Source organism: Streptomyces sp. IBSBF 3136, from assembly GCF_036815105.1.
GTDB lineage: Bacteria > Actinomycetota > Actinomycetes > Streptomycetales > Streptomycetaceae > Streptomyces.
Genome location: NZ_JAJSZC010000015.1, coordinates 1 through 54,673, shown reverse-complemented (window position 1 = coordinate 54,673; position 54,673 = coordinate 1). Strand labels below are relative to the sequence as shown.

Below are 54,673 nucleotides of genomic sequence, written 5' to 3'. Positions count from 1 at the left end.
ACCGAGCCCTCGCTCGCGCTTCTGCTCCGCCGCGGCCGGGCGGCCGCACCAGCGGAACCAGCGGAACCAGCGGAACCAGCCGCACCAGCGGTACCGGCCGGGGAGCCGGTCGGCGGCTCGGCCGCCGCACCCGTCGGGGCCTCGGCCGCGGCACCGGCCTCTCCCGTCCCCATCGCCTGGCTCACCGAGCCCTCGCTCGCGCTTCTGCTCCGCCGCGGCCGGGCGGCCGCACCAGCGGTACCAGCCGCTCCAGCGGTACCGGCCGCAGCACCGGACGCCGACTCGGCCGACGCATCCGACGGAGTCTCCGCAGGGCCGGTGCCGGACTCGGCCGCCTGGCTTGCCGAGCCCTCCGACGCCGTGCGGGTACGCCGTACCGGACGCTCCCCCGCCGCGCGCGCGGGCCGCTCCCCAGCCGGGCGCGCGGGTCGCTCGCCCGCCGGGCGGGCCGTACCGCGGGCCGGGCGGGCCGGGGCTGCGGGGAGGGTGCCCTTGAGCGGGCCCCACTCGTTGGGGTCCGGGACGCCCGGGGGCAGCATCTGGCGACGCTTGGGGCCGCCGTGGTCGGATTCGCCCGGCTCCTTGGCGCCTGGCCAGGCCTTGGCGACGCGGGCCGCGAGGACGAAGTCCTTGCGCAGCGGGTGGCCCTCGAAGGTGTCCGGCAGGAGCAGGTGGTCCAGGCCCGGGTGGTTTGCGAAGTCGACCCCGAACATCTCGTGCGTCTCGCGCTCGTGCCAGGCGGCGCCGGCGTAGACGCCGACGGCGGAGGGCAGGGCCGGCGCCTCGTGCGGGACGGTCGTGCGCAGGAGCAGCCGGCGGACCGGCGAGAGGGCGGCGACGTGGGCGCACACGCGGAAGCCGGTGCCTGGCTCGTCGACCGCGCTGAGCCAGTCGAAGTAGGTGCAGGACAGGGTCGTACGGGCCGTTTCGAGAGCGGTGAGCCAGGCGGACGGCGGCACGTCCACGGTCAGGACCTCGTACGCCTCCTCGGCGGTGGCCTCGGGGCCGAACAGCTCCTCGGCGGGGGCGGGCAGCCAGCCGGCCGTGCTCATCGCGCGTCCCCCTCGGCGGCGGGCACCGGCGGCTTCACCAGGCCGCTCTGCAGCGCGGCGGCGGACGGCCGGGCGTTGCCGTAGCGGTGTTCGAGGGACTCGCGGGCGATCTTCTCCTGGAGCTTGAGGATGCCCTGGAGCAGCGCCTCGGGGCGCGGCGGGCAGCCGGGGACGTACACGTCCACCGGGATGATCTGGTCGACGCCCTTGGTGACGGAGTAGGAGTCCCAGTAGGGGCCGCCGCAGTTGGAGCAGGCCCCGAAGGAGATGACGTACTTCGGTTCCGGCATCTGTTCGTACAGGCGCTTGACGGCAGGGGCCATCTTGTCCGTGACCGTGCCGGAGACGACCATCAGGTCGGCCTGGCGGGGGCCCGGCGCGAAGGGGATGACGCCGAGCCGGATGAAGTCGTGGCGGGCCATCGACGCGGCGATGAACTCGATCGCGCAGCAGGCGAGGCCGAAGTTGAACACCCACAGCGAGTAGCGGCGCCCCCAGTTCAGGACCACCTTCATCGGCTCGGGAGCCAGCCGGGCGAGCGCGCCGAGGCGCTTCGGCTCCGGCAGGGGGACGGGCTCGGGGTTCACGTCCATGCCAGGACCCCCTTCTTGTATGCGTACAGCAGGCCCACGGCGAGGAAGCCGAGGAAGATGAACATCTCCACGAGGGTCGTCGCGCCGTAGCCGGGTGCGGCGAAGACCGTCGCCCACGGGAACAGGAAGACGGAGTCGACCGCGAAGATCACGTAGAGGAAGGCGTAGACGTAGTAGCGGACCTGGGTGTGGGCCCAGCCCTCGCCGACCGGGTCGACGCCGCACTCGTAGGTCAGGAGTTTCTCGGGGGTGGGCACGACCGGCCGCAGCAGGCGGCCCGCGCCGAAGGCGACCGCGACGAACAGCACGCCGACGAGGGCGAGCAGTCCCACGACCGAGTAGGACCGGAAGTAGCCGGCCGCGATGACGTTCTCCGCGGCGGCCGTCGAGTGCCCCAACGTCTCCCGCACCGTCCGTCTCCCTCGTTCCCTGACCTCGTGACCTTGCCGAACCCTGTGGCGCGCGCGATTCGAGGATCTGTACGCACGGGAGTCTAGGCCCTGATAAAGACACGGTAAGCGGCCCGTCACGGCGTGAGACGCGGGGGCCGAGCGCAGGGTGGGGTTTTCCCCAGCACACGGCGGCGGCGCACCGCATGGCGCGAGGGGTGCCGGGCACGGCAGGCTGGCCGCCATGACCGCTCCCGCCTCCGCCGCCGACCGGGCCGACGGCTCCGACCGCCTGCCCGAGACCCGGCTCGCCCTGGACGCGCACACCTGGAAGGAGATCGCGCATCTCCTGCTGAATTTGCCGGTGTCGCTGTTCGGTTTCACGTACGTGTTCTCCGTGGTGCTCGTCAGCGGGGTCCTGACCCTCACGGTGGTCGGGCTCCCGCTGCTGGCCGTCTGTCTGCTGGGCGCCCGCCAGCTGGGCAAGCTGGAACGGGCGAGGGCCCGGGCGCTGCTCGGGGTGCGGGTCGAGGAGCCGACGCCGCTGCCGATCGCCCGCGGCGGGGGGCCGGTGCAGCGGCTGTGGTTGGCGCTGAAGGACCCGGTGGGCTGGCGCACGCTGCTGTACGACCTGATCCGGCTGCCGTGGGGGGTCCTCACCTTCGCCCTCGTGCTGGTCTCGCTGTTCGTGCTGTGGCCGGTGCTGCCGTTCATCGCCCGGGGGCTGGCCAACGCGGACCGGGCGATGGTGCGCGGGCTGCTGTCGCCGTCGGACGAACTGGAGCGCCGTATCGCCGAGCTGGAGTCGGACCGTGGGGTGGTCGTCGACACGGCGGCCGCGGACCTGCGCCGTATCGAGCGCGATCTGCACGACGGGGCGCAGGCCCGGCTGGTGAACCTGGCGATGGGGCTCGGCCTGGCCAAGGAGAAGTTGCTGGAGGACCCGGACACGGCCGCGGCGATGGTGGCGGAGGCGCACGGCGAGGTGAAGCTCGCGTTGCAGGAGCTGCGCGACCTGGCCCGGGGCATCCATCCGGCCGTGCTGACCGACCGCGGCCTGGACGCGGCGCTGTCGTCGGTCGCCTCCCGGTGCACGGTGCCGGTGCGGGTGACGGCGGACCTGCCGGAGCGTCCGGCGGCGGCCATCGAGGGCATCGCCTACTTCACCGTCTCGGAGCTGCTGCAGAACATCAGCAAGCACAGCGGGGCGCGGTCCGCGTCGGTGGAGGTGTGGCGCTCGGAGGACCGACTGCTCATCCAGGTCCTGGACGACGGCCGCGGGGGTGCCCGGCTGGACGGCGGCAGCGGGATGCGGGGGCTGGCGGACCGGCTGGGCGCGGTGGACGGGGTGTTCGTCGTGGACTCGCCGGTGGGCGGCCCGACGGTGGTGACGGCGGAACTGCCGTGGCGGGACCGCACGGACTGACCGGGCCCGAGGCGGGCGCCGGGGTGGGGAAAACCCCCGTGGCGAGACGCCGACGGCCTCCATGGTCCGGGCGGGCGGCGCGCGCCAGGGTTGAGAGGACACAGACACGGCGGACACGGCGGCACCGCCGCCGCGCGGCACCACCGCCATGACGAGGAGAACGGGACGACGCCGATGGCCACGGAGTACGGACAGGAGCACGGGCGGGGACAGGGGCACCCGGCCGGATCCGGCTTCCCCGCCCACGAGGGGGCCCGGCGCTCGGCACTGCCCGCCGCGCTGCGGGCGCCCGTCGAGGGGCGCGTCTGGCGCGAGTTCGGCTATGTGCTGATGAGCCTGCCGATCGCGATCGTCCTGTTCACCTGGACGGTCACCATGGTGGCGCTCGGCGCCGGCCTGCTGGTGACCTTCCTCGGTGTCCCGGTGCTCGCGGTGGCGCTGGCCGGCTGCCGGGGCTTCGGCGCGCTGGAGCGTTCCCGGGCCCGGTCGCTGCTGGGTGTGGAGGTGGCCGCTCCCGAGCCGCTGCGGGCGGCGAAGCCGGGTGTGTTCGCGTGGATGGGGGCGGTGCTCAAGAGCGGCGCCTCGTGGCGCAGCCTGCTCTACGCGCTGCTGCGGTTCCCCTGGACGGTGTTCTCGTTCGTGGTGGCGGTGAACTTCTGGGCGTACGGCTGGGCGCTGCTGACGTACCCGCTGTGGTTCTGGGTGTTCCCGATGTACGGCGGGCAGGGCGGCCTGCAGCTGTACGGCGACGCGCACCACAGCGTCTATCTCGACAACCCGTTCGAGATCACCCTGACCGCGCTGGTGGGACTGCTGTTCACGCTGGCCACGCCGTGGATCGTGCGGGGGCTGACCACGGTGGACGGGCTGATGGTGCGCGGGCTGCTCGGGCCGTCGCGGCTGTCGGCGCGGGTCGTGGAGCTGGAGTCGGACCGCGGGGTGGTGGTCGACACGGCGGCGGCCGACCTGCGCCGCATCGAGCGGGACCTGCACGACGGGGCGCAGGCCCGGCTGGTGGCGCTGGCCATGGATCTGGGGCTGGCCAAGGAGAAGCTGCGGGAGGACCCGCGGGCGGCGGCCCGGATGGTGGAGGACGCGCACGGCGAGGTGAAGACGGCGCTGCAGGAGCTGCGGGACCTGGCCCGGGGCATCCATCCGGCCGTGCTGACCGACCGCGGCCTGGACGCGGCGTTGTCCTCGGTCGCCTCCCGGTGCACGGTGCCGGTGCGGGTGGAGGTCGACCTGCCGGCCCGGCCGGTCCCGGCCATCGAGGGCATCGCCTACTTCACCGTCTCCGAACTGCTGCAGAACATCAGCAAGCACAGCCGGGCGCGGTCCGCGTCGGTGGACGTGTGGCGCTCGGCGGACCGGCTGATGATCCAGGTGATGGACGACGGGGTGGGCGGCGCGGACGCGACCCGTGGCTCGGGTCTGGGGGGCCTGGCGGGCCGGCTGGACGCGGTGGACGGCGTCCTGGTGGTGGACTCGCCGGCCGGCGGCCCCACCCGGGTGATCGCCGAGCTGCCCTGGCGGGCCTGACCGGGTGATCGCCGAGCCGCCCTGGCCGGCCCGACCGGGTGATCGCCGAGCCGCCCTGGCCGGCCCGACCGTCGCTGCCCCTGTCCTGTCAGGGCGGTTCCCGACACCGCGCTTTGCCCGGCTCCCGCGCACGGCGGCCCGTTTGCTGGAATGCTGGACTTCCGTACGAGACGCCGTCGGAAGGTCGGGGCTGTGGGGGGCCGGGAGAACGTGGAGGACAGGGTGCGGGTGGTCATCGCCGAGGACTCGGTGCTGCTCAGGGAGGGCCTGACCCGGCTGCTGACCGACCGCGGGCATGACGTCGTGGCCGGCGTGGGGGACGCGGAGGCGCTGGTCAAGACCATCGCCGACCTGGACGCGCAGGGCGCGCTGCCGGACGTGGTGGTGGCGGACGTACGGATGCCGCCGACGCACACGGACGAGGGGGTGCGGGCGGCCGTACGGCTGCGCAAGGCGCACCCGGGTCTGGGCGTGCTGGTGCTGTCACAGTACGTGGAGGAGCGCTACGCCACAGAACTGCTGGCCGGTTCCAGCCGGGGCGTGGGCTACCTGCTCAAGGACCGGGTCGCCGAGGTGCGCGAGTTCGTCGACGCGGTGGTGCGGGTGGCGCAGGGCGGTACGGCGCTGGACCCCGAGGTGGTCGCCCAGTTGCTCGGCCGCAGCCGCAAGCAGGACGTGCTGGCGGGGCTCACTCCGCGTGAGCGCGAGGTGCTGGGGCTGATGGCGGAGGGGCGGACGAACTCGGCCGTCGCCCGGCAGCTGGTGGTCAGCGACGGGGCGGTGGAGAAGCACGTCAGCAACATCTTCCTGAAACTCGGGCTGTCCCAGAGCGACGGCGACCACCGGCGTGTTCTGGCCGTCCTGACCTACCTGAACTCGTAACGGGCTGACACTGTGTCAGCAGCGCGTCAGTCGGTCCGGCTTCTGTGGAAGCCGGGTACCCGGGTGGGAGGCCACGCAGGAGAACCGAGGAAATCGCGGGGAGCGTCTTCACCGGCGCTCAAGCGGTGCGGGACATCATGACAAGTCAGCGCTACAGGCCGTCTCGAAAAGTCGTCCATCATACGGATGGCCCCGGGAAGGCGACCCTAACCGACGTAGGGTTGATCCTGGGATGGTCCGTGGGAAGACCACGCCCGGACAGCCGCCTCGAAGGAGGTCCAGTTCAGTGACCAGCCAGGTCAGCAGCCCAGCGGAGCAGGCCGACGCCGCCATCGTGGGAGAGCAGCGCAAACCGGGCGGAGCGAAGGACGTGCGGCGCCTGGACCGGGTGATCATCCGGTTCGCGGGGGACTCGGGTGACGGCATGCAGCTCACGGGTGACCGGTTCACCTCGGAGACCGCGTCCTTCGGCAACGACCTCTCCACCCTCCCCAACTTCCCCGCGGAGATCCGTGCCCCCGCCGGCACCCTGCCCGGTGTCTCCTCGTTCCAGCTCCACTTCGCCGATCACGACATCCTGACCCCGGGCGACGCGCCGAACGTGCTGGTCGCGATGAACCCGGCCGCCCTGAAGGCCAACATCGGCGACGTGCCGCGCGGCGCCGAGATCATCGTCAACACCGACGAGTTCGGCAAGCGCGCCCTCCAGAAGGTCGGCTACGCCTCCTCCCCGCTGGAGGACGGCTCGCTGGACGGCTACCACCTGCATCCGGTGCCGCTGACCACGCTCACCGTGGAGGCGCTGAAGGAGTTCGACCTCTCCCGCAAGGAGGCCGAGCGCAGCAAGAACATGTTCGCCCTGGGCCTGCTGAGCTGGATGTACCACCGGCCCACCGAGAACACCGAGAAGTTCCTGCGCAGCAAGTTCGCGAAGAAGCCCGAGATCGCCGCGGCCAACATCGCCGCGTTCCGCGCCGGCTGGAACTTCGGCGAGACGACGGAGGACTTCGCGGTCTCCTACGAGGTCGCCCCGGCCGCGAAGGCGTTCCCGGTCGGCACCTACCGGAACATCTCCGGGAACCTGGCCCTCGCCTACGGCCTGGTCGCCGCCTCCCAGCAGGCGGACCTGCCGCTGTTCCTGGGCTCGTACCCGATCACCCCGGCCTCCGACATCCTGCACGAGCTGTCCAAGCACAAGAACTTCGGTGTGCGCACCTTCCAGGCCGAGGACGAGATCGCCGGCATCGGCGCCGCGCTGGGCGCGGCCTTCGGCGGCTCGCTGGCGGTGACGACCACGTCCGGTCCCGGTGTGGCGCTCAAGAGCGAGACGATCGGACTGGCGGTCTCGCTGGAGCTGCCGCTGCTGGTGGTCGACATCCAGCGCGGCGGCCCGTCGACGGGTCTGCCCACCAAGACCGAGCAGGCGGACCTGCTGCAGGCGATGTTCGGCCGCAACGGCGAGGCGCCGGTCCCGGTCGTCGCGCCGATGACGCCGGCCGACTGCTTCGACGCGGCGCTGGAGGCGGCCGGGATCGCGCTGACCTACCGCACCCCGGTGTTCCTGCTGTCCGACGGCTATCTGGCCAACGGCTCCGAGCCGTGGCGGATCCCGGACCTGGAGGAGCTGCCGGACCTCAGGGTGCAGTTCGCCTCGGGCCCGAACCACACGCTTCAGGACGGCACCGAGGTCTTCTGGCCGTACAAGCGGGACCCGCAGACCCTCGCGCGCCCCTGGGCGGTCCCGGGCACGCCGGGCCTCGAGCACCGCATCGGCGGCATCGAGAAGCAGGACGGCACGGGCAACATCTCCTACGACCCGGCCAACCACGACCTCATGGTCCGTATCCGCCAGGCCAAGATCGCAGGCATCGAGGTCCCGGACGTGGAGGTCGACGACCCGCACGAGGCGCGGACGCTGGTCCTCGGCTGGGGCTCGACGTACGGCCCGATCACGGCGGCGGTACGGCGGCTGCGCGCGGCCGGCGAGTCGATCGCGCAGGCGCACCTGCGGCACCTCAACCCCTTCCCGCGCAACCTGGGCGCGGTGCTGGGGCGCTACGACAAGGTCGTGATCCCCGAGATGAACCTCGGGCAGCTGGCCACCCTGATCCGGGCGAAGTACCTGGTCGACGCCCGCTCGTACAACCAGGTCAACGGCATGCCGTTCAAGGCGGAACAGCTCGCCACCGCGCTGAAGGAGGCCATCGATGACTGACGCCACCAACGGGCTGCTGCAGCTGGTCCCGAAGGCCGAGGCCAAGCAGTCGATGCGGGACTTCAAGTCCGACCAGGAGGTGCGCTGGTGCCCGGGCTGCGGTGACTACGCGATCCTGGCCGCGGTGCAGGGCTTCATGCCGGAGCTGGGGCTGGCGAAGGAGAACATCGTCTTCGTCTCCGGGATCGGCTGCTCCTCCCGGTTCCCGTACTACATGAACACCTACGGGATGCACTCCATCCACGGCCGTGCCCCGGCCATCGCCACCGGTCTCGCGACCTCGCGCCGCGACCTGAGCGTGTGGGTGGTCACCGGTGACGGCGACGCGCTGTCCATCGGCGGCAACCACCTGATCCACGCCCTGCGCCGGAACGTGAACCTGAAGATCCTGCTGTTCAACAACCGGATCTACGGCCTGACCAAGGGTCAGTACAGCCCGACCTCGGAGGTCGGCAAGGTCACCAAGTCGACGCCCATGGGTTCGCTGGACGCGCCGTTCAACCCGGTGTCGCTGGCGATCGGCGCGGAGGCGTCCTTCGTCGCGCGCACGATCGACTCCGACCGCAAGCACCTGACCGAGGTGCTGCGCGCGGCCGCCGACCACCCCGGCACGGCCCTGATCGAGATCTACCAGAACTGCAACATCTTCAACGACGGCGCCTTCGACGCCCTGAAGGACAAGCAGCGGGCCGAGGAGGCGCTGATCCGCCTGGAGCACGGGCAGCCGATCCGGTTCGGGACCGACGGCGGCCGCGGGGTCGTGCGGGACCGGCAGACCGGCGATCTGAAGGTGGTGACGGTGACGGCGGAGAACGAGGCGGACATCCTGGTGCACGACGCCGGCGCGGCGTCCCCCACCACCGCCTTCGCGCTCTCCCGGCTCGCCGACCCGGACACGCTGCACCACACCCCGATCGGCGTGTTCCGGTCGGTTCAGCGGCCGGTCTACGACACCGGGATGGCCGACCAGCTCGACGCTGCCATCGAGCAGCGCGGCAAGGGCGACCTGGGCGCGCTGCTGGCCGGCGGCGACACCTGGACGGTCATCGGCTGAGCCGGCGGGTCGGCGCGGGGCTCGCGCCGTCCGGCACCGGCTCGCGCCGGTTCCTACGAGGCCCGGGACTTCGGTTCCCGGGCCTCGTCGTAGTCCCGCCTGGCCTGTTCCACCTGGGCCATGCGCTTGTCGGTCCACTGCGCCAGGGAGCGCACCTGCAGTGCCGCCTCACGGCCGAGGCCGGTCAGCGAGTAGTCGACGCGGGGCGGGATGACCGGCTTGGCGTCGCGGTGGACCAGGCCGTCGCGCTCCAGGGTCTGGAGGGTCTGGGTGAGCATCTTCTCGCTGACGCCCCGGCCGCCCCACCGGTCGATGGCCCGGCGCAGCTCGCTGAAGCGGTACGGGCGTTCGAGCAGCTCGATGAGGACGAGGACGCCCCAGCGGCTGGTGACGTGCTCCAGCACGAGCCGGTGGGGGCACATCGCCTCGGACTCCAGGATCTTCTCACTTACCGCCATGGAAGTACCTTACTTCAAAGTGGGTACTTTCGTTTGGTTAGTGCCGCTCTTAGGGTGAAGGCCACAGCCATCCCCACAAGGAGTCCCTGATCATGAGCATCGTCGTCACCGGAGCCACCGGACACCTCGGGCGTCTCGTCGTGGAGCAACTGCTCGAGAAGGTCCCGGCGGAGCGGATCACCGCCGTCGTGCGCGACGAGGCGAAGGCCGCCGGACTCGCGGCCCGCGGCGTCCGTCTCGCCGTCGCCGACTACAACCGGCCCGAGACCTTCGACGGCCTGTTCGCGGCCGGCGACAAGGTCCTGCTGATCTCGGGCAACGAGTTCGCCAAGGACCGGGTGCGCCAGCACCAGGTCGTCATCGACGCGGCCCGCGCGGCGGGCGTGGCCCTGCTGGCCTACACGAGCGCGCCCGGCAGCCTCAAGGCCGCGCTCGCCGACGACCACCGGGCCACCGAGGAGGCGCTGATCGCCTCCGGGCTGCCCTACAGCCTGCTGCGCAACGGCTGGTACCACGAGAACTACACCGAGAACCTGGGCCCGGTGCTGGAGCACGACGCGGTCGTGGCCGCGGCCGGCGAGGGCCGCGTCTCCTCGGCCTCGCGCGCCGACTACGCCGCCGCCGCGGTCGCCGTGCTGACCGGCGAGGGACACGAGAACACGACGTACGAGCTGGGCGGCGACGAGGCGTGGAGCTTCGGCGAGTACGCGGCCGAGCTGAGCCGGCAGACCGGCCGGGAGATCGCCTACGACGCCGTCACCGTGGAGGCACTGAAGGGCATCCTGGCGGGCGCGGGGCTGCCGGAGCCGCTCGTGGAGATCTTCGCCGGGGTCGACGTGTCGATCGGCAAGGGTGAACTGGTCGTCTCCACCGGTGACCTGTCCCGCCTGGCCGGGCGCCCGACCACCCCGCTCGCGGAGGCGGTCGCCACCGCGCTCAAGGGCTGAGGAACGCGCGGGTGAGCACCCTCACCCCGCCTGTCATGACCGTATGGCGATACGGGCATGACAGGCGGGGTTTCCGGCGCTACCTTCGTTCTCGCGTGCTGCGTGTGTGCGGTGAGAAGGAGGGGCCCGTGCCCGGGACGTCCAAGGGTGAGCACCGGATAGGCCTGCTGAACGGCTTCGCCGCCTACGGCATGTGGGGTCTCGTCCCGCTGTTCTGGCCGCTGCTGAAGCCCGCCGGGGCCATGGAGATCCTGGCCCACCGCATGGTGTGGTCCCTCGTCTTCGTCATCGCCGCCCTGGTCGTCGTACGGCGCTGGGCGTGGGCCGGTGAGCTGCTGCGGCAGCCGCGGCGGCTGGCGCTCGTGGTGCTGGCCGCGGCCGTCATCACCGTGAACTGGGGCGTCTACATCTGGGCGGTGAACTCCGGCCGTGTGGTCGAGGCGTCGCTCGGGTACTTCATCAACCCGCTGGTGACCATCGCGATGGGTGTGCTGCTGCTCAAGGAGCGGCTGCGGCGCGCGCAGTGGGCGGCGGTCGGGGTGGGCTTCGCCGCCGTCGTCGTGCTGACCGTCGGCTACGGGCAGCCGCCGTGGATCTCCCTCTGCCTCGCCTTCTCGTTCGCCACCTACGGTCTGGTGAAGAAGAAGGTCTCCCTCGGCGGCGTCGAGTCGCTGGCCGCCGAGACGGCCGTCCAGTTCGTGCCCGCGCTCGGTTATCTGCTCTGGCTGTCCGCGCACGGCGGCTCCACCTTCACCTCCCAGGGCGCGGGCCACGGTGCCCTGCTGGCGGCGACCGGATTCGTCACCGCGCTGCCGCTGGTCTGCTTCGGCGCCGCGGCGATCCGGGTGCCCCTGTCCACGCTGGGGCTGCTGCAGTACCTGGCGCCCGTCTTCCAGTTCGTGCTCGGCATCCTCTACTTCCACGAGTCGATGCCCGCCGCGCGCTGGGCCGGTTTCGCCCTGGTGTGGCTGGCGCTCGGTCTGCTCACGGCCGACGCGCTGCGCTCCGCGCGCAGGTCGAGGGTGGTCATGGTGTCGCCGCGCGTCGAGGCGACACCCGACTCCGCCCCGGTGGAGGCCTGAGGGGGATGTGCCCCGGCGGGGACGGGAGCCGGCTGTCGGTGGCGGCCGTTACAACTGGGCCCATGCCGACGCAGACACCTGAACCGCTGCACTGGAAGCTCGTCATCGACGCCGCCGACCCGCACGCTCAGGCCGACTTCTGGGCCGCCGCGCTGCGCTACGAGGCCGAGGACAACAGCGCGCTCGTCGAGCGGCTGCGGTCCTCCGGCGCGCTGCCCGAAGCGGCCACCGTCGAGTACCAGGGCCGCACCGCCTTCCGTGACCTGATCGCCGTGCGCCACCCCGACGACCCGGTCGACCCGGTCTCGGGCACCGGGCTGGGGCGGCGGCTGCTCTTCCAGCGCGTCCCGGAGGCGAAGACCGGCAAGAACCGGCTCCACCTCGACCTGCACCCCGGCGAGGGCCGGCGCGCGGACGAGGTGGCGCGGCTTGCGGCGCTCGGGGCGCGCGTCCTGCACGAGGTGAAGGAGCCGGCCGGCGAGTGGGTGCTGATGGCCGACCCGGAGGGCAACGAGTTCTGCGTCCACTGACCAGCCTCCACCGACCAGCGGGTGGGCCCCGCCCCCGCGCAGGACCGGGCCGTCAGGCCCCTTCGGCGCGGGCCGCGCGGTCGGTCAGGCGGACCATGCGGGCGCGCGCGGACCGCAGCGGCTCCGGGTCCCCGGCCGCGGGCCCCGGCTCCGCTTCGAGCTCGGTCCACAGCTCGATCAGCTCGCGGCCGAGCCGCAGGCCCTCGTGCGGGTCGCGCACCGCCCGCCACGCGGTGGCCGCGCTCCGCACGTTGCCGTAGGCCGCCTCGGCGTCCCGGGCCTGCCGGCGCAGCCGGGCGAGGTCCAGGCAGCGGTGGAAGGAGCGGACCGGGTCGCCCGCCAGGTAGGCGATGTAGGCGGTGAGTTCGCCCAGGTGCAGCACCTCGGGGTGGTGCGGGCCGAGCACACCGGAGGCTTCGGTGACCGTGCGGTCGGCGAGTTCCGCCGCGACCTCGATACGGCCCTCCCGCACGGCCTCGTTGATCCGTGCCAGCGGCCCGGCGAGCAGTTCCGCACCCTCGGCGGTCTCGGTCACGGGCTCGTCCCCGAGCACCTCCTCGGCAACGGCGTCGAAGCCGCGCGCGGGGGTGGGCGTGGCGGAGCCGGCCGATACGGGCGCGGGGTCGAGCAGCGGCGCGGGAACCGGAGCGACGGCGGGCATCCGGCGAAGCTCCGGAGCGGGGCGGCAGGCAGCGGCGGGCTTCTGTCGGGAGCCGGCGTCGGCGGCGAGCGCGCGGCGGGAGGTGCCCACGGGCTCGGGCCGGGAGTCGGTCGCGGGCTCGGGCGCGGAGTCGGTCGCGGGCTCGGGCCAGGACGCGGCGGCGGGTGCGGACCGGGAGTCACCCGCGGGCTCGGGCCAGGAGCCGGTGGCGGCCCCGGGCCGGGCGTCGGCCGCGGCTCCGGGCCGGGCGTCGGCCTCGGGGGTGGGCTGCGGCTCGGCGGTGGCGCGGGGCGTGGGCGCGGTCATGGCGGGGGGCGGGCCGAACTGCCCTGTGGGCTCCTGGGGTACGCCGGTGGAGGCGCCGGGGGCGACGCGTACGGGGTCCCCCGCCATCCTGCTGGAGCCGTCCGCGAAGACCTCCAGCGGGACCACGCAGCCGGCGCGGTCGTCGTGGATCGTGGCCCGTATGGGGGTGCCCAGGCTGATGGCCAGGCGCTGGAGGTGATTCAGCACGGCCTGCTGGATGTCCTCACCCTCAGCCGCGGCCAGCACCGTCCCGCCCACCGACGCGCCGCCCTCGCCGGACACCCGGACGTGCACCGCCGACGGGTGTGCCACGGGCTGCTGCGCCCGCCTCTTCTCGAAGCTGAGTCGAGACATCGGTTCCCTCACTCCCCCGGCGTCACGATCCGGTCGTACGCGTCCCTGTGACCAGTGTGTCGGCTCGGCCCGGCTCCCGCGTCACCACGACGTCACAGCCTCGCACCAGCCGTACCCCCTGAGACACCTCGAAACCCCTTGAGAAGGAGTGCTTGCGTATGCATAAAATGCACACGCCTGCATTCGCGGTACGACAACGCTCACTCTGGGGGTCCCATGAGCCGCCGTTTCCTGTTCGTCCTGGGCAGCGCCCGCCTCGACGGCAACACCGAACTGCTGGCCCGGGAGGCCGCCGAGCAGCTGCCGGCGGACGTCGAACAGCGCTGGATCCGCCTCGCCGAGAACCCGCTGCCCGACTTCGAGGACCTGCGGCACGACAGCGACCGTGTACGCCCGTCCCCGGACACCGCCACCGGTCTGCTGCTGGACGCCACGCTCGCGGCGACGGACCTCGTGATCGCCTCGCCGCTGTACTGGTACTCGGTGTCCAGCCTCACCAAGCGCTACCTGGACCACTGGTCGGGCTGGCTGCGCACCCCGGGCCTCGACTTCCGGGCGGGGATGGCCGGACACACCCTGTGGGGCGTCACCGCGCTCGCGGGCCTGGAGCCGTCGGTCGCCGACCCCCTGGTGGGCACGCTCAACAACTCCGCCGCCTACCTGGGGATGCGCTTCGGCGGGGTGCTGCTGGGCAACGGCAGCGCACCCGGGGACGTCGCCGACGACACCGAGGCGCTGGCCCGCGCCAAGACCTTCTTCGCCCGCGAGGCACCGCTCGCCCGCTTCCCCCACCAGGACGCCTGAGCCCCGCTAGACGCTGATGTCCTTCGTCGTGAACCGCGCCCAGGCCGCCGAGCCGAACACGGCCGCGTACAGGGCCTGGAGGCCGAGGTCGCGCACCAGGCCGTCCCAGTAGACGGGATCGCGCATCAGGTCGGCGAAGGACAGCCAGTAGTGCGGGAAGAGATACGGCTGCACGGCGTGCAACTGGGGTATCTGGTCCAGGATCTGGACGGTGATGAGCAGCCCGACGGTCGTCGCCATCGCCGCGATGCCGCTGTTGGTCAGGGTCGACACGAACAGGCCCAGGGCTGCCACGCCGACCAGCGAGGCGGCGACCACGAGGGCGATCAGCAGCGCCCGGCCGAGGCCCTCGGCGAAGCTGATCCGGGTGCCGGAGATGGTCGTGAGGTCGCCGAGCGGGAACAGCAGGGCCCCGACGGCCAGCGCGGAGACGGCCACGACCAGGGTGGCCAGCACGCAGAAGGCCATGACCGTCGTGTACTTGGTGAGCAGCAGCCGGGTGCGGCCGGCCGGGGCGACGAGCAGATAGCGCAGGGTGCCGCCGCCCGCCTCGCCGGCGATCGCGTCGCCCGCGACCACGCCGACCGCCATCGGCAGGAAGAACGGCAGGGTCGCGGCCAGCGCCGTGAACACCAGGAACAGGCCGTTGTTGGTGATCTGCGCGAGGAACGCCGGTCCCCCGCCACCGTCCGGGCCGGCCGCCGAGCCGCCGCGCGTCTCCAGCTTCACCGCGATGCCGACCAGCACCGGCACCGCCGCCAGCACCCCGAGCAGCGCGAGCGTGCGCCAGCGCCGGACCGTGGTGACCAGCTCGCTGCGCAGCAGCCCGAAGGTCCACAGGGGGTTGGCCCGGCGCACGGCCGGTGCCTGCGCCGTCTCAGCCCGCGACATCGAAGCCCTCCCCCGTCAGTGCCACGAACGCGTCCTCCAGCGAGGCGCGTTCGAGCGTCAGACCGCGCACCCGGACACCCGTCGTGACCAGTGCCGCGGTCACCTCGGCGAGATCCCGCTCGGGCGGCTCACCGGTCACCCGGTCGCCGTCCGTGATCACGTCGGCGACGCCCAGCTCCTTCAGCACCCGGGCCGCTTCGCCGGGGTCCGGGGTGGTCACCACCAGCCGGCCGCGCGCACCGGCCGCCAGGTCGGCCACCGCGCCCTGGGTGACCAGGCGGCCCTGGGTCATGACCGCCGCGTGCGTGCACACCTGCTCGATCTCGTCGAGGAGGTGGGAGGAGAGGAACACCGTGGTGCCGTCGGAGGCCAGTTCCCGGATCAGGGCCCTGATCTCGCGCATGCCCTGCGGGTCGAGGCCGTTGGTCGGCTCGTCCAGGACCAGCAGCCGGCGCGGCTGGAGCAGTGCGGCGGCCAGCCCCAGGCGCTGTTTCATGCCGAGCGAGTACGCCCTCGCCTTCTTGCCGGCGGCGGCCGTGAGGCCCACCCGGTCCAGGGCGGCCGCGACACGCGCGCGCCGGGTGCGTGGGTCGGCGGTCGGGTCGGCGGCGTCGTAGCGCAGCAGGTTGTCCCGGCCGGACAGGAAGCCGTACAGCGCCGGACCCTCGATCAGCGCGCCGACGTGCGGCAGGACCGCGCGGCCGGCCCTGGGCATCGGGCGGCCCAGGACGCGGGCCGTGCCCGAGGTCGGCTCGATCAGGCCCATCAGCATGCGGATGGTGGTCGTCTTGCCGGAGCCGTTGGGGCCGAGGAAGCCGAAGACGCTGCCCGCCGGGACGGTCAGGTCGAGACCGTCGACGGCGAGCTGTCCGCCCCGGTAGCGCTTGGTCAGGCCGCGCGTGGCGATGGCAGGCGCCGGCGCTTCCCCCGGCTCGCGCCGCGTGGCGGACGGTTCGTCCATCGGCTCCCCCTCGACTCGTCGTGCCCGCGAAGGGCCGTTACCCCCCGCGGAGGGGTCACTTCCCGGCGTCGGCCGCCTTCACCAGCATGTCCTTGGTGACCGCTCCGGCGTACACCTTGCCGTCGTCGGTGATCAGGGCGTTGACCAGGCGGGTGGAGAAGACCGTGCCCTTGCCGAACTTGCCGGAGACGTGGTCGCCGAGCGAGCCCAGGAAGCCGCCGAGGGCGCCGTCGGAGGAGCCGGTCGGCAGGCCGCCCTTGGCGCCGGTGTCGAAGGTGGCGATGGACGTCCAGCCCTTGCCGAGGACGGTGGCGCCCTCCAGGCCCTTGCCGAAGCCCTTGCCGGGCCGCGCGAGGTCCGGCGTGCCGTCGGCCCGCTTGCCGTCCGCGCCCTTGCCGTCGGCCGGCCTGCCGTGGCCGAACCCGCCGAACTTCTCGTGCCCGTCCTTCCCGTCGGCCTTGCCCTCGGTGACCTTCGCGCCCTTGGGCGGGGTGAAGTCGAAGGTGGAGGCGGCCGGCCGGTCGAAGGAGACCTGGGTGAAGCCCGCGTCGAGCACGGCGGCGCCGCCGCTCCTCGGGGTCAGGGTGAACTTCAGCGGCTGGCCCGTCTCGGCGTCCACCGCGATGCTGATCGCGCCGACGGTGGTGCCGGACTGCTTGGGCTTGATCAGCAGCTTGTAGGCGTCGCGTCCGGCGACGTGCGCGGTGCCGTCGACGGTCACGGACGTGGTGTCGTCGACCGACTTCAGGGCCTCGTCGGCGAAGTCCTTCGGCGTGGCCGGCGGCTCGGCGCGGTGCTCCTTGCCGGCTTCGGCGGCGGTGCCGTGGAAGACCTCGTTGCTCTTGCTGTCGTAGCCCCAGACGTCCTTGCCGTCGTGGATGAGGCTGTACTCGGCGCCGCTCTCCAGCAGCGACAGCTTCTGCCGCTCCGGGCCGTCGGCCGCGATCCGCAGGGTGTGCGTGCCGGAGACCAGCTCGGTGAGCTTGGCCTTCGGGTCGGCCGAGGAGCCGTCGCCGCCCCCGGCCGCACCGGACGCCAGGCTGCTCTCCAGGCCGCCGAGGTTCGGCAGGCCGAGGTCGGTGGTGACCTTCACCGTGCCGGACAGCCGCTGCACGTCCGACTTGGCGATCTTGTCGATGAGCTGCTGGGCGGTGATCTTCGGCAGGTCGGGGTCACCGGAGTCGGCCAGCGCCGGGACCAGCCCGATCGTGGCCGCCGCCACCCCCACCACCGCGACCGGGACCACGTACCGGGCGGCCTTGCGGCGTCCCGAGGGCAGGTCGTCGTCCTGCGCGGTGCCCGTCGTGTCGTCGGATTCGTACGGTGCCATCAGTGCCTTACCTCCGTCGTCGGCGGCGGCTGTCCACTCGCTGGTCCACCTGAGCCGCCATTCTCACCCGAATCGGTGAGGAGTGGTGATTTCCGTGGTTTCCATCTGACCAAATCGGCCGTGAGGAAGCGTCAGACCACGGAGCCAACTCGTGTACGCCTGCGGTATGACACGCGAGGGCGGTGCCTCCCCCGACCCGTAGGGGTCGAGCGGGAGGCACCGCCCTCGCGGCGGGTACGGAGGTTCAGCCGGCCCGGTGCACCACCGCGTCGCACAGCTCCAGGAGGGCCGTCTTGGCGTCGCACTCCCGCAGCGGGGCCAGCGCGGCGCGCGCCTCTTCCGCGTACCGGACGGTGTCCCGGCGGGCCTGTTCGAGCGCGGGGTGGGCGCGGAGCGCGGCGAGCGCCTCGGCGTGCCGGGCGTCGTCGCTGAGGTCGGAGTCCAGCAGCTCGCACAGGGCGGCGTCCTCGGGCAGCCCCAGCCGGGCGGCACGCTCGCGCAGCCGGAGCACGGGCAGCGTCGGGATGCCCTCGCGCAGGTCGGTCCCCGGGGTCTTGCCGGACTCGTGGGAGTCGGAGGCGATGTCCAGGACGTCGTCCGCGAGCTGGAAGGCGACCCCGAGCCGCTCGCCGTACTGGGTGAGCACGTCGACGACCGTCTCGTCGGCGCCGGACATCATCGCGCCGAACCGGCAGGAGACCGCGACCAGCGAGCCGGTCTTGCCGCCCAGCACGTCCAGGTAGTGCTCGACCGGGTCGCGGCCGTCCGAGGGGCCCGCGGTCTCCAGGATCTGGCCCGTGACCAGCCGTTCGAACGCGAGGGCCTGCACCCGGACCGCCTCGGGGCCGAGGTCGGCGAGGATCTGGGAGGCGCGGGCGAAGAGGAAGTCGCCGGTCAGGACCGCGACGGAGTTGCCCCAGCGCGTGTTGGCGCTGTCCACACCGCGGCGCACGGCCGCCTCGTCCATCACGTCGTCGTGGTACAGCGTGGCCAGGTGGGTCAGCTCCACGACGACGGCCGACGGCACGATGCCGGGCGCGTGCCGGTCGCCGAACTGCGCCGCGAGCATCACGAGCAGCGGCCGGAACCGCTTCCCACCGGCCCTGACAAGGTGCTGCGCGGCCTCCGTGATGAACGGGACCTCGCTCTTGGTGGCTTCGAGCAAGCCTTCCTCGACAGCCGCCAATCCGGCCTGGACATCGGCTTCCAGAGCCTGGTCCCGCACGCTCAGCCCGAACGGCCCGACGACGGTCACGAGGGGTCTCCTGTCTGCTGGTGTCTGCTGCGCGATTACACGGTTTGTCGATAGGTCGCTGCCATCACTCAAGTCAGCGTATCCGGTCCTGTTTCGATCACCGATAGCGCCCACCGGTCCAGCCCGGGCGGTATCGGATCACGGCCGGTATGTTTTCGATCATCTGATAAGAGCTGAGTTCTACCGACTTACGCCGAACTAGTCCATTTTGTCGCGAACTGCGCGGTGGCTGGATTACTCCTTTCGTGCCATGGCCAGCGAATGTCTCGAATCCCCCATGTCTGATTTGATACGCTTTGCCATTTCGTGAGTTGGGTCACGGTCGCCCGTGTACCCGAACGATCGCGCCACCCCCGGTCCGCCCTTGCCGCAGTGGCCAGTTGAGGGTTGGCAACCGCAAAGGATCAAGTACCCCATAAGGCACAGACCAAGGTCAACTAGTGCTTTATGTGAATCCGACGCTTGTTCCGGACATGTGCTCTCGCATAGCTTCCGGGCCTGTCAGGCGAACGCCGAATCCTGCCGCGTCTGACACCACCCATCGACGAACTCATTCGTACGGCAGGAGCGGGGGAACCAGGTAAGTCGCCGGACCGGACGGCACACGTCGCGCCGGGACGGCTAGGGGTGAAGTCGTGCCTCCCCCCAGGGGCACGGCCGGGCACCTCCCCGCCCGAACCCGACAGCTCACCCCGCAGGCGACGGAGAGGATGTTCGCCATGCCTGCTGCCGCCCAGCGCCGCACCAACCGTCTCTTCCGCACGCTCGCCGTCGCCGGTACCGGTGCCGCCGTCCTCGCGCTCCCCCTCATCGGCGCGACGGCCGCCTCCGCCGCCACCCCCGCCGCCACGACCGTCTCCACCACCCCGGCCGGGTACCCCAACAACCTCGACGGCTGGATCCGCGAGTCCCTCGCGATCATGAAGGAGAAGGCCATACCGGGCACCTACAACGGCATCTACCGCAACGTGATCCGTGAGTCGTCCGGCAACCCGAACGCCATCAACCTGTGGGACTCCAACGCCGCCGCGGGCATCCCGTCCAAGGGCCTGCTCCAGGTCATCGACCCGACGTTCACCGCGTACCACGTGGCCGGAACGTCCTTCAACATCTACGACCCGGTCGCCAACATCACCGCCGCCTGCAACTACGCGGCCAAGCGGTACGGGTCGATCGACAACGTCTTCGGCGCCTACTGACCGGCACCGGTGACTGATCACCACTGAGGTCCCGGTCAGTCGGTCGGGAACAGTCTTTCGAGGACGACGGCGATGCCGTCGTCCTCGTTCGACGTGGTGAGCTCGTCGGCCACCGCCTTCAGCTCGGGATGGGCGTTGGCCATGGCCACACCGTGTCCGGCCCAGTCGAACATCGGAATGTCGTTGGGCATGTCGCCGAAGGCGAGGGCCCGGCCGGCGGCGATCCCCAGGTGGTCCGCGGCCAGTGCCAGCCCCGTCGCCTTGGTCACACCGCACGGCTGGAGTTCCACGGTCCCCGGACCCGACATCGTGACGGTCGCGAGCGAGCCCACCGCCGACCGCGCGATCGACGCCAACTCGTCGTCCGACAGCGCCTGGTGGCGCAGCAGCACCTTGCTGATGGGCTCGCTCCACAGGTCGTCGCGCCGGTCCACCCGCACCGCGGGCAGGGTCGGGTGCGGCATCAGGTACCCCGGTTCGATCAGGGTGAGCCCGTCCACGCCGTCCTGGTCGACGGCCGCGTAGACCTGGCCCACCTCGGCCTCGATCTTGCCGAGCGCGGTCTCGGCCAGTTCCCGGTCCAGCCGGACCGACCACAGCATGCGGTCCGTCCCGGCGTCGTACACCTGCGCGCCCTGCCCGCACACCGCGAGCCCCGTGCAGCCGAGCGCGTCCAGCAGGGGCCGTACCCGGGGGGCCGGCCGGCCGGTCACCACCAGGTGCCGGGCGCCGGCCCGCGCCGCCCGTTCGAGCGCGGCCAGCGACCGGTCGGAGACGGTGTCGTCAGCACGCAGCAGCGTCCCGTCCAGGTCGGTGGCGATCAGTGCGTATGCGGGGGGTACGGCCATGATCAGAGAATACGGACCTCGCGCCCCGCCGACTCACCACGCTGCGGCCGGACTTGTGTACTGCCCGGCCCCAAGTGGTGCCCGCCACCTGCTCGATGGCCATGCCGCCCCTGGCCCCGTGGTGGCTCGGCCGCCCACCGCTCCGTGGCGGCGGGCGGCGGACGGCAGGGTGGACCGCGAAGGGCCCCCGGGGTCTCAGCCGTGGGCGGCCGCCAGATGCCCGGCCAGCCGGGGCGAGGCGAACTCGGTGCCGCACACGAAGCGCATCACCGGGCCGTACGAGGAGGCCGCCGGGAGGCCGGTGAAGTACAGGCCGGGTACGGAGGAGACGTATCCGGCGCCCAGCCTGGGCGTGCCACGGCTCACGGCGAGCCGGGTGCGCAGTCCGTGGCCGAGGAAGTCCATCGCCGCGATGTCCACGCGGTAGCCGGTGGCCGCGATGACGTGGTCGGCGCAGAGCCGCTCGGTGCCGCCCGCGTGGGTGCGGACGGTGAGGACGGGGCTGCCGTCCTGCGCCTCGGCGGCCAGCACCCGGTCCACTTCCTGGACCTGCACCTTGCCCTCGAAGCGGTCGCGCAGCCACCAGGCGCCGAGCGGGCCGAGGACCCGGCGGACCAGGTAGTGGCGGGTGCGGTCGGGCAGGAAGCGGTACGGGTGGGGGTAGTAGCTGAGCGCCCACAGGGACCAGGCCCGGCCGAACGGGGACTCCGGGCGCAGCCCCGGCTGCCGCCAGGGCGGTGCGCCGAAGGCCACCCGGCCGCGGCCGCGCGAGACCACGCGCACCTGGGCGCCCGCCTCGGCCGCGAGGACCGCCGTCTCCAGGGCGGACTGGCCGGCGCCGACGACGATCAGCTCCTTGCCGGCGAAGCGGGTGAGGTCGTGGTGCTGGGAGCTGTGGGAGACCGGGGCCGTGGGCGCCGGTCCGTCGGCCGCCGCTGCCGCCAGCTCGGCCGGGAGGTGGTCGAGGCCGGACAGGCCGGTGGCCACGACGACCGCGCGCGCGGTGAACGTCTCCCCCGAGTCCAGTTTGAGTTCGAACCCGCCGCTCCGGTCACGGTCGACGGAGACGACCCGGACCCGTTCCAGGCCGGGCAGCAGCTTCTGCTGGAACCACTCCCCGTAGGCGATGAAGGTCTCCACGGGGATGACGTCCTCGTCGGTCACCAGCCGGCGGACGCCCGCCGCGTCGCAGTAGTCGGCGAGGGTGTGGCCCGGCTGCGGGCAGTCGAAGCTGGAGGCGGCGGGCGTCGACTTCAGGAGCATGCCCTCGGGCATGTGGTCGCGCCAGCTGACCATGGGGTCGCCGAAGACGCGGACGGGAATACCTCGGGCCCGCAGATGGGCGGCGGTGGACAGGCCGAACGGCCCGGCCCCGATGACTGCAACCGGTCGAATCACGAAGTCCCTCCCCAGAGACACGGTGCGCCACCTTCGTGGCCTTGCCTACTTCGTGGCGGTGATGGTGCTGCCGCCGCGGCGGTTGGTCCGCCACAGCTGATAGAGGTGCTTCGCGCCCGGGCGCGCGAAGCGGGCGAGCATCGTGAGGAACGGCAGCGGGTCGTCACCCGCGAACCAGGCCAGCTCCGTGCCGCTCGCCCGCGCCGGTGCGTGCGGCGTCGTGTAGCCGCTGCGGCGGTAGGCGAGCAGGGCGGGCAGGTCGATGTTCTCCACGACGTAGCGGTGGCCGGCCCGCTGTTCCCCCTCCGGGACGGGGCGGCCGGTGAGGTGCAGGTGCATCGCGCGTACGACGTCCACGCCCGACTCGTTCTCGAAGAGCCGGAACTGGGCGCCCATGCGCGGGTTGAAGTCGAGGAGTTTGTATTGTCCGTCGCGCCGGTCGAAGCGCAGGTCCAGGTCGATGATCCCGCTGAAGCCGATCTGTTTGATGAAACGGGCGGCGAGGTCGGCGAGTTCCGGGTTGTCGACGACGTACGCGTTCGCCGTCATGCCCGCGTGCGGGGGCCAGGAGCGCACCTTGACGCCGGTGAAGAGGGCGAGCGGGGCGGAGTCGGCGTCGAAGCAGGCGTGCACGATCCAGTCCTCGGCCTCCTCCCTCGGCAGGTACTCCTGGAGGATCACGCCCGGGCGCTCGCCCCAGTCGCGGGCCAGGGTGAGCAGTCCCTCTCGGGTGGCGATCCGCGTCGTGCCGTTGACGGCGGGCCGGCTGCGCCGCACGAACGCCTCGCGGTTCTTGGCCACCACCGGGAAGCGGGCCTCGGCGGCGAAGGCGGCGATCTCCTCGTAGGAGTCGGGGAACGCGGCCGCCGGGCTCGCGACGTCGTGTTCCACGCACAGTTCGTGCAGACCCTGCTTGCTGGCCAGCCGGCGCGGCAGCGCGGGGTCGACGCGCGGGAAGAGGAAGGGGCCGCCCAGGTCGTCCTGGTGTTCGGCGATCAGGACGGCGGCCTCCTCGTCCGTCGGGATCAGGACGGCCGGGCGGCCGATCCGGCGGCCGATGCGCAGCAGGCCCTCGACCAGGTGCCCCGGTTCCTCGGCCCCGGTCGTGGGCCAGACGAACGCGCGGGTCAGGTAACGGGAGGACGCCGCCGGCGTGTACGGGTCCTCGGTGACGGCGTACATGGGCACACCCAGCCGGCCCAGACTGCGGATCGCGCCGACACCGCCGTGGTGCAGCGGATAGTCACCGAATTTGACGATCAGTCCTGGTACGTCACGGTCGGCGTCGCACGGCATGCCGACGGCGTTTCTGGCCACGGGTCCCCCCACGTGTCCCCCTTACGGAACGGACCCACCCCGTCCGTGTCCCCCAAAGGACGCTAAGCCGGAATTGCCTACTCCGACAAGACCTATCCGGACATTGCGAACTCTTTAGACATCAATCGAGCAACCATTCGAGGTCGGCGCCACGAGGGGGGAGGCACTGCCCAAGACCCGTGCCTCGGCCGTAACGTGTGCCGCGACCATATGGAACGCATCGCCATGCATGGCGCGGATGAGAGTGAGGCAGTACCCCATGCCCCCCTTCGACGTCCCCGAGGGCGACCCCTTCGGTCCGCACAACCTTCCCTATGGCGTGTTCTCGCCCTCCGGCAGCACGGAACGGAGGGTCGGCGTCCGGCTCGGTGAGCACGTCCTCGACGCGGGCGCCGCGGCCGCAGCCCTCGGCTCGCCGTACGTCTCCCTGCTCGCGCAGCCCACCCTCACCCCCCTCCTGGCCGCCGGGCGCACCGCCTGGTCGGACGTGCGGCGGGCGCTGACGGCGTGGGTCACGGTGCCCTCGCACCGGACGACGATCGAACCGCTGTTCCACCACCTGTCGGCGGTGACCCTGCATCTGCCCTTCGAGGTCGCCGACTACGTCGACTTCTACGCCTCCGAGAACCACGCCCGGAACGTCGGCCAGATCTTCCGGCCCGACGCCGAGGACTCGCTGACGCCCAACTGGAAGCACCTGCCGATCGGTTACCACGGCCGCGCCGGCACCGTGGTCGTCTCGGGCACCGACGTCGTACGGCCCTCCGGCCAGCGCAAGGGCCCCGGCGACCCGGCGCCCGTCTTCGGCCCGTCGATCCGGCTGGACATCGAGGCCGAGGTCGGCTTCGTGGTGGGCGTGCCCTCACGGCTGGGCGGACCGGTGGCGCTCGGCGACTTCCGGGAGCACGTCTTCGGGCTGTGCCTGCTCAACGACTGGTCGGCGCGGGACATCCAGGCATGGGAGTACGTCCCCCTCGGTCCGTTCCTCGGCAAGTCCTTCGCGACCTCGGTGTCGGCGTGGATCACCCCGCTGGAGGCCCTGGACCACGCGCGCGTGACGCCCCCGGAGCGCACCCACCCGCTGCTGCCCTACCTGGACGACTCGGCCCCCGGGATCGAGCCCGGCGGCTACGACCTGCGGATCTCCGTCGCGATCAACGGCCAGGTGGTGTCCGAGCCGCCGTTCTCCACCATGTACTGGACGGCCGCCCAGCAGCTCGCCCACATGACGGTGAACGGGGCCTCGCTGCGCACCGGCGACCTGTACGGCTCGGGCACGGTGAGCGGCCCACTGGAGAACCAGCGCGGCTCTCTCCTCGAGCTGACCTGGAACGGCCGTGACCCGCTCGAACTCCCCGACGGCAAGCGGGCGTTCCTGGAGGACGGGGACGTCGTGACGATGTCGGCGTGGGCGCCGGGCGCGGACGGGACCCGGGTCGGCCTGGGCGAGGTCGGCGGGCGGGTCGTGTCGGGCTGAGCCCGGCCCGTGGCGGGCGCCGGTGCGGGTGATTCGGCGCCGGACACCTGACTCGTGGCCCCTGTCCCCGTCATACTGGCGGGGACACGCACCACTTGACGCGCCGGCTGGTGTGTCGGCACCGCACCACCCGCCCCGCACGCCTCTCCGACCAGGAACCGGAGCCCCGGCATGACCGTCTGCCTGCTCCTGCTGAGCGTCGTCGCCCTGACGGCCGCCGTGCCGGCACCACGTGCGCTGACCCGGGCGGCCTGGACCGAGCGGGAACCCGTGGTCGCGCTGTGGGTGTGGCAGTGCCTGGTCGCCACGGTCCTGCTGTGCTGTCTCACCGCGCTGGTGCTGGGCGCGGCGGCCGTCTTCCACACCGTCCGCGACCGGGTGTTCGCCCCCGCGCCGCCCGCGGTGACCGCCGCGTACGACCTCTCCGCCGCCCCGGTCTGGGCCGTCGCCCTCACCGTGCTGCTGGCCTGCGGGGCCGCCTGGACGACGGCGATGCTGACCCGGGAGCTCGCCGAGGTCCACCGGCGCCGTGGCCGGACGCGCGCGCACCTGCGCGAGCGGGCACCCGACCTGCCCGGGGGGCTGCCCGCGGCCCGTGGCCCGATGCTGGTGCTGGAGGACGAGTACCCGGACGCCTGGTGGATGCCCGGACACCCTCCGCAGCTCGTGGTGACCACCGGGGCACTGCACCGCCTCACCGACCACCAGCTGGACGCCGTCCTCACCCATGAGCGCGGCCACGCCCGCGCCCACCACGACTGGCTGCTCCACCTGTCCACCGCGCTCGCCACCGGCTTTCCGCGCGTCCCGCTCTTCGCCCACTTCTGCGACCAGACGCACCGGCTGGTCGAACTGGCCGCCGACGACACGGCCTCCCGCCGCTGCGGGCACCTCACCACCGCGCTGGCCCTGATCGAGCTGAACCAGCACCGCGGCGTGCTGTCCTGCGCCTCCAGCCGGCGCCTCCTCGGCGAGCGGGTGGACCGCCTGCTGGAGCCGCCGCCCCGGCTGCTGCGCCGCCACCGGGCGCTGACGACGACGGTGGCGGCCCTGGTGCCGCTGCTGCCGCTCCTGATCACCTTCGCCCCGGGACTGACGGCACTGACGTAAGCCCCTTCCCGGCCGTGCCGGCCAGGTCGATCGGCCGCGTCGCTCGGCGGCGTCGACCGGGTCGGAAGGGCCGGGCCCGTCGGCCGCCCCGGTGGGTACGGGGGCTACATCCAGTCGTCCGGCTCCGGCTCGTCCTCCGGCTCGGGCCACTCGTCCACCGGGTGCTCCACGCCGGCGGACGACGGCGCGGCGGCGACCGGTGCCGGACCGTCCAGGGAGTTCAGCACCTCCAGCACGCCTTCGCCGTACGTCGCCAGCTTCTTCTCGCCGACGCCGTTCACCGTGCCCAGGTCACGCACCGAGCCGGGTCTGCGGGCGACGATCTCCCGCAGGGTGGCGTCGTGGAAGATGACGTACGCCGGGACGCCCTGTTCGCGGGCCTGTTCGGCGCGCCAGGCGCGCAGCGCCTCGAAGGCGGGGAGCAGCTCGGCGGGCAGTTCGGCCGCGGCGGCCTTGGCCTTGCGGTCGCCCCGGCCCGAGGAGGCGCCCGCGCCCGACCGGGAGGCGGTCGGCCGCTTCGGCTCCTTGCGCAGCGGTACCTCCCGCTCCCGGCGCAGCACCGCACCGCTCGCCTCGGTGAGGGCCAGCGTGCCGTACTCCCCCTCGACCGCGAGGAGCCCCTGCGCCAGCAGCTGCCGGATCACGCCCCGCCACTCGCCGTCGGTGAGGTCCTGGCCGATGCCGAAGACGGACAGCTGGTCGTGGTCGAACTGGATCACCTTGCCGGTGCGCTTGCCGAGCAGGATGTCGACGATCTGCACGGCGCCGAACTTCTGCCCGCGCTCCCGCTGCAGCCGTACCACCGTCGACAGCGCCTTCTGCGCGGCGACGGTGCCGTCCCAGGTCTCCGGCGGGGTCAGGCAGGTGTCGCAGTTGCCGCATCCGCCGGTGACGGCGTCCTGACCGAAGTAGGCCAGCAGCTGGCCGCGCCGGCACTGGACGGTCTCGCACAGGGCGAGCATGGCGTCGAGGTGGGAGGCGGCCCGGCGGCGGAACGCCTCGTCGCCCTCGCCGGACTGGATCAGCTTGCGCTGCTGGATGACGTCGTTGAGGCCGTAGGCCATCCAGGCCGTGGACGGCAGGCCGTCGCGGCCCGCGCGGCCCGTCTCCTGGTAGTAGCCCTCGATCGACTTGGGCAGGTCCAGGTGGGCGACGAACCGCACGTCCGGCTTGTCGATGCCCATGCCGAAGGCGATGGTCGCGACCACGACCAGACCCTCCTCGCGCAGGAACCGCGACTGGTGGGTCGCGCGCGTGCCGGCGTCCAGGCCGGCGTGGTAGGGCACCGCCTCGATGCCGTTGGCGCTCAGGAACTCGGCGGTCCGCTCCACGGAATTGCGGGAGAGGCAGTAGACGATCCCGGCGTCGCCCGCGTGCTCCTCCTTGAGGAAGGCGAGGAGCTGCTTCCTGGGGTCGGCCTTGGGCACGATCCGGTACTGGATGTTGGGCCGGTCGAAGCTGGCGACGAAGTGGCGGGCGGCCGGCAGGTTCAGCCGCTGGGTGATCTCCTGATGGGTGGCGTCCGTGGCGGTGGCCGTGAGGGCGACCCGCGGGACGTCCGGCCAGCGCTCGCCGAGCAGGGAGAGGGTGAGGTAGTCGGGGCGGAAGTCGTGGCCCCACTGGGAGACACAGTGCGCCTCGTCGATCGCGAACAGGGAGATCCTGCCGCGCGAGAGCAGGCCGAGCGTGCTCTCCACCCGCAGCCGCTCCGGGGCCAGGTAGAGCAGGTCCAGCTCACCCGCGAGGAACTCGGCCTCGACCATGCGCCGCTCGTCGAAGTCCTGCGTGGAGTTGATGAAGCCGGCTCGCACGCCGAGGGCGCGCAGGGCGTCCACCTGGTCCTGCATCAGCGCGATCAGCGGGGAGACCACCACGCCCGTACCAGGTCTGACCAGGGCGGGGATCTGGTAGCACAGCGACTTGCCGCCACCGGTCGGCATGAGGACGACGGCGTCGCCGCCCGCCACCACGTGCTCGATGACCGCCTGCTGTTCGCCTCGGAAGGCCTCGTACCCGAAGACCCGGTGCAGCGTGGCCAGCGCCTCGCTCGCGGCCGCGTCCGGCCCTTCGGTCACCGTTGGCATCTCGCTGATCCCGCCCGTCGTGCTCATCGTCCGGTCCCCCGTGTCCTGTCCGTCTCGTCCCCCGTGCGTCGTCGTCCCTCGACCACTGCCTCCACGATAGGGGCCCGCGCCGACAGTGCCGGAAGTTGTCCACAGATGCGCATGGTTTGTCGTATCAGCCCATCGGACGCTGCCCGGCGGTCGCCGCTCAACCGATCGAGTGCTTATCGGCAGCCGCCCATCGACCCATCGGGTGCTTCCGGAGGACCGCCCGCCCGCGCGCGGGAAAGGCTGCTGGAGCGGGTCGGGATGAGGCCCGCCCGCCGACGGATCACGTCGCGCGCTCCTCCAGGGGTGCGCGATCCCACCCGCGCCTGCCCCTAGGAGCCCCACCTCATGATCGCTCGTCTCGCAGGAGCCGCCCTCACCCTCGTCGCGGCCCTCGCCGTGCCCGCGTCCGCGCCCGCCCACGCCACCGGTCTCGACCCCGCCGTCGAACAGCAGCTGGGGGAGGCGTACGCGGCCACGGCGCAGTACGGCTACACGCCGTTCGCCACCGCGGACGGCTACCGGGCCCGCGTGTGCCTGGCCCGCGCCCAGGGCGGCATGGGCTTCCACTACTTCAACGAGTCCCGCTTCGGCTCCCTGGACCCGAAGCGGCCCGCCGCGCTGCTCTACGAGGACGCCGGGCACGGCGAGCGCCGGCTCATCGGCGTGGAGTGGGTCGTCCCGGTCACCGGCAAGAACATGAAGCGGCCCCGTCTGTTCGGGCAGGACTTCCAGGGCCCGATGCCCGGCCACTACCCGGGCATGCCCACCCACTACGACCTGCACGTGTGGCTGTACAAGAAGAACCCGAGCGGCCTCTTCGCACAGTGGAACCCGCGGGTGACGTGCCCCGCGTCGTCCACCCAGAACACGCAGAACACGAACAACATGAGCAACATGAGCAACATGAAGGGCATGAACGACATGAAGGGCATGTCGGGTCGCTGACGTGCGTCGGCCCCGGTTCCCCACCAGGAGGAACCGGGGCCGCGCTCAGCGCCTCAGCGCCTCAGCGCACGAAGACTCCCGCCTGGCTCGCCAGGTTCAGGAAGTACTGCGGTGCGACACCGAGCACCACCGTCACCGCCACGCCCACGCCGATCGCCGCCATGGTGAACGGCGACGGCACGGCGACCGTCGGCCCCTCGGGCCGCGGCTCGCTGAAGAACATCAGCACGATCACCCGGATGTAGAAGAACGCGGCGATCGCCGAGGAGATCACACCGATCACGACCAGCGGGGCCGCGCCGCCGTCCGCCGCCGCCTTGAACACGGCGAACTTACCGGCGAAGCCGGAGGTCAGCGGGATACCGGCGAAGGCCAGCAGGAACACCGCGAAGACCGCCGCCACCAGCGGCGAGCGGCGGCCGAGCCCGGCCCACTTGGACAGGTGGGTCGCCTCGCCGCCCGCGTCGCGCACCAGCGTGACCACCGCGAAGGCGCCGATCGTCACGAACGAGTACCCGGCCAGGTAGAAGAGGACGGACGACACGCCGTCCTTCGACGTCGCGATGACACCCGCGAGGATGAAGCCGGCGTGCGCGATGGACGAGTAGGCCAGCAGCCGCTTGATGTCGGTCTGCGTGATCGCGACGATCGCGCCGCCCAGCATGGTGACGACCGCCACCCCCCACATGACCGGCCGCCAGTCCCAGCGCATGCCGGGCAGGACGACGTACAGCAGGCGGAGCAGCGCGCCGAACGCCGCCACCTTCGTCGCCGCCGCCATGAAACCGGTCACCGGGGTCGGCGCGCCCTGGTAGACGTCGGGCGTCCACATGTGGAACGGCACCGCGCCCACCTTGAACAGCAGGCCCATGACGACCAGCGCGGTGCCGATCAGCAGCAGCGCGTCGTTGCCCATGGTGTTCGCCAGCGCCGGATCGACGTTGGCGACCGTGCCGTCGACGACCTGCGCGATGCGCGCGTACGACACCGAGCCCGCGTAGCCGTACAGCAGGGCGATGCCGAACAGTGTGAACGCGGAGGCGAACGCGCCGAGCAGGAAGTACTTGACCGCGGCCTCCTGCGACATGAGCCGCTTGCGGCGGGCCAGCGCGCACAGCAGGTACAGCGGCAGGGAGAAGACCTCCAGGGCCACGAACAGCGTCAGCAGGTCGTTGGCCGAGGGGAACACCAGCATGCCGCCGATCGCGAAGAGCAGCAGCGGGAAGACCTCGGTGGTGGTGAACCCGGCCTTGACGGCGGCCTTCTCGCTGTCGCTGCCCGGTACGGACGCGGCCTGCGCGGCGAAGGAGTCGACCCGGTTGCCGTGCGCCTCCGGGTCGAGGCGCCGCTCGGCGAAGGTGAACAGGGCGACCAGACCGGCCAGCAGGATCGTGCCCTGGAGGAACAGGGACGGCCCGTCGACGGCGATCGCGCCCATGGCCGCGATGTGCGCCTTGGTGGTGCCGTACCCGTCGGCCGCCAGCGCGACGACCGCGGCGAACGCGGCGCAGAGCGCCACGAGGGACACGAACACCTGGGCGTAGTAGCGGGACCTGCGCGGGACGAACGCCTCGACGAGGACCCCGACCAGCGCCGCGCCGATGACGATCAGGGTCGGTGACAGCTGTCCGTACTCGATCTTCGGCGCCGGGATCTTCGAGATCGGGTCGGCCGCGGTTGTCCACAGGCTGTGGACGGCTGTTGCGCTCACTTGGCCGCCTCCACCGAGGGCTTGGGGTCGGTCTTGTGTACATCGGACATGGTCTGCTTGACCGCCGGGTTGACGATGTCCGTGACGGGCTTCGGGTAGACGCCCAGGAAGATCAGCAGCACGATCAGCGGGGCGACGACCACCAGCTCGCGCGCCCGGAGGTCGGGCATCGCCGAGACCTCGGGCTTCACCGGGCCCGTCATCGTCCGCTGGTACAGCACGAGGGTGTACAGCGCGGCGAGGACGATGCCGAAGGTGGCGATGATGCCGATGGCCGGGTAGCGCGTGAACGTGCCGACCAGGACCAGGAACTCACTGACGAACGGGGCGAGTCCGGGCAGGGAGAGGGTGGCGAGGCCGCCGATCAGGAAGGTGCCGGCGAGCACCGGGGCGACCTTCTGGACACCGCCGTAGTCGGCGATGAGCCGCGAACCGCGCCGGGAGATCAGGAAGCCGGCGACCAGCATCAGGGCGGCCGTGGAGATGCCGTGGTTGACCATGTAGAGCGTGGCGCCGGACTGGCCCTGGGTGGTCATCGCGAAGATGCCCAGGATGATGAACCCGAAGTGCGAGATCGACGCGTACGCCACCAGCCGCTTGATGTCCCGCTGGCCGACCGCGAGCAGCGCCCCGTAGATGATGCTGATGAGCGCCAGTACGAGGATGACCGGCGTCGCCCACCGGCTGGCGTCCGGGAACAGCTGGAGGCAGTAGCGGAGCATCGCGAAGGTGCCCACCTTGTCGACGACCGCCGTGATGAGCACGGCGACCGGGGCGGTGGACTCCTGCATCGCGTTGGGCAGCCAGGTGTGCAGCGGCCACAGCGGCGCCTTCACCGCGAAGGCGAAGAAGAAGCCGAGGAACAGCCAGCGTTCGGTGCTCGACGCCATGTGCAGCGAGCCGTTGGCGCGGGCCTGGACGATCTCCGTGAGCGAGAAGTTCCCCGCCACCACGTAGAGGCCGATCACCGCCGCCAGCATGATCAGTCCGCCGACGAGGTTGTAGAGCAGGAACTTCACCGCCGCGTACGACCGCTGCGTCGACGCCGCCTCCTCGCCGTGCTCGTGGGCACGGTCGCCGAAGCCGCCGATCAGGAAGTACATCGGGATGAGCATGGCTTCGAAGAAGATGTAGAAGAGGAAGACGTCGGTGGCCTCGAAGGAGATGATCACCATCGCCTCGACGGCCAGGATCAGCGCGAAGAAGCCCTGGGTGGGCCGCCACCGCCGGCTGCCGGTCTCCAGCGGGTCGGCGTCGTGCCAGCCGGCGAGGATCACGAAGGGGATCAGCAGCGCGGTCAGGGCGATCAGGGCCACGGCGATGCCGTCGACGCCCAGTTCGTATCTGACCCCGAAGTCCGCGATCCACGCGTGGGACTCGGTGAGCTGGTAGCGGGCTCCGCCCGGTTCGAAGCGGACCAGGACGGTGATCGCCAGCGCGAGGGTGGCGAGCGAGACCACCAGCGCCAGCCACTTGGCGGCGGTGCGGCTCTTGGCCGGCACGGCGGCCGTGGCGACCGCCCCGAGGGCCGGGAGTGCCGCCGCCGCTGTCAGCAGGGGAAAGGACATCGGTATCAGACCGCCCTCATCAGCAGGGTCGCGGCGACCAGGAGTGCCGCACCGCCGAACATCGAGACCGCGTAAGAGCGGGCGAAGCCGTTCTGGACCCGGCGCAGCCGGCCGGACAGTCCGCCGAAGCCGGCCGCCGTGCCGTTGACGACGCCGTCGACCAGGGTGTGGTCGACGTACACCAGGGAGCGCGTGAGGTGCTCGCCGCCGCGCACCAGGACGACGTGGTTGAAGTCGTCCTGGAGCAGGTCGCGCCGCGCCGCCCGGGTGAGCAGCGAGCCGCGCGGGGGCACGACCGGGACGGGCTTGCGGCCGTACTGGGCCCAGGCGATGGCGACGCCGACGACCAGGCAGACCAGGGTCGCGCCGGTGACCGTCATGGCGCTGACCGGAGAGTTGCCCTCGCTGTGGCCGGTGACCGGCTCCAGCCAGTGCAGGAAGCGGTCGCCGAGGTGGAAGAGGAAGCCGGCGAAGACCGAGCCGACGGCCAGCACGATCATCGGGATCGTCATGATCTTGGGCGACTCGTGCGGGTGCGGCTCGGTGTGCTCGCCGTGGTGCTCCGCCGCGGGCTCGGCGCTCGGCGCCTGCGGGGAACGGGTGGGCTGGTTCCTCCAGCGCTCCTCGCCGAAGAAGGTCATCAGCATCACGCGTGTCATGTAGAAGGCCGTGATGGCCGCGCCCAGCAGGGCCACGCTCCCGAGGATCCAGCCCTGTGTGCCGCCCTTGGCGAAGGCCGCCTCGATGATCGCGTCCTTGGAGTAGAAGCCGGACAGGAACGGGAAGCCGATGATGGCGAGGTAGCCGAGGCCGAAGGTGGCGAAGGTGATCGGCATGTACTTGCGCAGGCCGCCGTACTTGCGCATGTCGACCTCGTCGTTCATGCCGTGCATGACGGAACCGGCGCCGAGGAACAGCCCGGCCTTGAAGAAGCCGTGCGTGACCAGGTGCATGATCGCGAAGACGTAGCCGATCGGGCCGAGGCCCGCGGCCAGCACCATGTAGCCGATCTGCGACATGGTCGAGCCGGCCAGCGCCTTCTTGATGTCGTCCTTGGCGCAACCGACGATCGCACCGAACAACAGCGTGACCGCGCCGACGACGGTGACGGCGAGCTGCGCGTCGGGAGCCGCGTTGAAGATGGCGCCGGACCGGACGATCAGGTAGACGCCCGCGGTCACCATCGTGGCGGCGTGGATCAGGGCCGACACCGGGGTGGGGCCCTCCATGGCGTCCCCGAGCCAGGACTGCAGCGGCACCTGGGCAGACTTGCCGCAGGCGGCGAGGAGCAGCATCAGGCCGATCGCGGTGAGCCTGCCCTCGGAGGCGTCACCGGTGTGGCTGAGGACCGGGCCGAAGGCGAAGGTGCCGAAGGTGGTGAACATCAGCATGATCGCGATCGACAGGCCCATGTCGCCGACCCGGTTGACCAGGAAGGCCTTCTTCGCCGCCGTGGCGGCGCTGGGCTTGTGCTGCCAGAAGCCGATCAGCAGGTAGGAGGCGAGGCCGACGCCCTCCCAGCCGACGTACAGCAGCAGGTAGTTGTCGGCGAGGACGAGCAGCAGCATCGCCGCGAGGAACAGGTTCAGGTAGCCGAAGAAGCGGCGGCGCCGCTCGTCGTGCTCCATGTACCCGACCGAGTAGAGGTGGATGAGCGAGCCGACGCCGGTGATCAGCAGGACGAACGTCATCGACAGCTGGTCGAGGCGGAAGGTGACGTCCGCCTGGAAGCTGCCGACCGAGACCCACGTCCACAGGTGCTGGGTGAGCGTGCGGTGTTCGGCGTTCCTGCCGAGCAGGTCGGCGAAGAGGATCAGGCCGAACACGAAGGAGGCGGCCGACAGGAGCGTGCCGATCCAGTGGCCGACGGCGTCCAGCCGCCGGCCACCGGTCAGGAGGACGGCCGCTCCGAGCAGGGGCGCCGCGATGAGCAGCGCGATCAGGTTCTCCACGATTCTTCCGACCCCTTACAGCTTCATCAGGCTGGCGTCGTCGACCGAGGCCGAGTGGCGGGTGCGGAACAGCGACACGATGATCGCGAGGCCCACCACGACCTCCGCGGCGGCGACGACCATCGTGAAGAAGGCGATGATCTGGCCGTCCAGGTTGCCGTGCATCCGGGAGAAGACGACGAACGCGAGGTTGCAGGCGTTGAGCATCAGCTCGACGCACATGAACACGACGATCGCGTTGCGCCTGATCAGCACCCCGGTCGCGCCGACGGTGAACAGCAGGGCGGCGAGATAGAGGTAGTTGACGGGGTTCACTTCGACGCCTCCTCGGACCGCTTGAACGTCGTCGGCTCGATCGCGGTCCGTTCCAGGCGCTCCTCGGCGCGCTGTTCCAGGGCCCGCAGGTCGTTCAGCGCCTCGGTGGACACGTCGCGGATCTGGCCGCGCTCGCGCAGCGTCTTGCTGACGGTGAGCTCCGACGGTGTGCCGTCGGGCAGCAGGCCGGCGACGTCCACGGCGTTGTGCCGGGCGTAGACGCCGGGGGCCGGCAGCGGCGGGATGTGCTTGCCCTCGCGGATGCGCTGCTCGGACAGCTCGCGCTGGGTCCTGGCCCGCTCGGTGCGCTCGCGGTGGGTGAGCACCATGGCGCCGACGGCGGCCGTGATCAGCAGGGCACCGGTGATCTCGAAGGCGAAGACGTACTTGGTGAAGATGAGGGACGCGAGCCCCTCCACGTTGCCGTTCGCGTTCGCCTGGCCGGTGCCGTCGAACTCCGTCAGCGAGGCGTGCCCGATGCCCGCGAACAGCAGGACGCCGAAGCCGACCCCGCACAGCAGGGCCAGCCACCGCTGGCCCTTGATGGTCTCCTTGAGCGAGTCCGCCGCCGTGACGCCGACGAGCATCACCACGAACAGGAACAGCATCATGATCGCGCCGGTGTAGACGACGATCTGGACGATGCCGAGGAAGTAGGCGCCGTTGGCGAGGTAGAACACCGCCAGGATGATCATGGTCCCGGCGAGGCTGAGCGCGCTGTGCACGGCCTTCCTCATGAAGACGGTGCCGAGGGCGCCCAGCACCGCGACGGTGCCGAGGATCCAGAACTGGAAGGCCTCACCGGTGGACGTGGTGTAGGCGGCGGCGAGTTGCTGCGCGCTCATCGGCCGGTCACCTCCCGCGACGCCGGTTCCTGCGCGCCGGTGGTGGCCGCGGCCTCCTGCGGCTCCTCGCCCTCGGACACGGCGGTCTGCCGCACGGTGCCCGGCGCCGCCTCGCTCACCAGGCCCCGGTAGTAGTCCTGTTCGTCGGTGCCCGGGAAGATCGCGTGAGGCGTGTCGACCATGCCCTCCTCGAGACCGGCGAGCAGCTGTTCCTTGGTGTAGATGAGGTTGGCGCGGCTGGAGTCGGCCAGTTCGAACTCGTTGGTCATCGTCAGCGCGCGCGTGGGGCACGCCTCGATGCACAGCCCGCACAGGATGCAGCGGGCGTAGTTGATCTGGTAGACGCGGCCGTAGCGCTCGCCCGGGGAGTAGCGCTCCTCCTCGGTGTTGTCGGCGCCCTCCACGTAGATGGCGTCGGCGGGGCAGGCCCAGGCGCACAGCTCGCAGCCGACGCACTTCTCCAGGCCGTCCGGATGGCGGTTGAGCTGGTGCCGTCCGTGGAACCGCGGAGCCGTGGTCTTCTGCTGCTCCGGGTACTGCTCGGTCAGCCGCTTCTTGAACATGGCCTTGAAGGTCACGCCGAAGCCGGCCACCGGGTTCTGGAAGCCGGGCTTCGTCTGCCCGGACTCCTTCGGCTCCTCAGCCATCGGACGCCTCCTTTCCATCCGTAGATCCGTCACTGACAGTGTCCGGTCCACCACTGACAATCAGCTCGCCCTCGCGGCGCGAGCGGCGCCTGGGCACGGGGGGCAACTCCTGTCCGGGCAGCGGCGGCACGGGGAACCCGCCCGCCATCGGGTCGAACCCGGGCTGCTGGGCGGCGGCCTGCTGCTCGGCCGTCCTCCCCTTCTCGCCCTTCTCGCGGAACATGTCGACGACGAAGGAGAGCAGCAGCAGGGCCAGGACGCCCCCGCCGACGTAGAGGGCGATGTCGGCGAAGTCGTAGTGCTCGTTGCGCAGGGCCCGTACGGTCGCGACGAGCATCAGCCAGGTCACCGAGACCGGGATGAGGACCTTCCAGCCGAGCTTCATCAGCTGGTCGTAGCGGACGCGCGGGAGCGTCCCGCGCAGCCAGATGAAGAAGAACAGCAGCAGCTGGACCTTGATGACGAACCAGAGCAGCGGCCACCAGCCGTGGTTCGCGCCCGCCCAGAAGCCGCTGATGGGCCAGGGGGCGCGCCAGCCGCCGAGGAACAGGGTGGTCGACACGGCAGAGACGGTCACCATGTTCACGTACTCGGCGAGCATGAACATCGCGAACTTGATGGACGAGTACTCGGTGTTGAAGCCGCCGACCAGGTCGCCCTCGGACTCCGGCATGTCGAAGGGGGCGCGGTTGGTCTCGCCGACCATCGTGACGATGTAGAGGATGAACGAGACCGGCAGCAGCAGGATGTACCAGCGGTCGTGCTGCTGCTCCACGATCGTGGACGTCGACATCGACCCGGAGTAGAGGAACACCGAGGCGAACGCGGCGCCCATGGCGATCTCGTAGGAGATCATCTGGGCGCACGAGCGCAGACCGCCGAGCAGCGGGTAGGTGGAGCCGGAGCTCCAGCCCGCCAGCACGATGCCGTAGATGCCGACCGAGGCGACCGCGAGGATGTAGAGCATCGCGATCGGCAGGTCGGTGAGCTGCATCGTGGTCCGCGTGCCGAAGATCGAGATCTCGTTGTCGGCCGGCCCGAAGGGGATCACCGCGATCGCCATGAAGGCCGGGATGGCCGCGACGATCGGCGCGAGGACGTAGACCACCTTGTCCGCGCGCTTGACGATGATGTCTTCCTTGAGCATCAGCTTCACGCCGTCGGCGAGCGACTGGAGCATGCCCCAGGGGCCGTGCCGGTTGGGGCCGATGCGCAGCTGCATCCAGGCGACGACCTTGCGCTCCCAGACGATGGAGAAGAGCACGGTCACCATCAGGAAGGCGAAGCAGAAGACCGCCTTGACGACGACCAGCCACCAGGGGTCGCGGCCGAACATCGAGAGGTCTTCAGCGGCGAGGTACGGGCTCATGCCTCCACCTCCTCGGGGGGTTCTTCGGCACGTGCCGCCGGGCCGATACGGACGAGGGAGCCGGGAGTGGCCCCGGTGTCGGAGGCGACGCCGCCGCCGACGGAGTTCAGCGGGAGCCAGACCACCCGGTCCGGCATGTCGGTGACGCGGAGCGGGAGTCCGACCGTGCCCCGGGGGCCGGTGACGGTCAGGACCTCGCCGTCCGCGACGCCCACCTCGGCGGCCGTGGCGGACGACAGCCGGGCGTGGGCGGCGTGCCGTGTGCCGGCGAGCGCCTCGTCGCCCTCCTGCAGGACGCCCTGGTCGAGCAGCAGCCGGTGGCCGGCGAGCACCGCCTCGCCGGCGGCCGGACGCGGCAGCGCCCTGGCGAACTCCGTGGGCTCGGAGGCCCGCGGGCCGTCCCAGGCGCCGAGCCGGTCGATCTCCGCGCGCGTGGTGCGCAGATCGGGCAGACCCAGGTGGACGTCCATGGCGTCGGCCAGCATCTGCAGCACGCGGGTGTCGGTCGGGGCGAGGCGGCGGGTCATCTGCTCGGGCTTCAGGGCGGCGTCGAAGAAGCGCACCCTGCCCTCCCAGTTGAGGAAGGTGCCGGGCTTCTCGGCGACCGCGGCGACCGGCAGGACGACGTCGGCGCGTTCGGTGACCTCGCTGGGCCGCAGTTCCAGCGACACCAGGAAGCCGACGCTGTCGAGCGCCTCACGCGCGCGTGCCGGGTCGGGCAGGTCGGCCGGCTCCACGCCGGCGACCACGAGGGCCGAGAGTTCACCGGTGGCGGCGGCCTCGATGATCTGGTGGGTGTCGCGCCCGTAGCGCCCGGGCAGTTCGGCCAGGCCCCAGACGGCGGCGACCTCCTCCCGCGCGCGCGGGTCGGTCGCCGGGCGGCCGCCCGGCAGCAGCGACGGCAGCGCGCCCACCTCGACGGCGCCGCGCTCGCCGGCCCGCCGCGGGATCCACACGAGCTGGGCACCGGTCGCGGTGGCGGCGCGTACGGCGGCGGTGAGCCCGCCGGCGACCGCGGCGAGCCGCTCCCCCACCACGATCACGGCTCCCTCGGAGCGCAGCGCCTGCGCGGCCGCCGTGCCGGAGTCCTCCAGGCCGATGCCGCCGGCGAGAGCGTCCAGCCACTCGGTCTCGGTGCCGGGAGCGGCCGGCAGCAGGGTGCCGCCCGCCTTCTCCAGGCCCCGGGTGGCATGCGTGGCCAGGGCGAAGACCCGCTGCTTGTGCCCCCGCCAGGCCTTGCGCAGCCGCAGGAAGACGCCGGGCGCCTCCTCCTCCGACTCGAACCCGACGAGCAGGACGGCGGGCGCCTTCTCCAGGGAGGTGTACGTGACGCCCGTGCCGTCGAGGTCACGGCCCCGGCCCGCCACCCGGGACGCCAGGAAGTCGGCCTCCTCGCCGCTGTGCACGCGCGCGCGGAAGTCGATGTCGTTGGTGTCGAGCGCCACGCGGGCGAACTTGCTGTACGCGTAGGCGTCCTCGACGGTCAGCCGGCCGCCGGTGAGGACACCGGCCCGGGACCGGGCGGCGGTGAGTCCGCGCGCGGCCGCTTCCAGCGCCTCCGGCCAGGAGGCGGCCTCCAGGACGCCCTCGGCGTTGCGCACCAGGGGGACGTCGAGGCGGTCCTTGAGCTGTGCGTACCGGAACGCGAAGCGTCCCTTGTCGCACATCCACTCCTCGTTGACCTCGGGGTCGTTGGCGGCGAGCCGCCGCATGACCTTGCCGCGCCGGTGGTCGGTGCGGGTGGCGCAGCCGCCGGAGCAGTGCTCGCACACCGACGGCGAGGAGACCAGGTCGAAGGGGCGGGAGCGGAAGCGGTAGGCCGCCGAGGTGAGGGCGCCGACCGGGCAGATCTGGATGGTGTTCCCGGAGAAGTACGACTCGAACGGGTCGCCTTCGCCGGTGCCGACCTGCTGGAGCGCGCCCCGCTCGACCAGCTCGATCATCGGGTCGCCCGCGATCTGGTTGGAGAACCGGGTGCAGCGGGCGCACAGCACGCACCGCTCGCGGTCGAGCAGCACCTGCGTGGAGATGGGGACGGGCTTCTCGTAGGTCCGCTTGCGGCCCTCGAAACGGGACTCCGCGTTGCCGTGCGACATGGCCTGGTTCTGCAGCGGGCACTCGCCGCCCTTGTCGCAGACCGGGCAGTCCAGCGGGTGGTTGATGAGCAGCAGCTCCATCACGCCGTGCTGGGCCTTCTCGGCCACGGGGGACGTGAGGTGGGTCTTCACCACCATCCCGTCCGTGCAGGTGATGGTGCAGGACGCCATCGGCTTGCGCTGGCCCTCGACCTCGACGATGCACTGGCGGCAGGCGCCGGCCGGGTCCAGGAGGGGGTGGTCGCAGAAGCGCGGGATCTCGATGCCGAGCTGCTCGGCGGCCCGGATGACCAGGGTGCCCTTGGGCACGCTGATCTCGGCGCCGTCGATCGTCAGCGTGACGAGGTCTTCCGGCGGGACCGCCGCCTCTCCCCCTCCGGAGGGAGCACTGGTGGTCACGGTCATGCGTTCACCTCCGGGCGGTCCGCCCAGGCCGTCGACTTGGCCGGGTCGAAGGGGCAGCCCCGGCCCGTGATGTGCTGCTCGTACTCCTCGCGGAAGTACTTCAGCGAGGAGAAGATGGGTGAGGCCGCGCCGTCGCCGAGGGCGCAGAAGGACTTGCCGTTGATGTTGTCGGCGATGTCGTTGAGCTTGTCGAGGTCGGACATGACGCCCTTGCCCGCCTCGATGTCCCGCAGCAACTGCACCAGCCAGTACGTCCCTTCGCGGCACGGCGTGCACTTGCCGCAGGACTCGTGGGCGTAGAACTCGGTCCAGCGGGTCACCGCCCGCACCACGCAGGTCGTCTCGTCGAAGCACTGCAGGGCCTTGGTGCCGAGCATGGAGCCGGCGGCGCCGACGCCCTCGTAGTCGAGGGGGACGTCGAGGTGCTCGTCGGTGAACATCGGGGTCGAGGAGCCGCCCGGGGTCCAGAACTTGAGGCGGTGCCCGGTGCGCATGCCGCCGCTCATGTCGAGGAGCTGGCGGAGCGTGATGCCGAGCGGGGCCTCGTACTGGCCGGGGCTGGCGACGTGGCCGCTGAGCGAGTAGAGCGTGAAGCCCGGGGACTTCTCGCTGCCCATGGACCTGAACCAGTCTTTCCCGTTTTTCAGGATGGCGGGAACCGACGCGATCGACTCGACGTTGTTCACCACAGTCGGGCAGGCATAGAGCCCTTCGACGGCAGGGAAGGGAGGACGCAGCCGCGGTTGACCACGGCGGCCTTCGAGCGAGTCGAGCAGTGCGGTCTCCTCACCGCAGATGTACGCGCCGGCGCCGGCGTGCACGGTGAGTTCCAGGTCGAGTCCGCTGCCCAGGATGTTCTCGCCGAGGTAGCCCGCCGCGTAGGCCTCGCGCACGGCCTCGTGCAGCCGCCGCAGAACGGGGACGACCTCGCCCCGCAGATAGATGAAGGCATGCGACGACCTGATGGCGTAACACGCGATGACGATGCCCTCGATGAGGCTGTGCGGGTTCGCGAAGAGGAGCGGGATGTCCTTGCAGGTCCCGGGCTCCGACTCGTCGGCGTTGACAACAAGATAGTGCGGTTTTCCATCACCCTGCGGGATGAACTGCCACTTCATCCCGGTCGGGAAGCCCGCGCCGCCGCGGCCTCGCAGCCCGGACTCCTTGACGTAGGCGATCAGGTCGTCCGGTGACATGGCGAGCGCCTTGCGGAGCCCCTCGTACCCCTCGTGCCTGTGGTAGACGTCCAGGCTCCACGACCGGTCCTCGTCCCAGAAGGCCGACAGCACGGGTGCGAGCAGCTTCTCCGGACTGGTGTCCTTGACCTCGGGTACCACGGTCATCACTCCCCCTCCTCGGCGGTGGGCCCTGCCGGGTGGGCGGGGTCGGAGGCCGATGTGTCCTGCGGCGCGTCATGGGAGCTGAGGTGCTCGGCCGGGGACGGCTCGTGCACCCTGTCCCGCGGCTCCTCGTGCGGACCGCCGCGCGGATGGACCACGCGCGCGGGTGCGGCCTCTCCCCTTGCCAGGCGGAGGCCCACCAGTGACGCCGGTCCCGCGCCACCGCTCTCCTCGACGGCCCCGGGCCGCTCGTCGGGGAAGCCGGCCAGGATCCGCGCGGTCTCCTTGAAGGTGCACAGCCGCGCCCCGCGCGTGGGCTGGACGGGCCGCCCCTCGCGCAGGTCGTCGACCAGGCGCTTGGCGCTGCCGGGGGTCTGGTTGTCGAAGAACTCCCAGTTGACCATCACGACCGGCGCGAAGTCGCAGGCCGCGTTGCACTCGATGTGCTCCAGGGTCACCTTGCCGTCGTCGGTGGTCTCGCCGTTGCCGACGCCCAGGTGCTCCTGGAGCGTCTCGAAGATCGCGTCGCCGCCCATCACCGCGCACAGCGTGTTGGTGCAGACGCCCACCTGGTAGTCACCGGAGGGCCTGCGCCGGTACATGGTGTAGAAGGTGGCGACGGCGGTGACCTCGGCGGTGGTCAGGCCGAGCATCTCCGCGCAGAACCGCATTCCGGTGCGCGTGACGTGGCCCTCCTCCGACTGCACGAGGTGGAGCAGCGGCAGCAGGGCCGACCGGGAGTCCGGGTAGCGCGCGATGACCTCGCGCGCGTCCGTCTCCAGCCGGGCCCGGACGTCGTCCGGGTAAGCGGGTGCGGGCAGTTCGGGCATGCCCAGGCTGACGCCCCGCTCCGAGGAACTGGTGGTCACCGGTCGACGCCTCCCATCACGGGGTCGATGGACGCGACGGCGACGATGACGTCGGCGACCTGGCCGCCCTCGCACATCGCCGCCATGGCCTGCAGGTTGGTGAAGGACGGGTCGCGGAAGTGGACCCGGTAGGGGCGGGTGCCGCCGTCGGAGACGACATGGACCCCGAGCTCGCCCTTGGGCGATTCGACGGCCGCGTACGCCTGTCCCGGCGGTACGCGGAAGCCCTCGGTGACCAGCTTGAAGTGGTGGATCAGGGCCTCCATGGAGGTGCCCATGATCTTCTTGATGTGGTCGAGGGAGTTGCCGAGCCCGTCCGGTCCCAGGGCGAGCTGGGCCGGCCAGGCGATCTTCTTGTCGGCGACCATGACCGGGCCGGGCTGGAGCCGGTCCAGGCACTGCTCGACGATCCCGAGCGACTGGCGCATCTCCTCCAGGCGGATCAGGAAGCGCCCGTAGGAGTCGCAGCTGTCGGCGGTCGGGACGTCGAAGTCGTACGTCTCGTAGTCGCAGTACGGCTGTGCCTTGCGCAGGTCGTGCGGCAGGCCGGTGGAGCGCAGGATCGGGCCGGTGGCGCCGAGGGCCATGCAGCCGGCCAGGTCGAGGTAGCCGACGTCCTGCATACGGGCCTTGAAGATGGGGTTCCCGGTGGCGAGCTTGTCGTACTCCGGGAGGTTCTTCTTCATCTTCTTCACGAACTCGCGGATCTGGTCCACCGCCCCGGGCGGCAGGTCCTGGGCGAGTCCGCCGGGCCGGATGTACGCGTGGTTCATCCTCAGGCCCGTGATGAGCTCGTAGATGTCGAGAATCATTTCACGATCACGGAATCCGTAGATCATGATCGTGGTGGCGCCCAGCTCCATGCCGCCGGTGGCGATGCACACCAGGTGCGAGGAGAGCCGGTTCAGCTCCATCAGGAGGACCCGGATGATCTTGGCGCGCTCGGTGATCTGGTCCTCGATGCCGAGGAGCTTCTCGACGGCGAGACAGTAGGCGGTCTCGTTGAAGAAGGACGTCAGGTAGTCCATGCGCGTCACGAACGTGGTGCCCTGGGTCCACGTGCGGAACTCGAGGTTCTTCTCGATGCCGGTGTGCAGGTAGCCGATGCCGCAGCGGGCCTCGGTGACCGTCTCGCCCTCGATCTCCAGGATCAGGCGGAGCACTCCGTGGGTGGACGGGTGCTGGGGACCCATGTTGACGACGATGCGCTCGTCGTCGGCGCGGGCCGCGGACTGGACGACCTCGTCCCAGTCGCCACCGGTGACCGTGTAGACGGTGCCCTCGGTGGTCTCCCGGGAAGGACTCTCCGTCCCGGAGGGACCCGATGTGGCGTGGTGGCCGGGCGACGGGCGGGAGGATGCTGACTGCGTGCTCACGAGTACGACCTCCGCTGGTCCGGAGCCGGGATCTGGGCGCCCTTGTACTCGACGGGGATGCCGCCGAGGGGGTAGTCCTTGCGCTGCGGGTGGCCCTGCCAGTCGTCCGGCATCATGATCCGCGTCAGGGCCGGGTGACCGTCGAAGACGATGCCGAAGAAGTCGTACGTCTCGCGCTCGTGCCAGTCGTTCGTCGGGTAGACGGGGACCAGCGACGGGATGCGCGGGTCGCTGTCCGGGGCGCTGACCTCGAGCCGGACGAGCCGGTTGTGGGTGATCGAGCGCAGGTGGTAGACGGCGTGCAGCTCGCGGCCCTTGTCGTGCGGGTAGTGGACGCCGCTGACGCCCGTGCAGAGCTCGAAGCGCAGGGCGGGGTCGTCGCGCAGGGTGCGGGCGACGCGGACCAGGTGCTCGCGTTCGATGTGGAAGGTGAGTTCACCGCGGTCGACGACCGTCTTCTCGATGGCGTTGCCGGGGAGGAGTCCCTGCTCCTCCAGGGCGCCCTCCAGCTCGTCGGCGAGCTCGTCGAACCAGCCGCCGTAGGGCCGTGCCGCGGGTCCGGGGAGTCGGATCGAGCGGACCAGGCCGCCGTAGCCGGAGGTGTCGCCGCCGTTGTCGGCGCCGAACATGCCGCGCTGGACGCGGATCTCCTCACCGCCCTGGCCGCGCTGGCCGGGGAGGTTGGAGGCGGCGAGGTCCTTCTCGGGGTTCACCCCGTTCGCGCCGTTGGTGTCGTTCGCGTCGCTCACCGCAGCAGCCCCTTCATCTCGATCGTGGGCAGGGCCTTGAGCGCCGCCTCCTCCGCCTCGCGGGCCGCTTCCTCGGCGTTCACGCCGAGCTTGGAGGACTGGATCTTCTGGTGGAGCTTGAGGATCGCGTCCATCAGCATCTCGGGCCGGGGCGGGCAGCCGGGGAGATAGATGTCGACCGGGACGATGTGGTCGACGCCCTGGACGATCGCGTAGTTGTTGAACATGCCGCCCGAGGAGGCGCACACGCCCATGGAGATCACCCACTTCGGGGCCGGCATCTGGTCGTAGACCTGCCTGAGCACCGGCGCCATCTTCTGGCTGACCCGGCCGGCGACGATCATCAGGTCCGCCTGGCGCGGCGAGCCGCGGAAGACCTCCATGCCGAAGCGCGCGAGGTCGTAGCGGCCGGCGCCGGTGGTCATCATCTCGATGGCGCAGCAGGCCAGGCCGAAGGTGGCCGGGAAGACGGACGCCTTGCGCACCCAGCCCGCGGCCTGCTCGACGGTGGTGAGCAGGAAGCCGCTCGGCAGCTTTTCTTCGAGTCCCATGTCTTTAAAGGCCCCTCAGTCCCATTCCAGGCCGCCGCGCCGCCATACGTACGCGTACGCGACGAAGACGGTGAGCACGAAGAGCAGCATCTCCACGAGCCCGAAAACACCCAGGGCGTCGAAGGTGACGGCCCAGGGGTAGAGGAAGACGATCTCGATGTCGAAGACGATGAAGAGCATCGCCGTCAGGTAGTACTTGATGGGGAAGCGCCCGCCGCCGGCCGGCGTGGGGGTCGGCTCGATGCCGCACTCGTAGGCCTCGAGCTTGGCCCGGTTGTACCGCTTCGGACCGATCAGCGTGGCCATGACCACGGAGAAGATCGCAAAGCCTGCCCCGAGGGCTCCCAGTACGAGGATGGGCGCATACGCGTTCACCGCTCCTCGCTCCTCTCAGTCGGCACTGACTGCTGGCGGTTGCACTGGGCTCACGTCCGCCCCACCGGTCCCAGGAACCACGCCCGTTCCGGGCGAAGATCGAGAACATGTGAAGCAGGTCACAAGCCCAACTGCCTCGCATCTTATGCCTGCCGCTCTGTGATCTGCGACACGGGGTATTACACAAGCTTTGTGATCTCCACCACCTGACGAAGGATCATGAAGTCGGATGATGGGTGATCTTCGCACGCGAAGCGTTCAGCTGATCACCAGAAGTGACATTTTCGCTCGTCACCGCAGGCCAGAGGGGTCGTCTCCATATCAAGAGAGTTCCGTTGCATGCAAATTGGCGTTGGACGGTGCCCCCTGATAGAGAGCCGCGTTCACACGTCAGGAGGAGGTCCGGGACGCGATGTGGACGAGGTGCGGACGCGTGCACGCGTTCACGAACCGCCGGCCGCGCGAGACGCCACCCTCCGGGCAGCCGTTCCGTGACCTCCGCCACACCGATGAGAGTCGTCCGAGAACGGGGCTTGGCCATCGACCTCAACCGATGGTAGGCGCGGGGCAATTCGGACTTAATGATCAAAGACCGTGATCAAGGGCTTGATCGCGTGGGTCCGCAATGTCCGTTACGGCGTCAATAAAGAGCCACACGCCCGGCTTTTTGGGCCTCGATTGAGTAACTGTGGCGCACCACACGTTTCTTGAAGATATGAAGGAGCCCCTGGTACCGGTTGTTCCCATGTCCCACACCGCTCACATACGCAGCCACCGGAAGCCCCGCCGCAGCGCGTCCACCATCGCGATGCGGGCGGGAGTTGCCGGTGGCGTTCTCGGCACCCTGGCAGTAGCCGGGGCGGCCGGCTCGGCCAACGCGGCCGAGCCCGTGACGCAGACCCTCGAACTGCCCACCCTGACGGCCGACCTGGCCGCTCAGGTCGCCCAGTCCGCTGACGCCACGCAGCAGGCCGCCGCCAACTACCAGCTGCAGGCCGAGCGTGACGCGGCCGCCGCAAACGCCGCCAAGCAGGCCAAGTCGGACCTTGCGGACGCGAAGCAGAAGGCGGCGGAGGCCAAGAAGAAGGCCCAGGAGGCCGCCCGGAAGGCCGCCGCGGCGCGTGCCTCGCGCAACGCGGAGCGCACGACGCTCTCCACGACGGCGGGCACGACCGTCTCGACCTCCACCTCCACCAGCACGTCCACGGCCACCGGTTCGGCCGCCGCCGTCGTCGACTTCGTGAAGGCGCAGATCGGCAAGGCGTACGTCTCCGGCGCCACCGGTCCCTCGGCCTACGACTGCTCCGGTCTGGTGCAGACGGCCTTCAAGCAGGTGGGCATCAGCCTGCCGCGCGTCTCCCAGGACCAGTCGACGGCCGGCACCCAGGTCTCGCTGAGCAACCTGCAGCCGGGCGACATCCTGTACTGGGGCAGCGCGGGCAGCGCGTACCACGTCGCGGTGTACGTGGGCGACGGCATGTTCGTCGGCGCGCAGAACCCGTCCAGCGGCGTCGGGGAGCACCCGCTGTCGTACGACCCGCCGACCGGCGCCGTGCGGGTGCTCTGAGCACTCGGGACGCCGTCTCACGCACGTAGGGCCGCAGCCGCTCGGGGGCAGCGGCCCTTCGGCGTCCGTGGCGTCCGCCGTACCCACGGTCGCCGGAGGCCGTCCGCGGCGCCTCACGGCCGGTTCCGGCGGGTCCCACGTGTCCGGCGTGCCCCTGTGACGGCCGGGCCCGTTCTGTTGTCATGAGACCCGCAGGGCGGGGAGGGGTCCCGGAGGCCGGGGCCCCGCGGTCTCCCCGTCCGAGACATCCTCACGACGCAGGGAGACACGGCGATGCCGAGCGTTTTCGTCCAGGGAGCCCCCGCCGACCACTACCCCCGCCACGCCCCCGAGGCCGGACGCGGTGCGGTGCGCCGCATCACCGAGGTCGGCGAGGAGGTCCTGCACCGGCCCTGCCGGGACGTGACCGAGTTCGGGCCCGACCTCGCCGCGCTCATCGACGACATGTTCCTCACCATGTACGTCGCCGAGGGCGCGGGACTGGCGGCGAATCAGGTCGGGGTGGATCTGCGGCTGTTCGTGTACGACTGCCCCGATGACGACGGAGTCCGGCATGTCGGGCATGTCGTCAATCCGGTGCTGGAGGCCGCTTCCGCCGGGCGGCGGCTGATCGACGAGGGCGAGGGGTGCCTGTCCGTGCCGGGTGCCGTGATGAGCGTGCCGCGGCCCGAACGCGCCGTGGTGCGCGGGCAGGACAGGGACGGCAGCCCGCTGCTGATCGAGGGCACGGGGTACTTCGCGCGCTGCCTGGTCCACGAGACCGACCACACCGAGGGCCATCTCTACCTGGACCGGCTCTCGAAACGGGAGAAGAAGGACGCGCTGCGGCAGATGGCGGACCGGCGGGACGAGGTGTTCGCCCGCCGGGCCGCCAGGGCCGAGCAGCTGAGCCGGGCCTAGGGCCTGTTGCGAAAGTGGCCTCGTCGCCCGGAGGGCGGCCGCGTGCCGGGCGTCGCACGGCAGAGGACCACTTTCGCAACAGGCCCTAGCCGGCGTTCACGCCTTCGGGGCCACCCGGCTCAGGCCGTTGATGATGCGGTCCATGGCGTCGCCGCCGGTGGGCTCGGTGAGGTTGGCCAGGAGCTTGAGGGTGAACTTCATCAGCATCGGGTGGGTGAGGCCGCGCTGGGCGGCGATCTGCATGACCTTCGGGTTGCCGATGAGCTTCACGAAGGCGCGGCCGAGGCTGTAGTAGCCGCCGTAGGTGTCCTTGAGGACGCGCGGGTAGCGCTGCAGCGCGATCTCGCGCTGGGCGGGCGTGGCCCGCGCGTGGGCCTGGACGACGACGTCGGCGGCGAGCTGGCCGGACTCCATGGCGTAGGCGATGCCCTCGCCGTTGAACGGGTTCACCAGGCCGCCGGCGTCGCCGACGAGCATCAGGCCCTTGGTGTAGTGGGGCTGGCGGTTGAAGGCCATGGGCAGGGCGGCGCCGCGGATCGGGCCGGTCATGTTCTCGGGGGTGTACCCCCAGTCCTCGGGCATGGACGCGCACCAGGCCTTGAGGATCTCGCGCCAGTCGAGCTCCTTGAAGGCGGCCGAGGTGTTGAGCACGCCGAGGCCGACGTTGGAGGTGCCGTCGCCCATGCCGAAGATCCAGCCGTAGCCGGGCAGCAGGCGGTCCTGGGCGCCGCGGCGGTCCCACAGCTCCAGCCAGGACTCCAGGTAGTCGTCCTCGTGCCGGGGGCTCTCGAAGTACGTCCGGACCGCGACGCCCATCGGGCGGTCCTCGCGGCGGTGCAGGCCCATCGCGAGGGACAGGCGGGTGGAGTTGCCGTCGGCGGCGACGACGAGCGGCGCGTGGAAGGTGACCTCGCGCTTCTCCTCGCCGAGCCTGGCGGTCACGCCGGTGATGCGCCCGGTGCGGTCGTCGACGACGGGGCCGGAGACGTTGCAGCGCTCGTACAGGCGGGCGCCGGCCTTCTGGGCGTTGCGGGCGAGCTGCTCGTCGAAGTCGTCGCGCTTGCGGACGAGGCCGTAGTCGGGGAAGGAGGCGAGATCGGGCCAGTCGAGCTGGAGACGGACGCCGCCGCCGATGATCCGCAGGCCCTTGTTGCGCAGCCAGCCCGCTTCCTCGGAGATGTCGATGCCCATCGCCACGAGCTGCTTGACCGCGCGCGGGGTCAGGCCGTCGCCGCAGACCTTCTCCCGGGGGAACTCGGTCTTCTCCAGCAGCAGGACGTCGAGACCTGCCTTGGCCAGGTGGTAAGCGGTGGTGGAGCCGGCTGGCCCCGCGCCCACGACGATCACATCGGCGCTGTTGTCGGAGAGGGGCTCGGTCACGGCGGGATCTCCCCAAGGTTCTGAATCTGCGTGCCGACCGGCACTGGACACGGGCAGTCTATTCAGCAGAATTGATCACCCGGCTGAAGGGTTGCCCAGTGAACCGAGCTCTCCCCGCAGTACGGCTGCGTGTGCCCACCGACGAGGACGCGTTCGCCTGGCACCGGGTCTTCGCCGACCCCGAGGTCATGGAGTTCCACGGCGGCCGCGCCGCCGAACTCTCGGTCTACGAGGAGCTGACCGCGCGACAGCGCCGGCACGACGCGGAGCGGGGGTTCTGCCTCTGGTCGGTGCTGGACGGCTCCGGGGACGTCGTCGGTTTCACCGGCGCACAGCCGTGGCCGCACGCGTGGGGTCCGGCGGGCGAGATCGAGATCGGCTGGCGGCTCGGCCGGGCGCACTGGGGTCTGGGTTACGCCTCGTCGGCGGCCGAGGAGACCCTCGGCCGGCTGCGGGAGGCGGGGGTCCCGCGCGTGGTGGCGATGGTCGACGCGCGCAACGCCCGCTCCATCGCGGTCACCCGGCGGCTGGGCATGCGGCTCGCGGAGCAGTTCACGACCCCGTCCTCGGAGCGGGAGGGGCACTGCTACCGGCTCGACCTGTGACCGGAAGCGGCGATCACCATTTCGGTCACCGAAAGTAACCAACTGTTACAGATAGCCACTTGGTGCTTCCGCATGGCACCGGCACGGAGTTACCCTGCCAGTACCGCTGGGGGTGACATCTGTGCGTATAACACCCAAATCACCTGAGACGCGCGTTCCTCGTCTGGTCGGTCTCATGGCCATGGACGCGCGCGAAACGGCCCGGGCGCGGGGCCTGTTCCTCAACGCGCCGGACCGCCCCGACTTCGCTCACACGGTCGTCGACTACGTCGTACGCCAGTATCCGCAGCCCGGCTCCGAGGTGCCGCCGGACTCGATGGTCTACGTGTGGTTCGACTTCGGCGAGGGCGAGGGCGGTGGAGGCGTGCGCGAGCCACGCATACCCCGGCCGCCCTCCGGAGGGATCCAACGGGAACTGGGCGAGCCCGGGGACGCCGTCGAGATGATCAACCGCTGATCGCACCGCCACGCCGCTGCGTCCCGGCGGGGTTCAGCTCTCCTTGAAGCCCCGGTGCAGGGCGACCACACCGCCGGTCAGGTTGCGCCAGGCCACCTTCGACCAGCCCGCCTTGCGCAGCCGTTCGGCGAGGGCGGGCTGGTCGGGCCAGGCCCGGATGGACTCGGCGAGGTAGACGTACGCGTCCGGGTTCGAGGACACCTTGCGCGCGACCGGCGGCAGCGCGCGCATCAGGTACTCGGTGTAGACGGTGCGGAAGGGCGCCCAGGTCGGGTGCGAGAACTCGCAGATCACCACGCGCCCGCCGGGCCGGGTGACCCGGTACATCTCGCGCAGGGCCGCGTCGGTGTCCTGCACGTTGCGCAGCCCGAAGGAGATCGTGACGGCGTCGAAGGTGTCGTCACGGAACGGCAGCCGCGTCGCGTCGCCCGCCGTGAACGGCAGCCAGGTGTTGCGCTTCTTGCCGACCTGGAGCATCCCGAGCGAGAAGTCGCAGGGCACCACGTAGGCGCCCGCCTGCGCGAAGGGCAGCGAGGAGGTCGCCGTGCCGGCCGCGAGGTCGAGGATCTTCTGCGCGGGGCGCGCGTCGACCGCCTTCGCCACCTCCTTGCGCCAGCGCCGGTCCTGGCCGAGCGACAGCACGTCGTTGGTCAGGTCGTACCGTTCCGCCACGTCGTCGAACATCGAGGCGACTTCGTGCGGCTGCTTGTTCAGGGAAGCGCGGGTCACCCGCCCATTGTTGCAGCACCGCCCCCGGGGATAAGTCGCGGCTTCTTCCTGGCGGCCACGTCGTCGTCGCCGGGTCACAGCGGGCCGACGTCGACGCCGAGGGGGACGGACTCACCGACTCGGCGGCGACGGCCCGCCGTTCATCGATCAGCGGGCGCGGTACACCAGCCGCCCGCCGATCACGGTCGCCACACAGGTACCGGCACCGCGCCGGACCAGTTCGGCGCGGTCGCCGACGTCGAACACGGCGAACCGGGCGGGGCCGCCCGGCGCCAGGCCGGGCAGCAGGATCAGCGGTGCCGGGGACAGCGCCGCCGGTCCCGGGAGCCGGTCCGGCCGCTGTCCCACCGCGAGGCCCGCCCGGCGCACCGCGTCGAGCGCGGCCCGCGACCGCAGTTCCCCGGCCACCGCCACCGTGCCGTGCGCCAGCATCCGCTGCACCCCGCGCCGCGCGCTCGCGCCGAGGCGCGCCGGGTCGGCGCGGAAGATCTCCCGGGCCCGCTCCCCGCCGATGGGCTCGGTGCCGAGCGCATCGGCCTCGCGCGGGTCGGGGTGGTAGGTGGCCTCCAGCAGCTCCGGGCCGTACGGGTTCAGCAGGCCCGGGGTCAGGATGCCGGGCCAGTGCCGCACCCGCGCCCGCGGGTGGCCGTCGGCCAGTTCCTGGAACGGGCCGACGGCGGCGAGCGACGCGCCGTCGACGAGGACCGCCGTCCCGGGCGAGTGCTCGGCGACGTGAAGTGTCAGCAACGGGACCCCTGGTCCGCTCTAGTTGGAGGCCAGCAGCTTCAGTTCGGGGTGGGCGGTGCCGCCCTCGATCGCCGTGGAGGAGATGTGGGAGACCACCCGGTCGTCGACCGGGTCGTTCGCCGGGTCGTCGTGCACCACGAGGTGCTCGTAGGTCGTGGCGCGCTGCGCCGGGACACGGCCCGCCTTGCGGATGAGGTCGATGATCTCGAGCCGGTTGGAGCGGTGCTTGGCGCCGGCCGAGGAGACCACGTTCTCCTCCAGCATGATCGAGCCGAGGTCGTCGGCGCCGTAGTGCAGGGAGAGCTGGCCGACCTCCTTGCCGGTGGTCAGCCACGAACCCTGGATGTGCCGGACGTTGTCGAGGAAGATGCGGGCGATCGCGATCATCCGCAGGTACTCGAAGAGGGTCGCCTGGGTGCGGCCCTTCAGGTGGTTGTTCTCGGGCTGGTAGGTGTACGGGATGAAGGCGCGGAAGCCGCCCGTACGGTCCTGCACGTCCCGGATCATGCGCAGGTGCTCGATGCGCTCGGCGTTCGTCTCGCCCGTGCCCATCAGCATGGTGGACGTCGACTCCACACCCAGCCTGTGCGCGGCCTCCATGATCTCCAGCCAGCGCTCGCCGCTCTCCTTCAGCGGGGCGATGGCCTTGCGCGGCCGCTCCGGGAGGAGTTCGGCGCCGGCGCCGGCGAAGGAGTCGAGGCCCGCCTCGTGGATGCGGGTGATGGCCTCTTCCACCGGGACGCCGCTGATCCGGGCCATGTGCTCGACCTCGGAGGCGCCCAGTGAGTGGATCACCAGCTGCGGGAAGGCGTCCTTGATGGCCTTGAAGTGCGTCTCGTAGTACTCGACGCCGTAGTCCGGGTGGTGGCCGCCCTGGAACATGATCTGGGTGCCGCCCAGTTCGACCGTCTCGGCGCAGCGGCGCAGTATGTCGTCGAGGTCGCGGGTCCAGCCCTTGGCGGTGTCCTTGGGGGCCGCGTAGAAGGCGCAGAACTTGCACGCCGTGACACACACGTTCGTGTAGTTGATGTTGCGCTCGATGATGTACGTCGCGATGTGCTCGATGCCGGCGTACTTGCGGCGGCGCACGGCGTCGGCGGCGGCGCCCAGCGCGTGCAGCGGCGCGTCGCGGTAGAGGACCAGCGCTTCCTCGGGCGTGATGCGTCCGCCCGCCGCCGCTCGGTCGAGTACGGCTGTGACATCAACGGAAGCGAGGTCGGCCTTCTCGGTCACCGGGCGTCCCTTTCGTCAAGGGTTGTGGACGGACCGAACCAGCCTACGCCAGCCCTCTGGTGCGCCCGCCGTCAGGCCGCGTACGCGCCGATCAGCAGACCCGCGACGACTCCGGCGAGGAGGAACGGCCCGAACGGGATCGCCGTCCTGCGGTCCGCCCGGCGGGCGACGACCAGTGCTCCGCCGTAGAGCGCGCCGAGCAGGAAGCCGGCGAAGGTGCCGAGCAGGACGGTGGGCCAGCCGTACCAGCCGAGGACGGCGCCCGCGCCCAGCGCCAGCTTCACGTCTCCGAAGCCCATGCCCGCCGAGTTGACGAGGAACAGCACGAAGTAGCCGGCGCCGAGCGCGAGGGCGCCGTACAGCGCGGTGAGCCAGTGCCCGGCGTGCTCGGGCAGCAGCGCGGCCAGGCCGAGCAGGGCGAGCGCGGTGGCCGCGAGCGGCAGGGTCAGCGGGTCGGGCAGCCGCCGCACCCGCAGGTCAACCGCGGCCAGCAGCACCCACACCGGGGCGAGCAGCAGCCAGACGGCCAGCTCGGGCCGGGTGCCGGTGGCCGCGGCGAGCGCGGCGCAGACCAGGGCGGTGGCGACGGCGAGCCGGACGGCGGAGGGCGCCGCCGGCTGTGGTCCGTGGCCGCACTCCCCGCACGCCACCCGGCCGAGCCAGCCGCGGACGGGGTGGCCCGCGGGGCACCGGTCCCGCCACGGCTCCTCGTCCGGGGCGGCGAACCGGTAGGCGGCCCGCGGGAGCAGCGCGCCCGCCGCCGAGCCCCACAGCGCGGCGAGGAGGACCAGCACGCCGGTGCTCGCCCCCGCGACGCTGGTCAGTGCGGTGTCCAGCAGTGCGGTACTCGTCGGTGTGGTGCTCATGGGCCCGGGATCAGCCCACCTTCGACATCCGGGCGACGGGATTGCCCTCGGCCGAGCTGTCCGACGTGTACTTCAGGTCGTCGCCCACCGGCGTCAACCGCACCGGGTGGGGTGTGGGGTTGCAGCCCGCGTGGTTGCCCGGTGCGCCCGCCGAGGTCGCCTCGATGCCCGTGTCCGTCACCTTCTTCAGGGTGAGGAGGTCGGTGCAGACGCCGCCGAGCTGGTCGGTCTGCTGCAGCCGCCCCAGCTCCTGTCCGGGGCCCGCCCGGTGCACGGTGAGTCGGAAGGTGCCCATGGGCAGGCTGCCGCCGAGTCCGGTGGCCTGGCCCTCCCAGGTGCCGATGTAACGGGCCGGGACGGCGCCCGACGAGTGCCCGCCGCGGCTGGGGGACGGCGTCTGGGCGCCCTGGGTGCTGCCCGGCTCCTGTGTCCGGCCGTCGGCCGGCCGCGACGCGGAGGACGAGTGGGAGGCGGAGGGCGCGCTGCCCGCCGAGTCCTGTTCACCGCCGCCCCACGGCTGCAGCAGCGCCCCGAGTCCCACGGTCACCGCGGCCAGTGCGCCGGCCACGGCCAGCGCGACGGTGCAGCTCACCCGCCGTCCGCGCCCGCTCTCCCCCGGCGCGGAGGCGGCCGCGACGCTGACGGTGACCTTGCCGGGCGCGGGCACCGCGTCCCGCGGCCCGGGCACGACGGTCTGCTCCCCGCCCGAAGGGGCCGCCCCCGGCGCGGGCGGCCCCGGCGGCGGAGTCATCAGCGGAGCGGGCCCGAACACCCCGGCGGCGGCCCCGGACCCGCTCGGCCCGTCTCCCGGCCACCCGGCCGCCGGCCCCGTTCCGGCGGGCCCGCCCGCCGATGGGCTCTCCATCACGGCCCCGCCCTCGGAG

The 54,673-nt window shown here is 71.5% G+C and carries 50 protein-coding genes and 1 riboswitch; of the genes, 17 read left to right on the top strand and 33 right to left on the bottom strand.

Annotation, left to right across the window (positions count from 1 at the left end; all coding sequences use genetic code 11):
• The 3 genes from V7E45_RS05585 to V7E45_RS05575 form a co-directional block, all read right to left on the bottom strand.
• Positions 1 to 1,052 (bottom strand): NADH-quinone oxidoreductase subunit C (locus V7E45_RS05585; RefSeq protein ID WP_333772948.1); only part of this gene is annotated, 1,052 nt, incomplete at its 3' end.
• Positions 1,049 to 1,645: an NADH-quinone oxidoreductase subunit B gene (locus V7E45_RS05580; protein ID WP_333772947.1), complete on the bottom strand. Its 597-nt coding sequence runs from the start codon at positions 1,643 to 1,645 to the stop codon at positions 1,049 to 1,051. The genes V7E45_RS05585 and V7E45_RS05580, both read right to left, overlap by 4 nt.
• Positions 1,636 to 2,055 (bottom strand): NADH-quinone oxidoreductase subunit A, encoded by a 420-nt coding sequence (locus tag V7E45_RS05575; protein ID WP_333772946.1) that lies wholly within the window; start codon positions 2,053 to 2,055, stop codon positions 1,636 to 1,638. Before V7E45_RS05575 ends, V7E45_RS05580 begins: the two co-directional genes overlap by 10 nt.
• A 223-nt stretch (positions 2,056 to 2,278) precedes the next feature.
• Here V7E45_RS05575 and V7E45_RS05570 point away from each other — a divergent pair, with 223 nt between their 5' ends.
• From V7E45_RS05570 to V7E45_RS05550, 5 genes are all read left to right on the top strand, one after another.
• Positions 2,279 to 3,460, top strand: coding sequence for a sensor histidine kinase (locus tag V7E45_RS05570; protein WP_333772945.1), 1,182 nt, complete (start codon positions 2,279 to 2,281; stop codon positions 3,458 to 3,460).
• Positions 3,461 to 3,634: 174 nt separating this feature from the next.
• Positions 3,635 to 4,999 (top strand): sensor histidine kinase, encoded by a 1,365-nt coding sequence (locus V7E45_RS05565; protein WP_333772944.1) that lies wholly within the window; start codon positions 3,635 to 3,637, stop codon positions 4,997 to 4,999.
• 222 nt (positions 5,000 to 5,221) lie between these two features.
• Entirely contained in the window at positions 5,222 to 5,881 is a 660-nt protein-coding gene (locus V7E45_RS05560) for a response regulator transcription factor (RefSeq protein ID WP_333772959.1), read from the top strand.
• 286 nt (positions 5,882 to 6,167) lie between these two features.
• Positions 6,168 to 8,096, top strand: a complete 1,929-nt coding sequence (locus V7E45_RS05555) for a 2-oxoacid:acceptor oxidoreductase subunit alpha (RefSeq protein ID WP_333772943.1) — start codon at positions 6,168 to 6,170, stop codon at positions 8,094 to 8,096.
• Positions 8,089 to 9,150: a 2-oxoacid:ferredoxin oxidoreductase subunit beta gene (locus V7E45_RS05550; RefSeq protein ID WP_333772942.1), complete on the top strand. Its 1,062-nt coding sequence runs from the start codon at positions 8,089 to 8,091 to the stop codon at positions 9,148 to 9,150. The genes V7E45_RS05555 and V7E45_RS05550 overlap by 8 nt, the downstream gene beginning before the upstream one ends.
• Before the next feature lie 53 nt (positions 9,151 to 9,203).
• On the opposite strand, the gene V7E45_RS05545 is transcribed toward V7E45_RS05550, so the two are convergent.
• Positions 9,204 to 9,608 (bottom strand): winged helix-turn-helix transcriptional regulator, encoded by a 405-nt coding sequence (locus V7E45_RS05545; protein WP_333772941.1) that lies wholly within the window; start codon positions 9,606 to 9,608, stop codon positions 9,204 to 9,206.
• A 92-nt stretch (positions 9,609 to 9,700) separates the two neighbouring features.
• Here V7E45_RS05545 and V7E45_RS05540 point away from each other — a divergent pair, with 92 nt between their 5' ends.
• The 3 genes from V7E45_RS05540 (at position 9,701) to V7E45_RS05530 (ending at position 12,167) form a co-directional block, all read left to right on the top strand.
• A complete protein-coding gene (locus tag V7E45_RS05540) occupies positions 9,701 to 10,555 on the top strand; it encodes an SDR family oxidoreductase (RefSeq protein WP_333772940.1) in 855 nt (284 codons plus the stop codon).
• 128 nt (positions 10,556 to 10,683) lie between these two features.
• Positions 10,684 to 11,637 carry an EamA family transporter RarD gene (gene rarD, locus V7E45_RS05535; RefSeq protein WP_333772939.1) on the top strand — a complete coding sequence of 318 codons (954 nt, stop codon included), beginning with the start codon at positions 10,684 to 10,686 and terminating at the stop codon, positions 11,635 to 11,637.
• 62 nt (positions 11,638 to 11,699) lie between these two features.
• Entirely contained in the window at positions 11,700 to 12,167 is a 468-nt protein-coding gene (locus tag V7E45_RS05530) for a VOC family protein (RefSeq protein ID WP_333772938.1), read from the top strand.
• 52 nt (positions 12,168 to 12,219) lie between these two features.
• Here V7E45_RS05530 and V7E45_RS05525 read toward each other — a convergent pair whose 3' ends face one another.
• Complete coding sequence (locus tag V7E45_RS05525) at positions 12,220 to 13,488, bottom strand: tetratricopeptide repeat protein (RefSeq protein WP_333772937.1); 1,269 nt, start codon at positions 13,486 to 13,488, stop codon at positions 12,220 to 12,222.
• 216 nt (positions 13,489 to 13,704) lie between these two features.
• Between V7E45_RS05525 and V7E45_RS05520 the strand changes: the two genes are divergently transcribed.
• Positions 13,705 to 14,292, top strand: a complete 588-nt coding sequence (locus V7E45_RS05520; RefSeq protein ID WP_333772936.1) for a flavodoxin family protein — start codon at positions 13,705 to 13,707, stop codon at positions 14,290 to 14,292.
• A gap of 6 nt (positions 14,293 to 14,298) precedes the next feature.
• Here V7E45_RS05520 and V7E45_RS05515 read toward each other — a convergent pair whose 3' ends face one another.
• The 4 genes from V7E45_RS05515 to V7E45_RS05500 form a co-directional block, all read right to left on the bottom strand.
• The gene (locus tag V7E45_RS05515; protein ID WP_333772935.1) at positions 14,299 to 15,183 is read right to left on the bottom strand and encodes an ABC transporter permease; all 885 of its coding nucleotides are present in this window, start codon (positions 15,181 to 15,183) and stop codon (positions 14,299 to 14,301) included.
• Complete coding sequence (locus V7E45_RS05510) at positions 15,170 to 16,144, bottom strand: ABC transporter ATP-binding protein (protein WP_333772934.1); 975 nt, start codon at positions 16,142 to 16,144, stop codon at positions 15,170 to 15,172. The genes V7E45_RS05515 and V7E45_RS05510 overlap by 14 nt, the downstream gene beginning before the upstream one ends.
• A gap of 55 nt (positions 16,145 to 16,199) precedes the next feature.
• Positions 16,200 to 17,474: a LolA family protein gene (locus V7E45_RS05505; RefSeq protein WP_333772933.1), complete on the bottom strand. Its 1,275-nt coding sequence runs from the start codon at positions 17,472 to 17,474 to the stop codon at positions 16,200 to 16,202.
• A gap of 244 nt (positions 17,475 to 17,718) precedes the next feature.
• A complete protein-coding gene (locus V7E45_RS05500) occupies positions 17,719 to 18,729 on the bottom strand; it encodes a polyprenyl synthetase family protein (RefSeq protein WP_333772932.1) in 1,011 nt (336 codons plus the stop codon).
• A gap of 532 nt (positions 18,730 to 19,261) precedes the next feature.
• Positions 19,262 to 19,445, top strand: a riboswitch (cyclic di-AMP (ydaO/yuaA leader).
• 3 nt (positions 19,446 to 19,448) lie between these two features.
• Here V7E45_RS05500 and V7E45_RS05495 point away from each other — a divergent pair.
• On the top strand, positions 19,449 to 19,928 hold the full coding sequence (locus V7E45_RS05495; RefSeq protein ID WP_333772931.1) for a transglycosylase SLT domain-containing protein: 480 nt from the start codon (positions 19,449 to 19,451) through the stop codon (positions 19,926 to 19,928).
• A 35-nt stretch (positions 19,929 to 19,963) separates the two neighbouring features.
• Here V7E45_RS05495 and V7E45_RS05490 read toward each other — a convergent pair whose 3' ends face one another.
• The 3 genes from V7E45_RS05490 to V7E45_RS05480 form a co-directional block, all read right to left on the bottom strand.
• Positions 19,964 to 20,776, bottom strand: coding sequence for an HAD family hydrolase (locus V7E45_RS05490; RefSeq protein WP_333772930.1), 813 nt, complete (start codon positions 20,774 to 20,776; stop codon positions 19,964 to 19,966).
• Between the two features lie 195 nt (positions 20,777 to 20,971).
• Entirely contained in the window at positions 20,972 to 22,174 is a 1,203-nt protein-coding gene (locus V7E45_RS05485) for an FAD-dependent oxidoreductase (RefSeq protein ID WP_333772929.1), read from the bottom strand.
• A gap of 45 nt (positions 22,175 to 22,219) precedes the next feature.
• Complete coding sequence (locus V7E45_RS05480; RefSeq protein WP_333772958.1) at positions 22,220 to 23,470, bottom strand: carboxylate--amine ligase; 1,251 nt, start codon at positions 23,468 to 23,470, stop codon at positions 22,220 to 22,222.
• 280 nt (positions 23,471 to 23,750) lie between these two features.
• On the opposite strand from V7E45_RS05480, the gene fahA reads away from it, so the two are divergent.
• Together fahA and V7E45_RS05470 are read left to right on the top strand one after the other, a co-directional pair.
• Positions 23,751 to 24,968 (top strand): fumarylacetoacetase, encoded by a 1,218-nt coding sequence (gene fahA, locus V7E45_RS05475; RefSeq protein WP_333772928.1) that lies wholly within the window; start codon positions 23,751 to 23,753, stop codon positions 24,966 to 24,968.
• A 171-nt stretch (positions 24,969 to 25,139) separates the two neighbouring features.
• Positions 25,140 to 26,078 carry a M56 family metallopeptidase gene (locus tag V7E45_RS05470; RefSeq protein WP_333772927.1) on the top strand — a complete coding sequence of 313 codons (939 nt, stop codon included), beginning with the start codon at positions 25,140 to 25,142 and terminating at the stop codon, positions 26,076 to 26,078.
• Between the two features lie 104 nt (positions 26,079 to 26,182).
• Here V7E45_RS05470 and recQ read toward each other — a convergent pair whose 3' ends face one another.
• Positions 26,183 to 28,189, bottom strand: a complete 2,007-nt coding sequence (gene recQ / locus V7E45_RS05465) for a DNA helicase RecQ (protein ID WP_333772926.1) — start codon at positions 28,187 to 28,189, stop codon at positions 26,183 to 26,185.
• A 348-nt stretch (positions 28,190 to 28,537) separates the two neighbouring features.
• Between recQ and V7E45_RS05460 the strand changes: the two genes are divergently transcribed.
• Positions 28,538 to 29,137 carry a hypothetical protein gene (locus V7E45_RS05460; RefSeq protein WP_333772925.1) on the top strand — a complete coding sequence of 200 codons (600 nt, stop codon included), beginning with the start codon at positions 28,538 to 28,540 and terminating at the stop codon, positions 29,135 to 29,137.
• 61 nt (positions 29,138 to 29,198) lie between these two features.
• Here the strand turns inward: V7E45_RS05460 and nuoN are convergent, their stop codons facing one another.
• From nuoN to V7E45_RS05390, 14 genes are read right to left on the bottom strand one after another with little or no spacing between them, the layout of a single operon-like run.
• Positions 29,199 to 30,848 carry an NADH-quinone oxidoreductase subunit NuoN gene (nuoN, locus tag V7E45_RS05455; RefSeq protein WP_333772924.1) on the bottom strand — a complete coding sequence of 550 codons (1,650 nt, stop codon included), beginning with the start codon at positions 30,846 to 30,848 and terminating at the stop codon, positions 29,199 to 29,201.
• Entirely contained in the window at positions 30,845 to 32,416 is a 1,572-nt protein-coding gene (locus tag V7E45_RS05450; RefSeq protein WP_333772923.1) for an NADH-quinone oxidoreductase subunit M, read from the bottom strand. Before V7E45_RS05450 ends, nuoN begins: the two co-directional genes overlap by 4 nt.
• Before the next feature lie 5 nt (positions 32,417 to 32,421).
• Complete coding sequence (gene nuoL, locus V7E45_RS05445) at positions 32,422 to 34,368, bottom strand: NADH-quinone oxidoreductase subunit L (protein WP_333772922.1); 1,947 nt, start codon at positions 34,366 to 34,368, stop codon at positions 32,422 to 32,424.
• A gap of 15 nt (positions 34,369 to 34,383) precedes the next feature.
• Positions 34,384 to 34,683 carry an NADH-quinone oxidoreductase subunit NuoK gene (gene nuoK / locus V7E45_RS05440; RefSeq protein ID WP_020941573.1) on the bottom strand — a complete coding sequence of 100 codons (300 nt, stop codon included), beginning with the start codon at positions 34,681 to 34,683 and terminating at the stop codon, positions 34,384 to 34,386.
• Positions 34,680 to 35,528, bottom strand: a complete 849-nt coding sequence (locus tag V7E45_RS05435) for an NADH-quinone oxidoreductase subunit J (RefSeq protein ID WP_333772921.1) — start codon at positions 35,526 to 35,528, stop codon at positions 34,680 to 34,682. The genes nuoK and V7E45_RS05435 overlap by 4 nt, the downstream gene beginning before the upstream one ends.
• Positions 35,525 to 36,175 (bottom strand): NADH-quinone oxidoreductase subunit NuoI, encoded by a 651-nt coding sequence (gene nuoI / locus V7E45_RS05430; protein ID WP_333772920.1) that lies wholly within the window; start codon positions 36,173 to 36,175, stop codon positions 35,525 to 35,527. Before nuoI ends, V7E45_RS05435 begins: the two co-directional genes overlap by 4 nt.
• Complete coding sequence (nuoH, locus tag V7E45_RS05425) at positions 36,168 to 37,544, bottom strand: NADH-quinone oxidoreductase subunit NuoH (RefSeq protein WP_333772919.1); 1,377 nt, start codon at positions 37,542 to 37,544, stop codon at positions 36,168 to 36,170. The genes nuoI and nuoH overlap by 8 nt, the downstream gene beginning before the upstream one ends.
• Complete coding sequence (locus tag V7E45_RS05420) at positions 37,541 to 40,045, bottom strand: NADH-quinone oxidoreductase subunit G (protein ID WP_333772918.1); 2,505 nt, start codon at positions 40,043 to 40,045, stop codon at positions 37,541 to 37,543. Before V7E45_RS05420 ends, nuoH begins: the two co-directional genes overlap by 4 nt.
• On the bottom strand, positions 40,042 to 41,388 hold the full coding sequence (gene nuoF / locus V7E45_RS05415) for an NADH-quinone oxidoreductase subunit NuoF (protein ID WP_443055942.1): 1,347 nt from the start codon (positions 41,386 to 41,388) through the stop codon (positions 40,042 to 40,044). Before nuoF ends, V7E45_RS05420 begins: the two co-directional genes overlap by 4 nt.
• Positions 41,388 to 42,254 (bottom strand): NADH-quinone oxidoreductase subunit NuoE, encoded by an 867-nt coding sequence (gene nuoE, locus V7E45_RS05410; protein WP_333772916.1) that lies wholly within the window; start codon positions 42,252 to 42,254, stop codon positions 41,388 to 41,390. Before nuoE ends, nuoF begins: the two co-directional genes overlap by 1 nt.
• Entirely contained in the window at positions 42,251 to 43,630 is a 1,380-nt protein-coding gene (locus tag V7E45_RS05405) for an NADH-quinone oxidoreductase subunit D (RefSeq protein WP_333772915.1), read from the bottom strand. The genes nuoE and V7E45_RS05405 overlap by 4 nt, the downstream gene beginning before the upstream one ends.
• Complete coding sequence (locus V7E45_RS05400; RefSeq protein ID WP_333772914.1) at positions 43,627 to 44,379, bottom strand: NADH-quinone oxidoreductase subunit C; 753 nt, start codon at positions 44,377 to 44,379, stop codon at positions 43,627 to 43,629. The genes V7E45_RS05405 and V7E45_RS05400 overlap by 4 nt, the downstream gene beginning before the upstream one ends.
• Complete coding sequence (locus V7E45_RS05395; RefSeq protein WP_020941564.1) at positions 44,376 to 44,930, bottom strand: NuoB/complex I 20 kDa subunit family protein; 555 nt, start codon at positions 44,928 to 44,930, stop codon at positions 44,376 to 44,378. Before V7E45_RS05395 ends, V7E45_RS05400 begins: the two co-directional genes overlap by 4 nt.
• A 15-nt stretch (positions 44,931 to 44,945) precedes the next feature.
• On the bottom strand, positions 44,946 to 45,305 hold the full coding sequence (locus V7E45_RS05390; protein ID WP_007383963.1) for an NADH-quinone oxidoreductase subunit A: 360 nt from the start codon (positions 45,303 to 45,305) through the stop codon (positions 44,946 to 44,948).
• Between the two features lie 745 nt (positions 45,306 to 46,050).
• Here V7E45_RS05390 and V7E45_RS05385 point away from each other — a divergent pair.
• Positions 46,051 to 46,872, top strand: a complete 822-nt coding sequence (locus V7E45_RS05385) for a C40 family peptidase (RefSeq protein ID WP_333772913.1) — start codon at positions 46,051 to 46,053, stop codon at positions 46,870 to 46,872.
• 273 nt (positions 46,873 to 47,145) lie between these two features.
• Positions 47,146 to 47,772: a peptide deformylase gene (def, locus tag V7E45_RS05380; protein WP_333772912.1), complete on the top strand. Its 627-nt coding sequence runs from the start codon at positions 47,146 to 47,148 to the stop codon at positions 47,770 to 47,772.
• A gap of 96 nt (positions 47,773 to 47,868) precedes the next feature.
• On the opposite strand, the gene V7E45_RS05375 is transcribed toward def, so the two are convergent.
• Entirely contained in the window at positions 47,869 to 49,152 is a 1,284-nt protein-coding gene (locus V7E45_RS05375) for a geranylgeranyl reductase family protein (protein WP_333772911.1), read from the bottom strand.
• Positions 49,153 to 49,250: 98 nt separating this feature from the next.
• On the opposite strand from V7E45_RS05375, the gene V7E45_RS05370 reads away from it, so the two are divergent.
• Together V7E45_RS05370 and V7E45_RS05365 are read left to right on the top strand one after the other, a co-directional pair.
• Entirely contained in the window at positions 49,251 to 49,757 is a 507-nt protein-coding gene (locus V7E45_RS05370) for a GNAT family N-acetyltransferase (protein ID WP_333772910.1), read from the top strand.
• A 121-nt stretch (positions 49,758 to 49,878) separates the two neighbouring features.
• Positions 49,879 to 50,214 (top strand): PASTA domain-containing protein, encoded by a 336-nt coding sequence (locus tag V7E45_RS05365; protein WP_333772909.1) that lies wholly within the window; start codon positions 49,879 to 49,881, stop codon positions 50,212 to 50,214.
• 33 nt (positions 50,215 to 50,247) lie between these two features.
• On the opposite strand, the gene V7E45_RS05360 is transcribed toward V7E45_RS05365, so the two are convergent.
• The 5 genes from V7E45_RS05360 to V7E45_RS05340 form a co-directional block, all read right to left on the bottom strand.
• Positions 50,248 to 50,943 carry a demethylmenaquinone methyltransferase gene (locus tag V7E45_RS05360; RefSeq protein WP_333772908.1) on the bottom strand — a complete coding sequence of 232 codons (696 nt, stop codon included), beginning with the start codon at positions 50,941 to 50,943 and terminating at the stop codon, positions 50,248 to 50,250.
• Between the two features lie 147 nt (positions 50,944 to 51,090).
• Positions 51,091 to 51,690: a hypothetical protein gene (locus V7E45_RS05355; RefSeq protein ID WP_333772907.1), complete on the bottom strand. Its 600-nt coding sequence runs from the start codon at positions 51,688 to 51,690 to the stop codon at positions 51,091 to 51,093.
• Between the two features lie 18 nt (positions 51,691 to 51,708).
• Positions 51,709 to 52,923 carry a cyclic dehypoxanthinyl futalosine synthase gene (gene mqnC / locus V7E45_RS05350; RefSeq protein WP_333772906.1) on the bottom strand — a complete coding sequence of 405 codons (1,215 nt, stop codon included), beginning with the start codon at positions 52,921 to 52,923 and terminating at the stop codon, positions 51,709 to 51,711.
• Between the two features lie 71 nt (positions 52,924 to 52,994).
• On the bottom strand, positions 52,995 to 53,789 hold the full coding sequence (locus V7E45_RS05345; RefSeq protein WP_333772905.1) for an A24 family peptidase: 795 nt from the start codon (positions 53,787 to 53,789) through the stop codon (positions 52,995 to 52,997).
• Positions 53,790 to 53,799: 10 nt separating this feature from the next.
• Positions 53,800 to 54,477 (bottom strand): hypothetical protein, encoded by a 678-nt coding sequence (locus tag V7E45_RS05340; RefSeq protein ID WP_333772904.1) that lies wholly within the window; start codon positions 54,475 to 54,477, stop codon positions 53,800 to 53,802.
• Positions 54,478 to 54,673 lie beyond the last annotated feature (196 nt).

Excerpts from the sequence above, each read along its gene's own strand:
- V7E45_RS05580 (WP_333772947.1), bottom strand. The coding sequence starts at position 1,645 with ATGGACGTGAACCCCGAGCCCGTCCCCCTGCCGGAGCCGAAGCGCCTC.
- V7E45_RS05570 (WP_333772945.1), top strand. The coding sequence starts at position 2,279 with ATGACCGCTCCCGCCTCCGCCGCCGACCGGGCCGACGGCTCCGACCGC.
- V7E45_RS05565 (WP_333772944.1), top strand. The coding sequence starts at position 3,635 with ATGGCCACGGAGTACGGACAGGAGCACGGGCGGGGACAGGGGCACCCG.
- V7E45_RS05550 (WP_333772942.1), top strand. The coding sequence starts at position 8,089 with ATGACTGACGCCACCAACGGGCTGCTGCAGCTGGTCCCGAAGGCCGAG.
- V7E45_RS05545 (WP_333772941.1), bottom strand. The coding sequence starts at position 9,608 with ATGGCGGTAAGTGAGAAGATCCTGGAGTCCGAGGCGATGTGCCCCCAC.
- V7E45_RS05540 (WP_333772940.1), top strand. The coding sequence starts at position 9,701 with ATGAGCATCGTCGTCACCGGAGCCACCGGACACCTCGGGCGTCTCGTC.
- V7E45_RS05530 (WP_333772938.1), top strand. The coding sequence starts at position 11,700 with ATGCCGACGCAGACACCTGAACCGCTGCACTGGAAGCTCGTCATCGAC.
- V7E45_RS05525 (WP_333772937.1), bottom strand. The coding sequence starts at position 13,488 with ATGTCTCGACTCAGCTTCGAGAAGAGGCGGGCGCAGCAGCCCGTGGCA.
- V7E45_RS05520 (WP_333772936.1), top strand. The coding sequence starts at position 13,705 with ATGAGCCGCCGTTTCCTGTTCGTCCTGGGCAGCGCCCGCCTCGACGGC.
- V7E45_RS05515 (WP_333772935.1), bottom strand. The coding sequence starts at position 15,183 with ATGTCGCGGGCTGAGACGGCGCAGGCACCGGCCGTGCGCCGGGCCAAC.
- V7E45_RS05510 (WP_333772934.1), bottom strand. The coding sequence starts at position 16,144 with ATGGACGAACCGTCCGCCACGCGGCGCGAGCCGGGGGAAGCGCCGGCG.
- V7E45_RS05505 (WP_333772933.1), bottom strand. The coding sequence starts at position 17,474 with ATGGCACCGTACGAATCCGACGACACGACGGGCACCGCGCAGGACGAC.
- V7E45_RS05495 (WP_333772931.1), top strand. The coding sequence starts at position 19,449 with ATGCCTGCTGCCGCCCAGCGCCGCACCAACCGTCTCTTCCGCACGCTC.
- V7E45_RS05490 (WP_333772930.1), bottom strand. The coding sequence starts at position 20,776 with ATGGCCGTACCCCCCGCATACGCACTGATCGCCACCGACCTGGACGGG.
- V7E45_RS05480 (WP_333772958.1), bottom strand. The coding sequence starts at position 23,470 with ATGCCGTGCGACGCCGACCGTGACGTACCAGGACTGATCGTCAAATTC.
- fahA (WP_333772928.1), top strand. The coding sequence starts at position 23,751 with ATGCCCCCCTTCGACGTCCCCGAGGGCGACCCCTTCGGTCCGCACAAC.
- V7E45_RS05470 (WP_333772927.1), top strand. The coding sequence starts at position 25,140 with ATGACCGTCTGCCTGCTCCTGCTGAGCGTCGTCGCCCTGACGGCCGCC.
- recQ (WP_333772926.1), bottom strand. The coding sequence starts at position 28,189 with ATGAGCACGACGGGCGGGATCAGCGAGATGCCAACGGTGACCGAAGGG.
- V7E45_RS05460 (WP_333772925.1), top strand. The coding sequence starts at position 28,538 with ATGATCGCTCGTCTCGCAGGAGCCGCCCTCACCCTCGTCGCGGCCCTC.
- V7E45_RS05450 (WP_333772923.1), bottom strand. The coding sequence starts at position 32,416 with ATGTCCTTTCCCCTGCTGACAGCGGCGGCGGCACTCCCGGCCCTCGGG.
- V7E45_RS05435 (WP_333772921.1), bottom strand. The coding sequence starts at position 35,528 with ATGAGCGCGCAGCAACTCGCCGCCGCCTACACCACGTCCACCGGTGAG.
- nuoI (WP_333772920.1), bottom strand. The coding sequence starts at position 36,175 with ATGGCTGAGGAGCCGAAGGAGTCCGGGCAGACGAAGCCCGGCTTCCAG.
- nuoH (WP_333772919.1), bottom strand. The coding sequence starts at position 37,544 with ATGAGCCCGTACCTCGCCGCTGAAGACCTCTCGATGTTCGGCCGCGAC.
- V7E45_RS05420 (WP_333772918.1), bottom strand. The coding sequence starts at position 40,045 with ATGACCGTGACCACCAGTGCTCCCTCCGGAGGGGGAGAGGCGGCGGTC.
- nuoF (WP_443055942.1), bottom strand. The coding sequence starts at position 41,388 with ATGACCGTGGTACCCGAGGTCAAGGACACCAGTCCGGAGAAGCTGCTC.
- V7E45_RS05395 (WP_020941564.1), bottom strand. The coding sequence starts at position 44,930 with ATGGGACTCGAAGAAAAGCTGCCGAGCGGCTTCCTGCTCACCACCGTC.
- V7E45_RS05385 (WP_333772913.1), top strand. The coding sequence starts at position 46,051 with ATGTCCCACACCGCTCACATACGCAGCCACCGGAAGCCCCGCCGCAGC.
- def (WP_333772912.1), top strand. The coding sequence starts at position 47,146 with ATGCCGAGCGTTTTCGTCCAGGGAGCCCCCGCCGACCACTACCCCCGC.
- V7E45_RS05345 (WP_333772905.1), bottom strand. The coding sequence starts at position 53,789 with ATGAGCACCACACCGACGAGTACCGCACTGCTGGACACCGCACTGACC.